This window comes from Paenibacillus alba, assembly GCF_013204855.1.
Lineage (GTDB): Bacteria > Bacillota > Bacilli > Paenibacillales > NBRC-103111 > Paenibacillus_E > Paenibacillus_E alba.
Map to the genome: position 1 here is coordinate 57672 of NZ_JABMKZ010000004.1, position 57671 is coordinate 115342.

The 57671-nt window shown below is 44.5% G+C and carries 51 protein-coding genes and 3 pseudogenes (2 of these 54 cut by a window edge); 8 read left to right on the forward strand and 46 right to left on the reverse strand.

Features of this window, described 5'->3' with window-relative positions:
* The 3 genes in view from fsa to zwf are tightly spaced (at most 52 nt apart) and all read right to left on the reverse strand, a layout consistent with a single transcriptional unit that may run on beyond the window.
* Nucleotides 1-230: the 5' end (the start) of a fructose-6-phosphate aldolase gene (fsa, locus tag HQN90_RS07255; protein ID WP_173217130.1), read on the reverse strand. The gene continues 439 nt to the left of window position 1, outside the view; 230 of the gene's 669 nt are visible here — the first part of the coding sequence; its start codon is at nt 228-230; its stop codon lies beyond the left edge, outside the window.
* Between the two features lie 52 nt (nt 231-282).
* Nucleotides 283-2277, reverse strand: coding sequence for a transketolase (gene tkt, locus HQN90_RS07260; RefSeq protein ID WP_246362131.1), 1995 nt, complete (start codon nt 2275-2277; stop codon nt 283-285).
* Nucleotides 2261-3757: a glucose-6-phosphate dehydrogenase gene (gene zwf / locus HQN90_RS07265; protein ID WP_173217131.1), complete on the reverse strand. Its 1497-nt coding sequence runs from the start codon at nt 3755-3757 to the stop codon at nt 2261-2263. The genes tkt and zwf overlap by 17 nt, the downstream gene beginning before the upstream one ends.
* Nucleotides 3758-3848: 91 nt before the next feature.
* On the opposite strand from zwf, the gene HQN90_RS07270 reads away from it, so the two are divergent.
* Nucleotides 3849-4727, forward strand: coding sequence for a LysR family transcriptional regulator (locus tag HQN90_RS07270; RefSeq protein WP_173217132.1), 879 nt, complete (start codon nt 3849-3851; stop codon nt 4725-4727).
* Between the two features lie 13 nt (nt 4728-4740).
* Here the strand turns inward: HQN90_RS07270 and HQN90_RS07275 are convergent, their stop codons facing one another.
* The 4 genes from HQN90_RS07275 to HQN90_RS07290 form a co-directional block, all read right to left on the reverse strand.
* Nucleotides 4741-5136 carry a hypothetical protein gene (locus HQN90_RS07275; RefSeq protein ID WP_173217133.1) on the reverse strand — a complete coding sequence of 132 codons (396 nt, stop codon included), beginning with the start codon at nt 5134-5136 and terminating at the stop codon, nt 4741-4743.
* A 417-nt stretch (nt 5137-5553) separates the two neighbouring features.
* A complete protein-coding gene (locus HQN90_RS07280) occupies nt 5554-7683 on the reverse strand; it encodes a glycoside hydrolase family 16 protein (protein WP_173217134.1) in 2130 nt (709 codons plus the stop codon).
* Nucleotides 7684-8090: 407 nt separating this feature from the next.
* Entirely contained in the window at nt 8091-8732 is a 642-nt protein-coding gene (locus HQN90_RS07285; protein ID WP_173217135.1) for an alanine--tRNA ligase-related protein, read from the reverse strand.
* 43 nt (nt 8733-8775) lie between these two features.
* Nucleotides 8776-9330 carry a helix-turn-helix domain-containing protein gene (locus HQN90_RS07290; protein ID WP_246362132.1) on the reverse strand — a complete coding sequence of 185 codons (555 nt, stop codon included), beginning with the start codon at nt 9328-9330 and terminating at the stop codon, nt 8776-8778.
* A 207-nt stretch (nt 9331-9537) separates the two neighbouring features.
* Between HQN90_RS07290 and HQN90_RS07295 the strand changes: the two genes are divergently transcribed.
* Nucleotides 9538-11343 (forward strand): SgrR family transcriptional regulator, encoded by a 1806-nt coding sequence (locus HQN90_RS07295; RefSeq protein ID WP_173217136.1) that lies wholly within the window; start codon nt 9538-9540, stop codon nt 11341-11343.
* A gap of 166 nt (nt 11344-11509) precedes the next feature.
* Here the strand turns inward: HQN90_RS07295 and HQN90_RS07300 are convergent, their stop codons facing one another.
* The 6 genes from HQN90_RS07300 to HQN90_RS07325 all read right to left on the reverse strand — a co-directional run bounded on the left by HQN90_RS07300 (nt 11510) and on the right by HQN90_RS07325 (nt 18002).
* Nucleotides 11510-12007: a DUF4358 domain-containing protein gene (locus HQN90_RS07300; RefSeq protein ID WP_173217137.1), complete on the reverse strand. Its 498-nt coding sequence runs from the start codon at nt 12005-12007 to the stop codon at nt 11510-11512.
* Nucleotides 12007-13158: a DHHW family protein gene (locus HQN90_RS07305; RefSeq protein ID WP_173217422.1), complete on the reverse strand. Its 1152-nt coding sequence runs from the start codon at nt 13156-13158 to the stop codon at nt 12007-12009. Before HQN90_RS07305 ends, HQN90_RS07300 begins: the two co-directional genes overlap by 1 nt.
* A gap of 41 nt (nt 13159-13199) precedes the next feature.
* A complete protein-coding gene (locus HQN90_RS07310; protein ID WP_173217138.1) occupies nt 13200-14606 on the reverse strand; it encodes an MBOAT family protein in 1407 nt (468 codons plus the stop codon).
* Between the two features lie 26 nt (nt 14607-14632).
* Nucleotides 14633-15301 (reverse strand): GDSL-type esterase/lipase family protein, encoded by a 669-nt coding sequence (locus tag HQN90_RS07315; RefSeq protein WP_173217139.1) that lies wholly within the window; start codon nt 15299-15301, stop codon nt 14633-14635.
* A gap of 173 nt (nt 15302-15474) precedes the next feature.
* On the reverse strand, nt 15475-17301 hold the full coding sequence (locus tag HQN90_RS07320) for a sensor histidine kinase (protein WP_173217140.1): 1827 nt from the start codon (nt 17299-17301) through the stop codon (nt 15475-15477).
* Nucleotides 17298-18002, reverse strand: a complete 705-nt coding sequence (locus HQN90_RS07325; RefSeq protein WP_173217141.1) for a response regulator transcription factor — start codon at nt 18000-18002, stop codon at nt 17298-17300. Before HQN90_RS07325 ends, HQN90_RS07320 begins: the two co-directional genes overlap by 4 nt.
* A 122-nt stretch (nt 18003-18124) precedes the next feature.
* Between HQN90_RS07325 and HQN90_RS07330 the strand changes: the two genes are divergently transcribed.
* Nucleotides 18125-18487 carry a VOC family protein gene (locus HQN90_RS07330; protein ID WP_216855242.1) on the forward strand — a complete coding sequence of 121 codons (363 nt, stop codon included), beginning with the start codon at nt 18125-18127 and terminating at the stop codon, nt 18485-18487.
* Nucleotides 18488-18609: 122 nt separating this feature from the next.
* On the opposite strand, the gene HQN90_RS07335 is transcribed toward HQN90_RS07330, so the two are convergent.
* The 4 genes from HQN90_RS07335 to HQN90_RS07350 all read right to left on the reverse strand — a co-directional run bounded on the left by HQN90_RS07335 (nt 18610) and on the right by HQN90_RS07350 (nt 23108).
* Nucleotides 18610-20169 (reverse strand): extracellular solute-binding protein, encoded by a 1560-nt coding sequence (locus HQN90_RS07335; protein ID WP_173217142.1) that lies wholly within the window; start codon nt 20167-20169, stop codon nt 18610-18612.
* Between the two features lie 34 nt (nt 20170-20203).
* A complete protein-coding gene (locus tag HQN90_RS07340; RefSeq protein WP_173217143.1) occupies nt 20204-21067 on the reverse strand; it encodes a carbohydrate ABC transporter permease in 864 nt (287 codons plus the stop codon).
* Between the two features lie 13 nt (nt 21068-21080).
* Nucleotides 21081-22055, reverse strand: a complete 975-nt coding sequence (locus tag HQN90_RS07345) for an ABC transporter permease (RefSeq protein ID WP_173217144.1) — start codon at nt 22053-22055, stop codon at nt 21081-21083.
* Between the two features lie 147 nt (nt 22056-22202).
* On the reverse strand, nt 22203-23108 hold the full coding sequence (locus tag HQN90_RS07350; RefSeq protein ID WP_338042289.1) for a Gfo/Idh/MocA family protein: 906 nt from the start codon (nt 23106-23108) through the stop codon (nt 22203-22205).
* A 493-nt stretch (nt 23109-23601) separates the two neighbouring features.
* Here HQN90_RS07350 and HQN90_RS07355 point away from each other — a divergent pair, with 493 nt between their 5' ends.
* Complete coding sequence (locus HQN90_RS07355) at nt 23602-25824, forward strand: helix-turn-helix domain-containing protein (RefSeq protein ID WP_173217145.1); 2223 nt, start codon at nt 23602-23604, stop codon at nt 25822-25824.
* A 210-nt stretch (nt 25825-26034) separates the two neighbouring features.
* Here HQN90_RS07355 and HQN90_RS07360 read toward each other — a convergent pair whose 3' ends face one another.
* The 5 genes from HQN90_RS07360 to HQN90_RS07380 form a co-directional block, all read right to left on the reverse strand.
* Nucleotides 26035-27609: a P-loop domain-containing protein gene (locus HQN90_RS07360; RefSeq protein ID WP_173217146.1), complete on the reverse strand. Its 1575-nt coding sequence runs from the start codon at nt 27607-27609 to the stop codon at nt 26035-26037.
* 476 nt (nt 27610-28085) lie between these two features.
* Nucleotides 28086-28538 carry a hypothetical protein gene (locus HQN90_RS07365; RefSeq protein ID WP_173217147.1) on the reverse strand — a complete coding sequence of 151 codons (453 nt, stop codon included), beginning with the start codon at nt 28536-28538 and terminating at the stop codon, nt 28086-28088.
* A 67-nt stretch (nt 28539-28605) separates the two neighbouring features.
* On the reverse strand, nt 28606-29787 hold the full coding sequence (locus HQN90_RS07370) for a phospholipase D-like domain-containing protein (RefSeq protein WP_338042290.1): 1182 nt from the start codon (nt 29785-29787) through the stop codon (nt 28606-28608).
* Nucleotides 29788-29962: 175 nt separating this feature from the next.
* Nucleotides 29963-30757, reverse strand: coding sequence for an SDR family NAD(P)-dependent oxidoreductase (locus HQN90_RS07375; protein ID WP_173217148.1), 795 nt, complete (start codon nt 30755-30757; stop codon nt 29963-29965).
* 29 nt (nt 30758-30786) lie between these two features.
* Nucleotides 30787-31839, reverse strand: a complete 1053-nt coding sequence (locus HQN90_RS07380; RefSeq protein ID WP_173217149.1) for an AraC family transcriptional regulator — start codon at nt 31837-31839, stop codon at nt 30787-30789.
* Between the two features lie 299 nt (nt 31840-32138).
* Between HQN90_RS07380 and HQN90_RS39550 the strand changes: the two genes are divergently transcribed.
* Complete coding sequence (locus HQN90_RS39550) at nt 32139-32228, forward strand: hypothetical protein (RefSeq protein ID WP_338042297.1); 90 nt, start codon at nt 32139-32141, stop codon at nt 32226-32228.
* A gap of 143 nt (nt 32229-32371) precedes the next feature.
* Here the strand turns inward: HQN90_RS39550 and HQN90_RS07390 are convergent, their stop codons facing one another.
* Nucleotides 32372-33343, reverse strand: a complete 972-nt coding sequence (locus tag HQN90_RS07390) for an aldo/keto reductase (RefSeq protein ID WP_173217150.1) — start codon at nt 33341-33343, stop codon at nt 32372-32374.
* Nucleotides 33344-33609: 266 nt separating this feature from the next.
* Here HQN90_RS07390 and HQN90_RS07395 point away from each other — a divergent pair, with 266 nt between their 5' ends.
* Complete coding sequence (locus tag HQN90_RS07395; RefSeq protein WP_173217151.1) at nt 33610-34080, forward strand: MarR family winged helix-turn-helix transcriptional regulator; 471 nt, start codon at nt 33610-33612, stop codon at nt 34078-34080.
* 292 nt (nt 34081-34372) lie between these two features.
* On the opposite strand, the gene HQN90_RS07400 is transcribed toward HQN90_RS07395, so the two are convergent.
* The 15 genes and pseudogenes from HQN90_RS07400 to HQN90_RS07470 all read right to left on the reverse strand — a co-directional run bounded on the left by HQN90_RS07400 (nt 34373) and on the right by HQN90_RS07470 (nt 50438).
* Complete coding sequence (locus HQN90_RS07400; protein ID WP_173217152.1) at nt 34373-35500, reverse strand: NADH:flavin oxidoreductase; 1128 nt, start codon at nt 35498-35500, stop codon at nt 34373-34375.
* Between the two features lie 331 nt (nt 35501-35831).
* The gene (locus tag HQN90_RS07405) at nt 35832-36407 is read right to left on the reverse strand and encodes a TerD family protein (RefSeq protein ID WP_173217153.1); all 576 of its coding nucleotides are present in this window, start codon (nt 36405-36407) and stop codon (nt 35832-35834) included.
* A 29-nt stretch (nt 36408-36436) separates the two neighbouring features.
* Nucleotides 36437-37012, reverse strand: coding sequence for a TerD family protein (locus HQN90_RS07410; RefSeq protein ID WP_173217154.1), 576 nt, complete (start codon nt 37010-37012; stop codon nt 36437-36439).
* A 426-nt stretch (nt 37013-37438) separates the two neighbouring features.
* Nucleotides 37439-38839 carry a YcdB/YcdC domain-containing protein gene (locus HQN90_RS07415; protein WP_173217155.1) on the reverse strand — a complete coding sequence of 467 codons (1401 nt, stop codon included), beginning with the start codon at nt 38837-38839 and terminating at the stop codon, nt 37439-37441.
* A gap of 136 nt (nt 38840-38975) precedes the next feature.
* Nucleotides 38976-40340: a hypothetical protein gene (locus HQN90_RS07420; protein WP_173217156.1), complete on the reverse strand. Its 1365-nt coding sequence runs from the start codon at nt 40338-40340 to the stop codon at nt 38976-38978.
* 285 nt (nt 40341-40625) lie between these two features.
* Nucleotides 40626-41909 carry a DUF1963 domain-containing protein gene (locus tag HQN90_RS07425; RefSeq protein ID WP_173217157.1) on the reverse strand — a complete coding sequence of 428 codons (1284 nt, stop codon included), beginning with the start codon at nt 41907-41909 and terminating at the stop codon, nt 40626-40628.
* A gap of 374 nt (nt 41910-42283) precedes the next feature.
* On the reverse strand, nt 42284-42538 hold the full coding sequence (locus tag HQN90_RS07430; protein WP_173217158.1) for a glutaredoxin family protein: 255 nt from the start codon (nt 42536-42538) through the stop codon (nt 42284-42286).
* Between the two features lie 15 nt (nt 42539-42553).
* Nucleotides 42554-43174, reverse strand: a complete 621-nt coding sequence (locus HQN90_RS07435; RefSeq protein WP_173217159.1) for an NAD(P)/FAD-dependent oxidoreductase — start codon at nt 43172-43174, stop codon at nt 42554-42556.
* A gap of 24 nt (nt 43175-43198) precedes the next feature.
* On the reverse strand, nt 43199-44122 hold the full coding sequence (locus HQN90_RS07440; RefSeq protein WP_173217160.1) for a hypothetical protein: 924 nt from the start codon (nt 44120-44122) through the stop codon (nt 43199-43201).
* 366 nt (nt 44123-44488) lie between these two features.
* Nucleotides 44489-45934: an MFS transporter gene (locus tag HQN90_RS07445; RefSeq protein WP_173217161.1), complete on the reverse strand. Its 1446-nt coding sequence runs from the start codon at nt 45932-45934 to the stop codon at nt 44489-44491.
* A 173-nt stretch (nt 45935-46107) separates the two neighbouring features.
* The gene (gene bshB2, locus HQN90_RS07450; RefSeq protein WP_173217162.1) at nt 46108-46764 is read right to left on the reverse strand and encodes a bacillithiol biosynthesis deacetylase BshB2; all 657 of its coding nucleotides are present in this window, start codon (nt 46762-46764) and stop codon (nt 46108-46110) included.
* A gap of 23 nt (nt 46765-46787) precedes the next feature.
* On the reverse strand, nt 46788-47129 hold the full coding sequence (locus HQN90_RS07455) for a YojF family protein (RefSeq protein WP_173217163.1): 342 nt from the start codon (nt 47127-47129) through the stop codon (nt 46788-46790).
* 81 nt (nt 47130-47210) lie between these two features.
* A pseudogene (locus HQN90_RS07460) lies at nt 47211-47342 on the reverse strand (TetR/AcrR family transcriptional regulator); the annotation flags it as partial.
* A gap of 307 nt (nt 47343-47649) precedes the next feature.
* Nucleotides 47650-49293, reverse strand: a complete 1644-nt coding sequence (locus tag HQN90_RS07465) for a family 14 glycosylhydrolase (protein WP_173217425.1) — start codon at nt 49291-49293, stop codon at nt 47650-47652.
* A 161-nt stretch (nt 49294-49454) separates the two neighbouring features.
* Nucleotides 49455-50438 (reverse strand): aldo/keto reductase, encoded by a 984-nt coding sequence (locus HQN90_RS07470; RefSeq protein WP_173217164.1) that lies wholly within the window; start codon nt 50436-50438, stop codon nt 49455-49457.
* Between the two features lie 224 nt (nt 50439-50662).
* Here HQN90_RS07470 and HQN90_RS07475 point away from each other — a divergent pair, with 224 nt between their 5' ends.
* Nucleotides 50663-51211: a TetR/AcrR family transcriptional regulator gene (locus HQN90_RS07475; protein ID WP_173217165.1), complete on the forward strand. Its 549-nt coding sequence runs from the start codon at nt 50663-50665 to the stop codon at nt 51209-51211.
* 26 nt (nt 51212-51237) lie between these two features.
* On the opposite strand, the gene HQN90_RS39870 is transcribed toward HQN90_RS07475, so the two are convergent.
* From HQN90_RS39870 to HQN90_RS39270, 3 genes and pseudogenes are all read right to left on the reverse strand, one after another.
* Nucleotides 51238-51612: a nucleoside-triphosphatase gene (locus tag HQN90_RS39870; protein ID WP_420851033.1), complete on the reverse strand. Its 375-nt coding sequence runs from the start codon at nt 51610-51612 to the stop codon at nt 51238-51240.
* Nucleotides 51613-51804: 192 nt separating this feature from the next.
* Nucleotides 51805-52131 (reverse strand): virulence activator alpha C-terminal domain-containing protein, encoded by a 327-nt coding sequence (locus HQN90_RS07485; RefSeq protein WP_275942537.1) that lies wholly within the window; start codon nt 52129-52131, stop codon nt 51805-51807.
* Nucleotides 52120-52224 (reverse strand): annotated as a pseudogene (locus HQN90_RS39270) (PadR family transcriptional regulator); the annotation flags it as partial. The gene HQN90_RS07485 and the pseudogene HQN90_RS39270, both read right to left, overlap by 12 nt.
* Nucleotides 52225-52460: 236 nt before the next feature.
* On the opposite strand from HQN90_RS39270, the gene HQN90_RS07490 reads away from it, so the two are divergent.
* Nucleotides 52461-52709: a hypothetical protein gene (locus tag HQN90_RS07490; protein WP_216855243.1), complete on the forward strand. Its 249-nt coding sequence runs from the start codon at nt 52461-52463 to the stop codon at nt 52707-52709.
* Nucleotides 52710-52987: 278 nt separating this feature from the next.
* On the opposite strand, the gene HQN90_RS07495 is transcribed toward HQN90_RS07490, so the two are convergent.
* The 5 genes and pseudogenes from HQN90_RS07495 to HQN90_RS07515 form a co-directional block, all read right to left on the reverse strand.
* Nucleotides 52988-53923, reverse strand: coding sequence for an SDR family oxidoreductase (locus tag HQN90_RS07495; protein ID WP_246362134.1), 936 nt, complete (start codon nt 53921-53923; stop codon nt 52988-52990).
* A 408-nt stretch (nt 53924-54331) separates the two neighbouring features.
* The gene (locus HQN90_RS07500) at nt 54332-54934 is read right to left on the reverse strand and encodes a histidine phosphatase family protein (RefSeq protein WP_173217168.1); all 603 of its coding nucleotides are present in this window, start codon (nt 54932-54934) and stop codon (nt 54332-54334) included.
* Nucleotides 54935-55212: 278 nt separating this feature from the next.
* Nucleotides 55213-55405: pseudogene (locus HQN90_RS07505) on the reverse strand (VOC family protein); the annotation flags it as partial.
* A gap of 34 nt (nt 55406-55439) precedes the next feature.
* Nucleotides 55440-56669 (reverse strand): family 16 glycosylhydrolase, encoded by a 1230-nt coding sequence (locus HQN90_RS38585; protein WP_246362135.1) that lies wholly within the window; start codon nt 56667-56669, stop codon nt 55440-55442.
* A gap of 94 nt (nt 56670-56763) precedes the next feature.
* Nucleotides 56764-57671: the 3' end of a discoidin domain-containing protein gene (locus HQN90_RS07515; protein WP_173217169.1), read on the reverse strand. The gene runs 1561 nt beyond the window's last position; the window shows 908 of its 2469 coding nt (coding positions 1562-2469); its start codon lies beyond the right edge, outside the window; its stop codon occupies nt 56764-56766.

The following is a 57671-nucleotide window of genomic DNA, read 5'->3' on the forward strand; positions in this document are numbered from 1 at the left end:
AGCTCTTCCGCTTGGGCAATCATTTCCTCAGCCGTTATGGCATCCGGCGTAACTTCAGCAGAAACGGATTCGACTTTAGGCACTAATTTTAGAATTTCTTCGATTCGATCCTCGAATTTCACGCCTTCTTTGGCCACCAAGGATGGATTCGTCGTTACGCCAGACAGAACACCCACTTTGTATGCTTTTTTGATATCCGCTACATTTGCGCTGTCGATGAAAAGTTTCATTTTTAATTACCTCCATAAATTTAGTTTAATTAATGACAATCCAGATTGTTTTTTACGAAATTCCGAGTAGATTCTTCGATAGCCGAACGACATTCTCTACGGAGAATCCGAAATATGCCATAACTTCAGGGCCTGACCCCGAGGCACCAAAAGTGTTGATAGCGATCACTTGTCCTTGCGGACCTACATAACGTTCCCAACCCATTGAAATACCCGCTTCAATAGATACTCGTTTGGTAACGGAAGCAGGAAGAACGGTTTCCTTGTACGAGGCTGGCTGGCGCTCAAAAAGTTCCATACTAGGCATGGCTACGACTCTGACAGAAACATGATCCTTCTCTAACTCGTGTTTCGCATTCACAGCCAGGGAAACTTCCGAACCAGTTCCGATGATAATGAGATCCGGATGAGCATCGGTTTCCGTTAAGATATATGCGCCCTTTGTTACCTCCTCTAAATTTGCTTTCGTCGCACTGTAAACGGGGAGGTTTTGTCTACTTAGCACAAGAGCTACCGGCCCATTTTTGTTCTGCAGAGCATAAGCCCAAGCGCTCGCCGTCTCGTTGGCGTCGCCCGGCCTAATAACGGTTAGGCCGGGAATCGTCCTTAGTGCAGCCAAGTGCTCGACAGGCTCATGTGTCGGGCCGTCTTCGCCGACCGCAATCGAATCATGCGTGAATACATAAATAACCGGCAGTTTCTGCAAGGCAGCCAAGCGAATGGATGGTCGCAGATAATCGCTAAAGACGAAGAAGGTACTTACAAAAGGAATAACGCCTCCGTGCAAGGCCATGCCGTTGCCAGCTGCACCCATCGCATGCTCACGTACGCCGAAATACACATTTCGTCCTTCATAGGATTCGACGCCGAAAGTTTTTTCTCCAATGATATCTGTCATTGTCGAATGCGATAAATCGGCGCTTCCTCCGAATAAAGAAGGCACGCGTTTCATGAAATGATTGATCGCGTTCCCACTGGCTACACGAGTGGAAATGGCTTTCGAATCATCGAATGTCAGAATATCGGTATTTTCGATCAGAACCTTCCCATTTATGGCATTTTCAAGTTCAAGGCCAAGCTCTGGATATATCGTTTTATAGGAAACTAACAGTTGATTCCATTCTGTTTCCTTGGCTTGTCCGAGACGTTTCAAATTCTCAAAGTGAGCTTGTACTTCCTCAGGTACGGTGAATTCATCATGCGTCCAACCATAGAATTCCTTAGTCGCTTTAGCTTCTTCCAACCCAAGTGGGTTACCATGAGCTTTATTCGTTCCTGCAACCTTGGGACTTCCATAACCAATAACCGTCCTTATTTCGATTAAGGTAGGACGTGTGGTATCTTGCTTTGCTAAATCGATCGCTTTCGTGATTTCAACAATGTCATTGCCATCTTCAACTCTCAAGTATTGCCAATTGGCAGACTCTGCTCGCAACTTTGCATGATCTGAATAGGATACGTTCAACGCTCCGTCTAAGGAAATATCATTGGAATCATACAAAACGATTAATTTATCCAACTTCATATGTCCAGCCATCGACATTGCCTCGTACGAGATGCCTTCCATCAGGCAGCCGTCTCCAACAAGTGCATACGTATAATGATCAACGACCGGGAATGTTTCTTTGTTAAATTTCGCAGCCAAATGAGCTTCAGCCATTGCCATCCCTACAGCCATCGCAATTCCTTGTCCTAAAGGACCCGTCGTTGCGTCAACGCCATCTGTATGTCCATATTCCGGGTGGCCTGGCGTTTTACTTTCAAGTTTGCGAAATTGTTTAAGATCATCCATCGACACCTTATATCCCGATAAATGCAGCAAACTATAAAGAAGCGCAGAACCGTGTCCCGCGGACAAAACGAATCGATCCCGATTAAACCATTTGGCGTGGAATGGATTATGCTTCAAATGTTTGGCCCATAATGCGTAGGCCATGGGGGCAGCCCCCATCGGCAGTCCAGGATGTCCCGAATTCGCCCTATTAATAGCATCAATGGATAAAGTACGAATCGTATTCACGGATTTTTGATCAAGTGTTGTATTCATAAGTATGGATATCTCCTTTGGTTGAATCGTTATTCGATACATTTTTGAAATCGAACCACCAATGAAAGCCGTCTCTCGCAAGCAATTCATCGGCTTCATGAGGTCCGTACGATCCTGCTGGGTAGATATGAAGCGGTATAAGATTATCTTGATAAGCGTATAAGATAGGTTGTACCCATTCCCACGACAATTCCACTTCATCCCAATGGGCGAAATAGGTTTTATCACCAAGTAACGCATCATGGATGAGAGTTTCATAGGCGTCTTTAACACTTTCTTTCATGAAGCTTAGTTGGCTTCGAACGGGCATTTCGACATCTGAACGCTCCTTATCCGATTGGCTTCTTTGAAAGAAAATGCCTTCGTTGGGACCAATCTCTACGATCAACAGATCCTTTAGAGGACCCTTAGATTTATACTCGATAACGATTCTGGTAACTTTCTCTTTCAGCCGCTTACCCGTACGAATGTAGATGGGAGTGTCCTTCCAGAACGGATCATCGACTCGTAGTTTGGCTGCAATGAAAGTATCATTTTGAGAGTCGACGGCGATTCCCAGTTCATCTGTATAGCCGACAACTTGCTCCCCTTTGATCTCCCCTGCACCATATTGTCCACGAACCACATGTTGCGTAATATCCATTTTATTTAATGACATTAACGACTTCATGATCTTTCTTTTAAGCTTCCCAACCTCATCTACCGAACTTCGATTCGGCAGCTCGATCGTTAACATCATTAACAATTGGAGCATATGATTCTGGAACATATCGCGGATGGCGCCTGCATGATCGTAGTAGCCGGCCCGTTCTTCTACGCCCAATGTTTCGTTTGCAGAAATTTGTATATTAGTAATACTTCGTGTCCTTAGATCAGCTTGCTCCCAAAGAGCAGAGTGTAGAAGTTGTCCCATTCGCTGAACCATAGGTTTGCCTAAGTAATGATCAATTCGATAAATTTCAGGTTCATCAAATGCTTGGTTCAGCGTATGATTCAATTGTCTTGCCGATTCCAAGTCGTGGCCAAAAGGCTTCTCGATCACCAGACGCTTCCAGCCATCTACTGAACCAAGCCCGCTTTCATGAATATTTGTTGCAATTGTTTCAAAGAATTCAGGTCCAACAGACAAATAAAACATGCGATTCGGCGTTATGTTAAGCTCTTCCTCCCGCTCTTCAACCAGCCGCAGCAGCTTCGTGTAATCTTCTTTGCGATCAACATCAAGAACATGATAACGGAATGCTCGCAAGAATTTTTTTACTACATCAGCATCTTTCACTTCACTTCGGGAAAAAGTAATAAGGGATTGCTCTACATTTGACTGAAATGTTTCATGAGATAGTTCTCTTCTTCCAAGACCAATCAAGGAAAAGGATGAAGGTAGTTTCTGATCGACGAACAATTGAAATAAGGCTGGGTAAATCTTTCTTTTGGCTAAATCACCTGTAGCTCCAAACAAAACAAAAGTTGCTGGCTCCAATTTACTCACTCCTTTACTGGTTTCTTTGTAGCAGCTCTACTATAATGGTTCATATGTCCATTAAATCAATCTAGGAGCTAGCACCCATTTTATGAACAATAATTACGAATTGTATAAAGTCTTCTATTGGGCTGCAAAGACTGGTAGCTTAACACAGGCTGCTAAAGTCTTGTACCTCACCCAACCGAGCGTTAGCCACGCCATTAAACAGCTGGAAGACAGCTTTGGGATGACATTGTTTTACCGTAATTCCAAAGGTGTAATGCTTACTCAAGAAGGTGAAGTTCTATATTCCTACATAGAGAAGTCCCAAATCTTAATATCACTAGCTGAAAAGCAAATGGCCGCGCTTAAAAATCTAGACAGTGGCGAACTTCGGATCGGCGGAAGCGATTCATTGTTTAAGCATTACATTCTACAATACTTGGAAGACTTTCATAAGCAGTATCCCAGCATCCGACTTCATCTTAATCATGGAACAACACCAGAAATCATTGCTCTTTTAAAAGAAGGGGAAATTGATTTAGGTGTCGTTCGTATGCCGATTGCAGATCCCCAACTCGAAGTAAGGGAAAGTTTCCAACTCCAGGATTGCTTTGTTGCGGGAAGTCTGTATTCCGAGCTTCAAAATGTGGTTCTAACCCTTGATATGTTACTTCAATATCCGCTCATCCTATTCTCACGAAATAGTCGGGCACGAATGGCCATTACAGAATTATTTCAAAGTTATGGTCATCAACTCAAACCCGAAATCGAGGTTGGAAGTGTGGATCTTCTCATTGAGTTAGCGCGTAAAGGACTCGGAATTTCTTATGTGACCAGAGAATTCGTGTCAAAAGAACTGGAAGAAGGTACGCTCTTCGAGATTCAATTAGACGTGCCGATACCACCATCACATGTAGGGATTATGATTATGCGCAACATGCCGATTTCCAACGCAGTCAACAAATTTATTGAAATGGTTCAATAAACGGAATCTCACATCACGCAGATATTCCTGACAACCAACCAACTGCATTGTGAATATCTTCAAAATCATGATAGCTTAATTCAGTTGTATTTTTTCCGATAGCTTGCCTCATATCGACTTTAGTAATCGTATTCTCTGAACTAACAGTAGCTGTGTATTGAATTCCCGCATTTAGGAGTTTTGGCAGCCACTCTACGGACAACCAATTAGCGTCTTCTGTCAAAACTATGCTATGACTTTTATCAATCAAGACTTTTCTTGCCTTTTTTATAACTGCAAGTTCAATTAGTTTATTAAGAGGCACGCGAAACTCATCTTCCTGTGCTAAAGAATTCCAACGAATCACAGCGGCTTCAATCACATCATCCCAAAAAATATGAGCTTTATCTGAAAAATAAAAGTGCATCATATTTACTCTCTCCTCTCACATAGATAAACGGATATGGAAACTGCTATAGATGATTGAAGGCTTACCATTCCGTAAAAAATGCTTTCTTTTCGTAATTCCACTATAGTACGAATCTAATGTATACAAGTAATTAATATATTTCACAATAGCCATAGACCGGGTGAATGGGATAATGTTCTGGTTACCACTTGTTGGCTGAGAATCACTGCTTCCACCTTTGACCGATTGAGCATAACTAATAAGTGTTGATGTTGAAAAAACAAAAATCGTACACCTTAGGTGTACGATTTTTGTTAGGTTAATTTGTTATTACATTCTCACCCTACCGTTTAACGTAATGAAACTGTTTAATGTGTCGGCAGGTCTGTATTGTTTTAAGAATGATTTACTAGCCATTCTTAAGTTATAGAAATTCAGCTATTTCTTATTTTTCACTAATGATATATTGTCAAATCCCAGATCGTATCTGCTAGATGCGGCATTTTTACCTGCCACCGTAAAACGGAACGTATGATTGCCTGCCGCACTAAATGTCACTGTACCCAAGCTGCGCCCTGCATAACCCGATGCGGCCGCATATTGATCTATTGGAGAACCTAGATTTGTACCATTAACGGATAATTGATAAATCCCTTTATTGGCAGCTACGCGACTACCCACGTACACCGTATACGTTCCCGGTTGAAGTACATTGAGGGTATAGTCAACATAGTCACCAATTGCATTCGATGTTAGATTATTAAACGTTACTCCGGCAGCCGTATCGGTATAATTCGACTGCGAATCCCCAGTAGATACGGAAACAGGAACCGATTCAAATTCATAATCGTTTTTAACTAGCTTAATAGAATCATACGCTAAGGCATAACTGCTAGATGCTGCATTCTTACCTGTTACTGTAAAACGGAATGCTTGGCTGCCAGTCGTGCCAAACGTTACTGTACCAATTTTACTCTCTGTAAACCCGGCAGTCGTTGCGTACTGATCTACTGTCGAGCCCAAATTCGTACCATTAACGGATAGTTGATACATTCCTTTACTTGGGGCAACGCGATTGCGTGCATACACCGTATAGGTTCCCGGTTGAGGTACATTGACCGTATATTCAACAAAATCCCCGATGCCGTTCGATGCTAAGCCATTAAACGAAGCACCTGTTATGGAATCCTTATAATTCGCTTGCGTATCCCCAGTAGATACAGTTGTTGGTAAGATCTCAGCCTCGTGTACGAATTCTTTTTCTGGCGGTGTTAAGACATCGCTAAAGCTGACGTCATCGACAAACAACCATTGTGTTGAATCCGCATTCGATGTAAAGGCAACAGTGGCTTGGCCATTGGTGACCTGAACGTTATCTAACGTAACCTGCGTCCATATAGACGCTGCGGGGATATCGACATATTGCTCTGTTCCTCCATCATTCGACACGCTCATTCTAGCCTGTGCTTGGCCACCGGAGCTCTTCACCCAAGCGCTTAACTGATAAGTCCCATTGGCGATTCCGTTTAGATTCTGCTTAGTCGTCACCTGATAACTGCTCGAACTCGCATGCTTCAAAGATCGTACACCACTATGCGCATCCTGTGTCGTCATAAAGCTGGCCGTCTTGTCGCCTGTCTCAATCCAACTTGGCGTATCTTGATCCGTATAACCTCTCGTCGTATCTTTTGGCGTATACTCCATTGCTGCATTACCAATCATATTGGCCCCGGAATAATTCTTCGTATAATAACGAAAATAGTCGAATTGCGTATCCCCAGGGAGCTTACTGTCATCCGCAACAATATCGCCAACCAAGGCCGTCAACCAGAAATTAGCTGGAGAAAACGGCTGCGGCGTCGTTGCCAGATCAATCATGTGAACAAGCGTACCGTCTACATAAAATTTGATAGCCGTTGGACTCCAATCATATCCATACACATGCCAGCTATCAGGTGTTTGAACGTTAAAGCCTTTGCGCGGCCCCGCGAACCCTGGAATATGAGTGACAGTACCAATATTTAAAGTAGGATCTGCCGAATTGGCTTCAAATCCGTCGATCTCGGTGACTTGATTGTAATATGGCAAATTGCCTGCGGCAATTTCTGCAGACAATGCCGTAATGTTGTTGCTGGTTAAATGGTTACTTAGTCCCATACTCCAAAAAGCCGGATGCAGACCTGTTGTGGCATTGAAGAGTTTGGCTTTCGTCTCGTAATAACCGTAACCAAACACTTTTTTCGTGACGATGCCGCCGCCCGTGTAGTACCACTGGCTGTTAATCTGCTCCTTCTTCATATCAATGTGCAGCACCCCTTCTGATTCCCTCACATTTTCTTTCTTGTTATAGCCCTTACTATACGGACCGGCATCGCGATACATCCAGTCATTTTCGTTGATAGCGTTTTCAGTAAATTCATCGGCATAATATAACGTATAGCCGCCGTTCGGGTTCGGAACATCCGCAGAAGCCGGAGTCGGTGACAATGCAGGAACTGCCGCAGTGGCCAATAGCAAGGCAGGAAGCATCATTCGTTTCGGTTTAAACCATTTAGGCAATAATTTCATTATATATTCCTCCTTGTCAAAATTGAATGGCAATACCTTTCGCGTGGATCTCACACCTCTCTACCTTCAGCGGCTGTTTTATCACCCTACTAATGATTTAATGTACTCATATTTTGTAAGGGTTTACATTTAGAATAACCTTTTTTTTGAAACAACGAGTTTCATTTCTTCGAAGAATAGTTCGTAATTTCAGGAGATTGTCGCCTCCGAGATCTTTAGTAATTTCAGCGAGTCGTCCATCCCAATGGATGCAAACTGTTCCAGGAGCATTAACACTACAGAAGTATTCCTAGAACTATAATACCTGTTACCTCAATGAACAAAGCAGGCTGCCGTGGCGCCTGCTTTGTTTGTCTATCTTTATGAAACTATAGTTCCTCGTTAGAGTTTAACAAGAAATAATTGCTTTACTCACTTACATAGATTTCGATTCTTTCTTTCCCTCTCCCAATGTTATTACGCTTCAACTTAATTTCTCCAACTTCGCCTGTATTCTTCAAGTGAGTTCCACCGCAGGGAACCTTTGAAAATCCTTCAATTTCCCAATATCTTCTTCCATTTCCTTCGTCACTGAAGGCACTAATGATGTCGAGGTTTGCCTCAATGATCTCACGGGATTCTTTCTCGATCAAAGGGAATGATTTTGAAATATTCTCGTGCCATACAAAATCTATTCGGGCTTTATCTTGAGCGATATGAGCGCCTGTTTTCTCGATACCTTTCAAATGTTTATAAGCTAATTCTAATACAACCTCCGCTGCAAAGTGTAGTCTCATAAGTCTGTAACGACGATCCCAATCTACGCTCATCGTCACTTGATCACCAACGTTTAAGTCATGCCCTTCTTCTATTGTATAAATGATTTCATGACCATCTTTTTTTGCTTGATGTACGGAATACCCACCAATCAATCCTGTATCACTTTCTTGTCCTCCAGAGAAAGCATAAAAGATGGTTCGTTCCACTGTAATGTCATTGCCATTTACACTGGCTATGCGAGTATCTAGTTCTGTTGCATATGGGTTTGTCCAAAATACTTTTTCAACCATATCAGCACTTCCTTATCACATCATGAATTACATATCCGTTTTACTATTCTGGATAATGCATAACAACTTGTAGGGTGACATCCTCATCTGTGTCATTCATATATTTGTGTGTAACGTTTCCTTCAAACTGTATAGCACCTCCTGTAGGCAAGGTGTACTCGTCATCCCTAACTCTGATTTTAAATTCCCCTTTAACAACAGTAATGTACTCTTGGACACCCTCGTTGTGGGGTGTGGAAACATAATTTCCTTTAGGTTTTAATACAATTGTGAAAATTTCAATTTGAGTTTGCGGATTGAATGGAAATAATAAATAGACTAGACAGTTCCCGTTATCCTCCGTTATATCTGGTACTTCTTTGGGATTAACGATGGCTATTGTAGATTCGTCGTATTTAATTAGGGCTGAAAAAGAAATATGAAGTCCCGTAGCAATTTTCCAAACGGTGGTTACTGTTGGCTGTGTGTCCCCTCGCTCGATTTGATGCAGCATACCTTTGCTAACCCCAGTTAAATCTGCCACTTTATCTAAACTTAACTGTCTTTGCTTTCTCACACGTTGCAAGTTGTGCCCTATCCTGATGTGAATAGCATCCAAGAAATGACCCCCTTCCGTTTAGTATATTATACAAAAATAACAATATACAAAACAAGTCGAATAGGACTGTAGTTACGCTAAAGCGATCCCACTAATTCTCATTTTGTAAGATAGAAATTGTGCCATAGTCTCAGCTATCCTAAAATGTTATACTTCAATAATCTACTATGATTCTCTGAATTTTTAGCAGCCAAAGGGGGGATCGGTATGCTGTTAGCTGAACGCTATCTGACTTTATATGACCGTTTTGGCGGTGGAAACTCGCATGGCGAACCTGTGGAGGCAACTCTGGAAGAGTTGGCAAATGCGCTATTCTGCACGTCAAGGAACGTGAAACTTGTGTTGAAGAAATTAGAGGAAGAGTGTCTCATAAATTGGCTGCCGGGCCGCGGTCGCGGTAATCGATCACACATAATTTTCAAGGTGCATAAAGAAAACTTCTTGCTCAATCTGGCTACGTCCAAAGCAGATGAAGGTGATTACCGCACATCGTTCGATGTGCTCAGCAGTTACGGTGAAGGAACAGAAGCCAAGATCAAGTTCATAGAATGGCTGAAAGGGAGATTCGGCTATCAGAAGGAAACGGTGAGAGGTCTTACCGAATGCGATACGCTTCGTTTTCCCGTCTACCGTAGCGTCCAAACGCTCGATCCTGCTAAAGTGAACTATGCCTTCGACTCACACATCATTCAGCAAATCTTTGATCGGCTCGTCACGTATGACGAGACAGTAGATCGGATAGTTCCTGGCATTGCTCATGCGTGGGACACAGATTCGCAGGCAACGGAATGGACTTTCCATTTGCGCAAAGGTGTCTTGTTCCATACAGGTCGTGAATTGACCTCTCAGGATGTAGTCTATACTTTCGAACGGCTTCGCTCTCCCAACATGCCAAACCGCTGGATGATGAGAAGCCTTTCGGTTGTGGAAGCTTTAGGACCGCGTACTGTGCGTTTTGTACTCTCGCAACCGAATCGGATTTTTGACCGTTTCTTATGCTCATCCGCTTCTTCCATCTTACCTCTGGATTTGAATGGACACAGTGAAGAAGACTATTGGCGACTACCGACGGGCACAGGACCTTTCCAACTGCTCTCTTTTTCTCCACATCGCATCGAATTGGCTGCCAATACCTCCTTTTATGCGGGAAGACCTTACTTAGATGACGTGGATATCATCATCATGCCGGAAGATTGCCAACAGGTGTCTACAATTGGCTTGCCTTCCGTGATGCAAACTCATGATGACGATGAATCGGAGCAGGAAGAGAATCCAGAAGAGAAATGGCAATCTCTCGTCCGGTTGTGCAACGGCTGCACGATGATGACATGGAACGGGAATAAAGAGGGATGGGCACAGAACGAGAACTTTCGCAAAGCCGTAAATCTCTTGCTCGATCCAGTGGCTATGCAAGCCGAACTAGGTGGAGAACGTGTGCTGCCTGCTTATTCTTTACGCCCTGAAGACAGCTTGCAATATGAGCGCAAAACTGCAACCGATCCGGAAATCTATCATGCACTGTCTCAATCCGGCTACGACGGGACCGAGCTTCGACTTGTCGTACACGAAAAGTATGAACGAGATGGAAGATGGATCGCAACGCGCATGACTAGCTTTGGCATTACTGTCGAGCTGTTTTTGGCGAATTGGACACAAATTGTAGATCCTAATATCATATCTAGCGCAGATCTTACTATTTCGGGGATCATTCTAGCCGAAGATGAAGTCTGCGAGATCGACATGTATGAACATGAGGAATGCATCTCCAGTACTTATCTGAATCCTTCACTCAAATGCTGGATTCTTGCCAAGATTGACTTGGCTCTTGGCTCAGACAGCGTTCAAGCTCGTAGAAGCCATATGCGCGATATCGAGACACGGCTCAGAGAAGAGTGCCATATCATTTTCCTGCATCATCGGCGGCTGAATACTTATATGCATCCTTCGGTTAGAGGCGCTTCATTCAACTCTAATGGCTGGATTGACTTTCAACAAATTTGGCTGGAAAAATGATCAAAAGATACTCCGCTTCAACTATCGCGTTAAACGCCCCACTGTTTTTTCATTAAAGTGAAGAGCTGCTTCAAAGCAGCTTCTTCGCTATCGTTCCTTGTTAGTTACCCACGCCTCTGTACCTGTACTTCCGCATAATAAAAAAATCACCTACCGACCCTTATCGTTACTTGAACGCTTCATCAAACGCGTTTTCCATGTGCTCGGCTTCCGCAGATACTGCGAAAAAAATATAGTTCCCTTTCGCTTTTAAGACATGCTTCTCAACGAGAAAATATTCATCCGGACGATAATCTTTAAATTTGACTTCTTGCGCTTCTATTCTTTTCAATATTTTCCCTTGGATGCTCTCCAGTTGATTTGCATCCTTCACTTTAATGATAGTCAGTTCATCGGCTTTCATATTGGTTACAGCTGTATAAAGAATAAAACTTTCTATATCCTCAGATTTGATTTGATACAGCTTATCCAGTTTATGAGCATCTTCTTCTTTCAAGTTATCCAGCTTGACGGCCTGTTTAATATATTTTCCCACTTCGCGGGCTGAAAGATTGCTCTCTCCTTCTTCCTTGCCAGAACATGCTGCCAAAGCACTGAAGACAAGGATATAGACGAATATCCCCATAAACCATTTTTGTTTGAATTTACCAAATTGCTTTATCATTAGATCCCCTCACTTATATTCTTAATCGATGGGTCTTCAAAAAACGTAGTTACATTATATAGAAGCAGCATGTCATTAATCTGATTGTCAAATATGAGCGTATTCAAACTCTTTTCATAAAATCTAAGGTCTACAACATAGATTTCACTAAAATGCGGTGCTAAAAAGGGAATGAAGCAGTTGGCATAAGAATCCTTGACAACGAGCAGCTTCCTGCCCCCAGGATTGCCCGTTGTTATATTTACGAGCGGATGATTTCCATTTAAAAAGACGGTATATTTATCTTTTTTGCGGATATTATCCATCTCGTAGAGAGAATCCGAATCCGTGTTTTGATGCCCATCGACATACTCAACTTTGTAAGCTGCCTTCTCCTTCGGTGTAAAAAGTTCGATGCTATCCGGATGTAAGTGTTTGAATCCGCTTTTGGAATAGAGCGAACCGTAGAAATCCTCCGTCACCTTCGCAATGTTGAAATACGCCTCTTCCTTAGGTGTAAAGCCCATTTGCTCACTCAACGCCAGATATCCATAATAAGCACCTCTTGAGGTCCAATGGTGATCTGTTCGGTAGAATATATACTCTTCTTTCTTGGAACTTAACGTAGGATATAGATTAAGAAATCCAATGTCCCCGCGGAGAGATTTTTTTACTTTATCGGTATACATCAATTCATCGTTGTCCGCGACATAATCAGGGAGCTTATTGTCCAATACGCGCACAGCCGTTGGCACGAGCATCACAAATTTTCGTAGTGCAGGTGTGGCTTTGTCGAAGGAATTGATCGCCCTTACCTTTTCTTTCAAGTCCTCCGCTGCAGGCGGACTAAATTTCTGGATCAGGAATCCGTCCTTACTCAAGTAAACTCCGTTGCTTTCCTTTTTCCCGAGGACCCGATCCGCATCTGATTTCACTCCAATCCATAAATCTCTTGCCATGAATTGGTCAGATATGTACTTCTCATAATTAGAAGTGAATTTCCCAGAGACAAGGCTTTGAAATGAGAATACCGGCAGCTGCTCCAAGTTCCGATTCTCCGAATCTGAAAATATGTTATTCGACTTGAATAAATTGAGCACAAGTATAAATGTTATAAACAACAAGAGTAATAGGGCCATCAAGTAATTATTTAATTTATCATACCTATGCAGAAAATCACCTCATTCTAAGGGCAACCGCAGCAGCCATACGATTAAAATCTAAAATATAAGAACGGGTTGTAGGTTTCATTGACCAAGTACGCTGTTGAAAGAATCAATAAACTGAAATAAACCGCCTGAGCCACGATAACACCTGACATGTTCAACTTGCCTTTGAGGTAATGAAAAGCTCTTATGGGAAGCGGTGTTGCGCAAATGGCCAAAACCATCAACAATACGATATTCGTCGATAAATAATACAAAGCCTGGCGATTCACAAATTCATGCGCGCCGAAACCAAACATCGTTCCAATGAATTCCATCGCTACAGAAAGCTGTTCGAATTCAAAGAGCACCCATCCGACAATCACGATCGTCATTGTATAGAGATGTCCTACAAAGTTAGGTCTATGCGTAAGCCATTTTAGTAAAAACAGCTTTTCAATCTTTACAAATAAACCAAAGTATAAGCCCCATAGAACGAAATTCCAGCTTGCCCCGTGCCATAAACCGGTCAGCAGCCATACTACGAACAGATTTCGGAAATGCTGCCGCTTCCCTGCTCGATTACCCCCAAGCGGGATGTAGACATACTCACGAAACCAGGTGCCCAGTGAGATGTGCCATCTGCGCCAGAACTCCGTTACGCTTTTGGATATATAGGGATAATTGAAGTTCTCCATGAAAGTAAACCCGAACATCTTACCCAGCCCCCGTGCCATATCTGAATATCCACTAAAGTCAAAATATATTTGGAAGGTAAAGGCCAAGATGCCGAGCCATGCTGAAAGTACCGTAAGATCGTCCATCGGCGTTGCTTTCACACTCGTCCAAAGCAGTCCAATATTATTAGCAAGCAGTACTTTTTTGGCAAGCCCTCTAATGAATAATTCAGCACCTTCCCCAAACTGATTCAAAGTCACTTTCCTTTCATTCAACTGCTTGGAAATATCGCCATATTTCACGATCGGACCCGCAACAAGCTGTGGGAACATCGTGACATAGGAACCAAAAGAGATCATATTCTTCTGTGCAGGTATTTTATCCCGATAGACATCTACAATGTAAGACATCGTCTGAAAGGTATAAAAGGATATTCCTATTGGAAGCGGAAGAGCTGTTACATGAATATTCAAGTGGAATAGTTGATTGATATTATCTACGACAAACCCATAGTATTTGAAGAAACAAAGTATCCCTATGCTAACGACCAAGGAATTGATCAATATCGCTTGAGCAATCCGCATATGACTTCTATACTTCTCAATCAGCAAACCGTTCATAAAGTCGAAACCCGTAGAAAAGATCATGATGAGTATATATAGCGGTTCACCCCATGCATAGAACACCAAGCTTACGACGAGCAGGATAAAGTTCCGAAGAACATTAGGTGAGACGTAGTAAACAAGAAGCGTCAGAGGCAGAAACAAGAAAAGAAAGATAAGACTACTAAATACCACCGTTCTACTACCTCCTAACAAAACGCCTATTTCACTTGATCTTTCAAAAAGTCTAATAAACACGTGTAATATTCTGCTTTGAAATGGATGCCATCCTTATCGTGCAAGTTTTGATTCGATTGAAATATCGGAGATAAATCAATGAATTTCACTTGTTTCTTTGCAGCTAGTTCCTGCAGTCCCTTATTATAATCATTGATAGTTGTATAACGAGGTTCTACTTTCTCTGCCTCCGCTGTAACCGGTGTTACCGAAACTATCATAATGTTGGCATTTGGCAGCTTCCCTTTGATTCTATCGATCAATATCGCGTATTGCGTCAGCGCAAATTCCTTGGGATTGTCAGTCGGCCATAAGATATCATCAGACCCCAAATGAATAAATACATTTTTCGGGTTTTTGCTTGCCAGAACATCAACGTCATCCCCCTCCAAGACGATAAAAGCCGTTGCACCGGCTTTCCCCATCACATTCGCGTCAGCCAGAATCCCGTGGAAGGACAGTCCTTCGGTGATCGAATCTCCCATAAATACACTTGTTTTAAAAATGGATTTATACGATTTATCCTCTGTCGTGGCATTTGCAGATTGTTGGTCATTGGCCCCAGAGGCCTGTTCGCCTTTTTGATTTCCGCAGGCTGCGAGGGATATAGTGATAATACCGATAAGCAGCATGACAATATACTTTTTAAACATTTCAAATCTTCCTCTCTTTTTTAAGTTGTTGTGCTTCCTCTTATAAGCGTTATCTTAATTGAGGCAGATGAAGTTAAAGCCAAGTAGAAATAAAGATGAGATGAAGTTTATGCAAAAAAACCACCTTCCAAGACGATGTTAAAAACACGTCGCGAAAAGTGGTTAATAAGTGCCTAGGCTTTTTTGATCAAATAGAAGAAAAACAAAACCCCGTCTTCTGTGTTCGCCGCGCCGTATGGCGCACCATGTAATTCCAAAATATTTTTGGAAATAGCAAGACCTAATCCGGTTCCGCCTTGTATGCGGTGGCGTGACGTATCTCCACGATAGAAGCGGTCCCATACTTTATCTAGCTGATATGCGGGAATGTGAGCCCCCTTGTTTTCAATACACACCTTAACTTGATCTTGTTCTTCAGTGATTGAAATGAAAATGTGTTCTTGTTTTGGTGTATAGCGTATCGCATTGGTTAGAAAATTGGTAAGAACTTGCTCGATTCGATGTTGATTTGCCATGACTTCAACGTTTGCAAGCTCGATATGCACATGAAGTTGTTTACTGCTGAATTCCACAGATAATTTTTCACAAATTTCCTCAATGAGCTTATCGATGCTAAATGGATCCATCTTCAATGTATACGTGCCTGATTCAAACTTGGCCAACTCAAGCATATCTACAATCAACAGATCCATTTTATCCACTTCTTTGTCCATCGCTTCGAAATAATGATCTTTTTTATGTGCAGCAACGCCATCTTTCAGAATCGAGATACAACTTTTCATAACACTAAGGGGCGTCTTTAGCTCGTGAGATACCCCTGAAATAAATTCCCTTCGTGTGCGTTCTAATTGCTTTTCTTTCTCAATGTCCTTCTGCAACTGTTCGATATAGGAATGCAGAGTTTGGGAAAGCGAATTGATACTTTGAGACAAGTCACCAATTTCATCATCGGATCGAATTTCAATTGTTTCCGAAAAATCTAAGCTTGCAATCCTTTTAGTCATCTTATTGATTTGCAGCAAGGGTTTCGCAATCTTTCTAGAATAGTACAAAGCAGCAAGAATAATGAGAAACATAACTATAGCAATCAAGTACACATAATAATCTTGGAGCATCTGTACGGCTTCATCAACAGGTTGCAGCGAGGCTATCGAAAAAATATAACTAAATGTACCATCTTCTTCTTTAATCGGGTCAATGAACAGCTTGTATTTCACTTCGTTTTGCGTAAAATCAAGAATTTGCAAGGAATCATAGCTGTATTTCGGATCATCGAATAGTAAAGCAGCTTGAAAATCCTTCAATTTGTCCATATACAAGCTATTGGTATAAATAAAACTTGAGGATTCACTTCCATTTGGGAATTGAACTTTGGTAATTATACCGTGAAGTAATATCTCGGGAGATATGGATTTAACTGTGTTTGAATTTTCATTTTCCGATTGAAGCCAGTATATCTTTTTGGAAATTTTCTCATTCTCCCAATACATATTGGTTTCTTCTCCCACCAATTGTACAAGATAAGGAATTAACGTCAGGTCCTTCTTATATGCTGAAATAGAAACACGTGCTTTGGTGGTCAAAAGGAGTTTCGCTGAACTTGGAACGCTCGTTATAACCTCATTAATGTTCATCAAATGGTAGAGCGGAATGGTCATCGTCTTACCAGATAACTCCTTGTTCGATTTAATTGCATCCATCTTGACTTCCACATAGAAATCATTCACATTTTTTAAATTCCCTAGGCTATCTAATGTCGTAATCCATGTAGTATTTTGCCTATAAAAATCCTGCTCCAGCTTTTGAATTGCAAGTACATTCCCGCCACTTTTTAAATAATCATCTTTAAAAGATTGGATATTGGCTTTAAGGTCATTCACTTTTCTGTTAGCATAGTATTCCTTGAAAAAAATCGTTTGCCCAAGATAAATCGTAGCTAATATAAATAAACATAACAGGGTGGTTAGCGTAAATAATTTAGATACAATGCTCATTCTCATGCATTACCCTCGAACTTATAGCCTGTCCTGACAATTGTAGTAATTAGTTTGGATTTATTCCCAAGCTTACTTCTTAGGTTACGGATATGGGTGTTGACTGTGCGATCATCTCCCTCGTATTCATAACCCCAAATTTTCGTGATGATCTGATCTCTTGAAATCACATTGCCTTTGTTTTGCATGAGATAGGCTAAGATCTGGAACTCCGTATATGTCAGATAGACCTGCTCCCCCTCAATGGTTAGCGTACGGGAAGGGAAGTGCATCCGAATCCCAAAAGCAGTTAAGGTATCACTATTTGACTGCGATAAAGAAGCATCCGATAGTCGCTTTTCCCGATTCCTGCTATCAATCAATCTTCTGGCTCTAGCTAATAAGACAGCTGGCCGATATGGTTTAGTTACATAATCATCTGCACCTAACTCAAATCCGAGCAAAGTATCATCTTCATCTACTCGCGCCGTCAACATAATGATTGGAACATTGGATGACTTCCGGATTCGTCTACATACAGACCACCCATCCAATTCAGGCAGCATGACATCAAGAATAATCAAATGAATTTCATGCTTTTGAAATAACGTTAATGCCTCTTTCCCATCTACTGCTTCTAATACCTGATACCCTTCATTCAGAAAATAATCTTTAATGATTTCACGCAAAATATCTTCGTCTTCTACGATCAAAATTGTTTTTTGCATCTAATTGCTCCTACGATCTTTTTGGATAACTTCTTATAATTTTACCTGCTGAAAGGTTTTTCATAAATTATTTATATCATAGCCAAATAAAGTTGGTGTAAAGATAATTTGGGCTAGTTCTAATGATCTTCACTTTTGCCTTTCCAGATTCGCTTCTGCTGCCAGAAGTAGAGTATAGTAACGAGAGAGCGAAGCTTGCCATAGGCCAAACAACGATTCTGCTGTTCCCGGATGAGGCGTTTGAGAAATTTACAGGTTCAAAAATCGCAGATACTTCCCATAGCGCAGAAGTAATATTTTCCATTGGCGCTGACAGCAGAGAAGAAGTAGATGCCTTTATTCAAAAAGTAGAGTTTGCCGGAGGAAGCATCTTTGACAAGCCGAGTGAAACTGACGGCTGGATGTACGGCGCAGGATTTGCCGACCTGGACGGTCACCGCTGGAACCTGCTGTACATGGATTCGAGCAAAATGCCGAAACGCTAATTGGGCAACGCCCGTGTCACTGCTCCCGTCGTTCGTCAGATTGTTCCATTACCACGCCGACCACGCTCCTCTCCATGGTTCATAAATAAACCCAGCGCATTAACGCGCTGGGTTTATCAACATTATTTTTTGGCAGCTTGCGAACGGTCATAGGCTGATTTGTACACGCCAACGACCTTGTCAACGCCAATTTTTTTCAATTCATCCACGTACGTGTTCCACTCGCCCAAATCGCGCTGTCCCGTAATAAATTTGGCAAGCGCTTGGTCGCGCGTTTTTTGCAGCGTCTGACCGACAGTCGACACAACTTCCAACTCTTGCTGGGTCAACGCCGGACGAGGCTGCTGCTTGCTGTCATAGTTGACCGCTTGCTTATAAGCATCCTGCAGTTCTGGAGATGACAAGGATAAATGCGCGTCGTAATCGAACCACGTGTACGTGCCGTCTGTGGAAAGGCCAGTTTTCTTGCGCATATCGGACACGTCAGCGTAGTTGCTGGTAAATTTCTTTTTACCGTTATCGTCGCTGTACGTTTCGCCTGGCTTACCCCAACTCACCAGATCTAGCCCTTCCTTCGTATAGAAGAAATCCATATAGTGCATGATGTCTTTAATATTTTTGGAAGTCGATGTGAGCATGATACCATTTTCCAAAAATTGCGTGTAAGCATTCTTTTGCAGTCCCCCCGGCCAGCCAGCTGGAGTCGGCATAAACAGCAAGTTATAGGACGGATTTTGCTTACGCATCGGCAAGTTATAGAAATCCACACGGCTAATATAGTCCGCTGTCACAAACGAACGTTCCGTAGACATCAAATCCTGCCATTGCTTCGTATCGATCGTCAGAAAATCAGGCGGAATCAAGCCCTCTTTATAAAATTTGTTCAAATATGTGATCATTTTCTTGAAATTTTCTTCGATCGGACCATAGCGCCATTCTTTTTTATCAAAGTCAAAATAAACATCGTTCGCGCCGTCATCACTGCCGGTACCGAACGCCGGGGCAAAGTTGCGCAGGTAGATCAGCCCTTGCCGCCAAGACAGCGGATAACTGTCCGGGTAAGCCCGCTTCAACGTTTTCAGCACCGTGTACAGCTCATCCCAGTTCGTCGGCGCCGTCAGCCCGTTCTTCTTGAATACGTCTTCACGGTACATCCAGTTCATCCGGTTCGTCTCTCCGATCCCATGGTTCGGAAATACGTACATTTTGCCGTCGGATGATATGGCATTTTGTGTATCCGTCGGGAATTGTTCCATCCATTTTTTCAAATTCGGCATGTCATTCATGTAATCGAGAATGTTGACAAGCGCGCCTTGCTGCCCGAACTTATCGGCTGTTTTCTTGCTTTGCGTGTAGAGCATATCCGGCATATTCCCTGAAGCGACGGTCAAATTCAAAGCATTGTCCAGCTGCGCATCAGGCGGAACCTGCACGTTCAACGTGACCCCTGTTTTCTCCTTAATGTATTTCCAGACCGGCCAATCCTTGTTGTACGGCCAGCTCGCGTTCGAATAATCGAGAAAGGTGAACGTATGCTCTTTAATAGGAGCAGCGGAGGCTTTATCGGCAGGTGCGGCCGAGCCGCCTGCCGGCGTGGGGCTTTCCCCTGATTGGCTGGAGCAGCCTGAAACAACAGCTACGGTCAGCGCTGCGGTTAGCGCCCAATTGAGAGTCTTTTTCATAGCGATCAATCTCCCTTTTCACTGGTTTAGTGGACTAGCCTTTTACTGATCCGATTAAAGCTCCCTTAACAAAATACTTCTGCAAAAACGGATACACCAAAAGAATAGGAACCGTTGACACGATAATGGTGGCATACTTCAGCGGCTCATCGAGCACCTGGTTGTCACCGACGTTGCTGCCGCCGTTCAAGACCATTTGCGACGCCATGACAATGTTGCGAAGCACAACCTGCAGCGGATACAGCTGGTCGTTGCGCAAATATAACAGCGCTGAATAGAAGTTGTTCCAAATGCCGACGGCATAGAAAAGACCGATCGTAGCCAGCGAAGCGGCGGATAGCGGCAGCACGATGCGGGCGAAGATGCCGATGTCGGTAAGCCCGTCCAGCTTCCCTGATTCTTCCAGTTCCTTGGGAAGCCCCAGAAAGAACGTCCGCATAATGATGAGGTTCCACGTGCTGATGACAGACGGGATAATCATTGACCAGAACGTGTCCACTAGCCCGAGGCTTTTTACCACGAGAAAAGTAGGAATCATCCCGCCGTTGAAAAACATCGTGAACACGATCATCAGCGTCAGCGGCTTGTGGAATACCATCTCTTTTTTCGACAAGGCATAAGCGCCGGCAGCCGTAATGAGCAGGGATAGCGGAGCACCGATCACGACGTACAAGATCGTATTGCGGTAGGAAGTCCAAATGCGGTCATCATGCAGGACCACGGAATAAGCGTTTACATTCAGTCCTTTGGGCAGCAAGCTGATTTCGTTCTTAATGACATATACATCGCTGCTGAGCGACACTGAAATCATGTACAAAAAAGGATAGAGGGTGGCAACAGCGATGCCCAGCAGGAATAAGCTGATGAGAATACGGGATAGCGACCATTTACGCTTCAACTGGCATCCTCCTTTACCATAAACTCGTTTCGCTGAACTTACGTCCGGCAAAATTTGCCGCATAAATAAAGATCAAGCTGATAACTCCTGTAAATAAATCTACGGCGGTACCATAACTATAATTGCCCAGCGTAAGCCCCATGCGGTATACAAATGTACTGAAAATATCACCGGCATCATACGTGGCTGGATTCATCAAAAGATAAACTTTCTCGAAGCCGATATCGATAATATGGCCGATATTCAAAATCAGCATAATGACCATCGCCGGCATAATGCCCGGAATTGTCACGTTCCAGAGCTGCTTCCAACGGGTCGCACCATCGATGGCCGCCGCCTCATACAGCTGCGGGTCGATGGCTGTCAACGCCGCTAAAAAAATGATCGAGCCCCAGCCCGCATGCTGCCAAATGTCAGCGAGCACGTAAATCGGCCGAAACCATTGCGGCTGCACGAGCAGATTCACCGGCTGCCAGCCGAGCATCTTCACGAAGTGTGCCACGATCCCCGTCGTGGGAGACAGGAACATGACGACCATCCCGATGACGACGACGTTGGAAATAAAATGCGGCACATAGCTGACCGTTTGGACAAAACGTTTGAAAAACAAGTTCTTGACTTCATTGAGGCATAACGCAAGGATGACGGGGACAGGGAAGCCAAATAGAACAGTGGAAACGCCGAGCAGGAACGTATTGCGGAAGAGCTTCAGAAAATCCGGACTTTCGAAAAACATTTTGTAATATTTGAGACCGATCCACGGACTGGCCCACACGCCTTTGAACAAGTTGTAATCCTTGAAGGAGATAATTAGGCCGAACATCGGCAAGTATTTAAACAACACATAATAGATCAAACATGGCAGAAATAAAATCAGCAAGTACTTGCTGCGGTTCAGCCGTTTGAGAAAGAGAGTCCGCTTGTTGGACGGCACGCTAATTGGCGGTGCATCAGGCTTGACTTCAATGGCAGGATTAACCGGCTCCATGCGCATCCCCTCTTTCGTCTGGCACCTCCCCATAGGAGTCCGTATTGACATACAACGTACATGCTGGGTGACGGCGCAAAATGGTGTTAGGGCAAGTGCGCAAATCTTGCGACACTTCATTGGTGATGATGCCTAAGTGAAAACAGCTCATAACTGCACCGTCAATCCCGTTTCCCGGCTCTCATTAGCAGCCTCCAAGAAGCGAATGATTTCCAGCGTCTCACTTGCCGCAACATCAGGCTCGCCGGTTGCAAACATCTGCATCACCTGTTCCAGCAGGCTGGCATAATACGGCTTGGCAACTGCGGCTGTGTTGACGAACTGCGTGCCTTTCTCGCGATGGACGAGCCCGCCGAACGTCTTATTTCCCCGGCGGTTGCCGCGAATCGTGCCCACCCGTCCGTCCGCCCATATTCCGACGACTTGATCGTGATCGGCGTTCGTCGTCGTCCGCACAGATTGGCAGCCCGCGCCCATCGTGCGGAACAGCATCTCCGCCGTATGGATGCCGTACCAATAAAAGCCCGGCTGCGTTGGTTGAATTTCGAGCGGCCCGTAATAATCCGCGCCTATAACTACGCCCTGCTCAGCATCCTGCAGTGCTGCGGTCAATGCCCCCGCATAGCGCAGCGCCGAGCAGCTCATCATCGGGAAGCCGTACTCCCGGCTTAGTGCTGCCATGGCCCGTGCATCCTCCGAGTTCACCGCAAACGGCTTATCGACGAACACCGGCTTGCGGTAGGCTGCGATGGCTTGCAGCTGCTGCAAGTGCAGACGGCCGTCTACCGACAACAGCAGCACCGCATCGCAGCGCTCGGCCACTTCAGCCGGGGAATCCATGATGCTCACACCGTAGTTGTCCGCCAGCTCTTGGCGAAAGCCGGGCAGTCGCGACCAGCTGAGCTCAAAGTCCGGCGAGCCCCCAGGATAGGCGGCGACAATGCGCCCTCCTGGCACGTGATATTCTTGTGTATGATCATTCAGTAGCTTCGCAAAAGCGGAGACATGCGACGTATCCAGCCCAATCATGCCGATTTTTAACGTAGATTCCACCTTGAGCACTTCCTTCCGTTAGTTCAAATGGATTTCTTTGTCTGTCCGCGTCGATTCGTAAATCCCCTGAATCAGGTCCACCGACTTTCTTGCTTCTTCACCGTTCACCAACGACGCCCTGTTTTCCTTCACGGTTTTTAAAATATCGTCTACAACAATGTAATGACTATCCGATGGCACATTCGGCGGCTGTGAGCGCTATCAGCTTATCCATCAACATATGGCTTCCCGCTTCGGCACAATCCAGCATCGTTCTCCCCCCTAATCAGCTTCAGTGGTCTGCCATACCCTGATTGTATGCTCCTCACCAGCCTGCTGCCTATCCCCGCTATTTCATCTGGCTCACCTAATTTCGGAAAACCGTAAAACAGTGAAGAATTCGTAAAAGTGGTGATTAACTCTGGAAGCCGCTGCATGTTCAAAGCTGGCGTTCTCAGTTATAATTTATTTGTAAACACGGATTGGCTAATTGCAGGAAGGAGGGAACCCGTCCATGATGCTCTCTAATCTCAAGCTTCGGGCAACTGTGAATTCCTTGTTCATCCGGTTGTTCGCCAGCTTTCTCATCGTCGTCGTTATCCTTGTTTCCTTTAATTTCTTCTCCTTGACGTTCTCCAAGAACAAAGTCCGGGACGAAGTCATTAATTACAACACTTTGAACTTGAAGTCGACAACAGACAATTATGAGAAAGAATTCGAGCTGATTAAGAACCAACTTATCAATTTTTATTTCAATGAGAACGTGCAGCTCTTGTACTTCGGCGGGAACTCCATCAACTATGACATTGCCGCCAAGACGATGCAGGACATCCGGCAAATTACGGTGAATCCCCTGCTGTTTTTGGATAACTTAATCCTTTATTACCGAAAGCCCTCGCTTGTGCTGGACAAAAACTCCATGACCGCAGACAGCACGTTTTTCAATAAATTTTACTCCAGCAAAGATTATCCGCTTGCCTTCTGGCAGTCGCAATTCCAAAGTCAAACGAATTTTCGCGTCTATGCGCCATCCAATTTTTACGACATTCCATTTGCCAATGATTACAATTCCCTAGGTCAAGCTTTTCCTGTCGTCGTGAAGAACACCTGGACCCAGGACTTCTATATGGCTGCTTTTCTCGATATACGCAAAATGTTTCAAGCTTACCACTTGTCCATTAATGACAATTTCTTCATTCTGGATGCGGATGGCAAGCAATTGTTCACCTCTTCCACGGATGCCAATCTCGGCGCGCCCCCGGCCTACGACTCGGCCAAAGCATATACGAAAAAAGATAACTATTATTACTTTTATCGCAAAGGGTCTGTTTCTGGTCTCATTTATGTCAACGTCGTGCCTGATGCCTTCATTGCCTCTCAAGTGAAATTAAACGTCTCGCTCGTGTCGCTGCTCATTATTTCCTTGGGCATCAGCATCGTGGCGTCACTGCTCTTCAGTTTCGGCTTTCATCAACCGATTCGGCGCATGGTCGCTTCTTCTAAACAAGCGAATTCGTCGGTCCCGGTTCACAGCCGCATTAGCGAGTTCAACCAGCTTGGCAGCCAGATTAACCGTATCCACGAGGATTTGAACAGTAAAAATTCTCAGCTGCAAAGCTTCGCTTATATGAGCAAAGTGAAGAAAATACGCAGCAATCTGGAGATGGAATTCGTCGACAGACCTTATGTCATCGTACTTTTTGAATTAACGTATATGAAGCGCGGTCAAGACTATAAACGAATTGAGCAAAATTGGTCCTACTATATGAGGCAATTCATCGAGCTCGAATTCAAAAAGCATTATTCCGAATCCCTGACATTTCAGATTGAATCGAGCCGGATTCTGAGCGTTATCTTCATGGAAGAAAGCGATTATTCCGCTTTAAAGCAATTGTTAAGTCAGATGAAGCACATCTTCGACTTTGATAAAGAAGAAGTATACGTTACGATGTCGATCAGCCCTTTCTACACGAGTGCAGCGCAGATGACCGAAGCTTATGATGAAGCGCTTAAACTCAGCAAAAATCGCCGTCTCAACAAAGAGACGCAAATTATCGACGGCATGGAGGCGCCAGGGTTAGTATCTATGTTCCTGACGCCGCGGCAGGAACATGAGTTCGTTGTCAATTTGCAGGCCGGCAATGAAGCCGAAACGCTTCAGATCGTAAACCGCTTCCTCGCCCAGCTGTACAAAAAAGCAGCGACATCGCAGCAATTCTACCATTTTGGCGATGAAATTATTCATAAGACGCTGAAAATTTTAACCGCCATCCAGGCGGACTACAGTCACTTAGGGGACCAGGCCGTGCTGCGCGAACAGATTTTCGACTGCCATTCGTATGAGCAGCTAGCCGCCTACTTGGAGAAGTTTCTGACCGCTGCGGTGGATTTGATTCACCGGAAAAAGGATGAACGTGATCCGATTACGGCCTTTGTTTTTGAGCATTTGGAGAAAAATTATAGCGGAGATATTACGTTGGAACTCGTTGCTGATTTGCTCAACATTTCGAGCGGCTATTTATCGACGTATTTCAAAGATAAAGCCGGTGTCAATTTCATCGACTACCTGAACGATCTGCGGATCCGCAAGGCCAAGGAGATGCTGCTCGAACCAGGCTCGCTCATCCAAGACGTCGCGCGCAAGGCGGGGTACCAGAATATGAACTCGTTCAATCGGATGTTCAAAAAGTTCTCCGGCATCACGCCGAGCGAGTTCCGGAAGCAGGCGCTGCCATAGGAGCGCTTGCGCTGGTGGCAGAACGCCCAATGAGAAAACCTCTATCGAGGCCATTCAAAGATGAGCGACCGCGTTTAGAGGTAGGTTTTATCGCCAAATAGAAAGACGTTTTCGGGAACCGAAAACTTATACTTTCTATTGTGGTAAGAAAAACAAAAAATCCGCTTTTGCGGATTTTTTTGTTCATTATCCGTAACCCGCGTTAGAGGGCTAGTCTATAAAATCCAAATGTTTCATTCGGTTTATGACAGATAATACTTCATTAATTCTTGGTAATTCAAGCCATCTTTCAAAACCAGGAAAAAAGGAAGAAAATACAATATCCACGCCTTCTCTCTCCATATCTTCGAGAGCTTTTTTGATCTTTTCATGAAGAAAGATGAGGCGATCCTGATTACTTATAGCGATTTTTCGAATTAAAAAGGCAATAGCTGCAAGCTGGGCGTGTGATGTGATATTGTAAAGCCCTCTGATATCAATTTGTTCATCGCCTATCATCATGTATCCCATGGTTGAAACCATCAGCTTTTCTGTACCACTGCCCTGTGGATAGCTCGAAAAGTGATCGGCGGTTATGTTTCTTTCTATCTCCCATTTTGTATGGGGGATACGTTCGCGTGGTTTGTCGTGTTCACATAATTTTTTTGCTTCCTGGGTTACGTTTTTTGGCACAAAATTGTCCATCAGGATGATTTGATCCGCAACGGATAAAAATTCACCGCTACCTCCAATAACAAGAACGGAAGATACGTGAGCAGCCTCATAAAGCTCTCTGACACGTTCCGAAAAAGGTGTAATGGGTTCATGCTTGATTAATGAACGCATTTTGATGTCTTGTATCATAAAATTCGTCGCACTTCTGTCTTCATCAATAAGAAGAAGCTTACACCCGACGTTGATTGCCTCCATAATATTTGCGGCTTGAGATGTCGAACCTGAGGCGTAGTCAGTCGAAAACTGTTCAGCCGAACTATTGGGTATCCATTTGATGAAAGGCGTAATATTAATATTTTTTATGGAACGGCCTTCCTCAGCAGATATTTCCATTGCACTTTGATCTGTAATCACAAATTCTCGTCCGTCGCCTATGCTGTGATTGTAAATCCCCGAATTTAGTGCATCCAGCAATGTGCTTTTACCCGAATAACCACCGCCGGTGATGACCGTCACACCATGCTTTATTCCCATTCCTCGCAAACCACAAATTTCAACTTCAACATCTTCTGGGGATGTAAAAGGCAAGGCACCTTCCAGTGGCCCGCTGTTGTCTTTATTTCTTGGCAAAATGCTGCCATTCGCAATAAACGCACTATAATCATTGGATTTCAGCCATTCGCGAATCCTATTTTGTTTTTCAACCAATTCATAGGCAGCATTTAATTTGTTGAGATCAGAATTGCCAATTAACTCCTCCACTTCTTTTGGAAGCATTTTGCAGAGCATGCGCATAGCTTTATCATTATTCTTGAATGGAAGTTGAACGGTAATCATTAAGCATAGATACCATTTATCCGAGATGACTTCGACAAAGGATGCATTACGTTGCAACACCACGTTGGTTGGACGAAAACAATAAAAAGCACCATTTTCTTTATCAGAACGTGACCGGTTATAGATCAATTTATTTAATGCCTCAATATGAGGAACCCATTCTCTTAATGCAAAATCGGAGAGAACAACTTGATCCCTATTTTCATCTAAGCCGAGACGTTCAAAAGGTATTTTTATGGTGATACATGGTTTATCGAGTGTGAGTTTATGTGTCCGTTCAATGTGATAGGCCACATCATTATTCCAATAGGTTGGGTCAGATATTGTCCCCCCTTGATCATAGTATGAACCTTCGTAAATACTACTGTAAGATGACTGTCCGGATTGTAATGAGCGAAAATATTGAGCGAGTCTTTTAATAAAGCATCATCCTTTCATATTTGAAAAGCGGTAATTGTTGCCTTGACCAACCTTTTGTCCTAAAAAAATGACAGCCACTCCGTGAGTGGCTGTCATAGACGAGCAAGAAAGCTTAAACATTCCTTCTGCCTAAAAATAAAAGCCCTGAGAGTGAATCTTACCCTCAGAGCCTGGTGTAATCGAAAAAAAATAACTAAAAAGCGGCATGAGGATAAGACGTATATTTTGTTGTTTTCATTGTCCTCACCTCGTTACGATTTATTTTTGCAACAACACAATAATAACATTAAGATCATCCGCAATATAGGGAAAGATTAATTATAATTAACTCAAACAAGGACTCCTTCGTTTCAATCAACCTTGTTTACTCTAATTTCCGTCGTATGATCCTTGACATCCGATTGCAGCTCCACGATGTAGATTCCGGTACTGGAGGCTTTGAATGGAGTCGTTCCCGCCAGCTTCTCGTCCACTAGCACTTCTTTGCCATCAGGTCCGAACACCGTCATTTTTCTTTTTGCAACAGTTGGGATAGCAGGATCAGAACTAGATGTGAAATGATCTTCAAATCGTGCTTTCGCGGGGTCATACTTTTGCTTTATCAATTGTTCGTCTGTTATGAACGTATAGTCCTTCCCCTCCTCCAGCCTCAATTGATAGAAGATCCCTGCGTTTGAGTTTTTCTTATAATCGGTCTTCCATTCTCTTCTCACCCATTCGATTGCATAAGCATTATCGACGGAGCTCCCATCCATTACGTTAAACGATACGATCGTACTCGCAGGGGCCACTAACCTTATCACACATGCCCTTTAATTTAACAAATTTTCCATCTAAGTTGTCTGTTTTGCCCCCTCATCAACAAAATCGCTAGAGATAAAAAGAGACTATCGAAATCGTCCTCTCCAATAATCGCTCCCATATATTCAATTCGTCAAAAAAAGTATCAGGAATACGCTTTGATATCCGAAAATCATCCTGTAACTTTTGCTGAATCTCAGCTATAATCGGTCCATCATAAATTGAGCATACTGATTCATTATTAAGATAAAAGGTGCGAGTATCAAAATTAGGGGTACCCGTCATCACAAACTTTCCATCAATGCTCAAAACCTTTCCATGAAAAAAACCGTTCTGATATAAATAAATTTCCGCCCCATGTTTCAAGAGTTCTCTTAAGTACGGGTATGCAGCTTGTTTTATCAAGAAATTACTATTAAGCGGAACTAAAATTTTTATAGAAACTCCTCGTTTTCTTGCCTCAAGCAGTTCATCCTCCATTTGCTTTCCTGGAATAAAATAAGGTGAGGCAATCACTATCGAATTACTTGCCTTCCTTATCCAGTCTTGATATCGCTCCGCCAATCCTTTTCCGTCCGTAAATAGATACTCATAACGCGTATTTCCATTTTTGAGGAAGCCAGTATGAACTGGAAAACTGTCACCAGTGTTACTTTTCCAATCAAGTAAAAATTGTCTTTCCATTTCTTGGGCGCCGTCACCACTGATACGAAAGTGATAATCCTCCCAATGGCCCAAGCGCTTATCTTGATTTAAATGTTCCTTTCCCATGTTAAAACCGCCAATATATGTGGTCGTCCCGTCAATCACAATAATCCGACGATGATTCCGATTTTGTAAAGTATAGAAGAGATGAGGAAACTTAGGCTTTCCGCTAAACGTAAATTGCACCCCAGCCTTTCGTAATCTTTGCCGCATCGATTTCTTAAACAGAAAGCTTCCCATTCGATCTGTCGATAACTTAACTTCAACTCCTTGTTTTGCCTTATCCTCCAATAAACCAAGGAATTTATTACTAATTTCATCGTTTCGGATGATAAAAAAATGTATATAAATGTACTCTTTCGATTTTTGAATATCGGAAAAGAGCGAATCATATAAATCTTGTCCCTCATTATACATCTGAAAATCGGCATAGTGGAAAGGACTTTGTTTGGCCACAGAAGCTTCTTTTACACCTTTTTCAATGTCTAGATAAACCCATCCTATGAGTAAAAATAGTAACAAAGGTACAAATAATACCTTTTTCACATAATATTCTCCTTTTTTGTAATTACTATTATCCGGGAATGGCATTTTTATGCCCAATTTGTCCAAAAAAATAACAGCCACTGCGTAAGTGGCTGTCATAGACCGGCAAGAAAGCTTAAACGTACCCTGAAATAGGTAAAAGATATCCCACGTCCGTCATTTTAACCGAGCATGATTAGTAAATCGTTGGGACCATTCCACCGTCCATACGGATCGGAGAACCTTTGAATGGTGCTGCATATGGGCTGCATACAAATGTCGCAAGTCTGCCGATTTCGCTCGGTCTGATGAAACGCTGCAATTCAGATTGCGGGAGATTGGCGGTCATGAAGGTTTTTTCTTTTTCCTCAAAGGTCATGTTTTCGTCCTGAAAGACGCTTTCGATGATTTGTTGTACATTCTCCGAAAGTGTTGGTCCAGGCATAATCGTATTGACTGTTACCTCCGTCCCCACTGTCAATTTGGACAGACTCTTTGATAAAGAGAGAAGCATGGACTTGGTTACGGCATATTGCGGCATTTGTCCGGAAGGCATCACCGCTTCTTCGCTCGCAATAAAGATGATCCGGCCAAAGCCGTTGTTCAACATGCTGGGCAAATAGAACTTGGAAAGCCCGTTTGCAGCAAGTACGTTGGTCTGAATGTATTTATCCCACACGGCGTCGTCTACGTCATCATAGGACAAGATCTCATAAATCCCAGTGTTGTTGACCAAAATATCAACATGCGGGAACTTTTCAAACAAGGCTTCCCTCTCAGCGACATTTACGGTATCGGCTGCCGCATTTTGCGGAGAAGTATTCGGATACGCAGACTTGATTTCGCTGACTACGCGTTTTACCTCTTCGTGATTTCGTCCATTTATAAGGACGTTGACACCTTCTTTGGCCAACTCAATGGCAATTGCTTTGCCGATTCCTTTCGTTGAACCTGTTACCAACGCCGTTTTGTTATTTAATCCCATATCCATGATGCATTGCTCCCTTTTCTGTTCTTCAATCAATGAATATTCAATCTATCCGAAAGCGTATCTTCTACGTTAACTTGTGCCTCCGCATGTTCGCTTCGCCACTTGGCAGGCGTATCGCCTTCCCAAGCGCGAAATGCGCGGTAAAACGAATTCTGGTCTTCATATCCGATAAGGAATGCCACTTCCTTGATATCGAGCGATAAATCTGCCAAATACAGAAGTGCCTGTTCATGCCTTGCTTGTGTGAGCAGATGGTTGAAACTTGTGCTCTCTTCGGTAAGTCGGCGCTGCAACGTACGGTCGCTCATCCCCAATTCCTTGGCGACCGTCTGTACATCGGGACGTCCACCGCTGAAGCTGCGCTTCATAATCCATTTGACCATGTCCGAAACGGAACAATTGCCTTGATGTTCTAGCAGCGTGCGGTCCAGTGCAGGGGTCAGAATCTCAAGCAGCTCTTCATTATAGGTAAGAAATGGACGATCCAGATCTCTCCGATGTAGCGTCAATCGATTGCGATCGGCATTCGTTCGGATATGGCACCCAAAGTAAGATTCAAGAACTTGTACATCTCCCATTGGTTGGGAAAATTCTACAGTTCTGGCCGCCAGATACTGACCTGTGCCCCGCCGTCCTAATTCAAGCAGGAATGCCAGTGTGATACCAACCAGCAATGGTGGACAAGATTGATCGGTAATGAGCCATTCCAAATCGATGGTACATTCCTCGCCATCTTCAATCATCCTCAAGGTATCGGGAGGACAGAGCTGTTTATATCGGACCATACGTTGCAAAGCATCGCGATAATCACGGGCGTGATAGGTTGCCAATATAGTTGGTGGGTATTTCGTTACATCATAAATGGTTGCAAGTTTAATCATCCCTTGGGCGATGTCACCGGCCAAGTCGGAATACGCCTGCCAGATTGCATAATATTGGGCGGTGTTAACAGCCGGTTCGGAAATAATTGTGAGCGGCAATCCGGCTTTGCGAGCTACATCATGCGAGGCGATACCCAATTGGCGCAGTCCTTCCCAAAAACCCGGCGGCATTTTGATTCGATCAAAGGAATGGGTTTTCATTCTTTGACACCTCCTTCTGGTAACTGATACATCCGCTCGCTGACTTACAGATATTATGATACTCTTAACGTTCCGACATGTAACTAGCATAAGGTGCCAACAAACTTGCATATTGCGCCAATTCGCAGTGAAGCTGAACTGAATTATGAAACTAGCTGTCAGAAATAAACGTACATCCGCATGAAAAATGCGACACCTCCCGGTAAATTCGGGTTAGGTGTCGCATTTACTAAGAGCCTCTGATTGAGAATGCTGTCAAGCACGGCCTCCTTAGCCAAAACAAAGGTGGTACGGTCCATATTCGGATTACTCGCCAAGACAGCTTCACGCTGATTGAAGTAAAAAATAATGGCAAGGGTATGGAGCAAGAAAGGTTATTCAACTGTTGAGTCCTACGATGAAAGGAAAAAAGGAATTGGACTCTCCAATACGAATCGACGATTAACTCAATTATACGGTCAAGGTTTGTCTATTTTCAGTGCACCCAATGAAGGGTGTCCGCCCGAAGAGCAGTTGTGAATTTATACTCAATTTATACCAATTGGTGCGGTACATAAAGTTCTTCTAAACTCGTGATTTCTTCAGGTGTCAATTTAACCGACAATGCCGAAACCGCTTCTTCGAGATGGCTGATCTTGGTCGACCCGATAATCGGTGCTGTGACCTCTTCTTTTTGCAACAACCACGCAAGTGCAATTTGTGCGCGTGGAAGGTCTCGGTTAGCGGCAACTTCCGCAACTCTTTCCACAACTTTGCGATCAGCTTCTTCCGTTCTTGAAAATAACGCCTTTGCTACCTGGTCATTCTCGGATCGTGTGGTTTGCTCATTCCAATCGCGGGTTAACCGGCCTGCAGCCAAAGGCAGGTAAGGAGTGACGCCAACTCCCTCATCTTTGCAAAGGGGGAGCATTTCTCGTTCTTCTTCTCGATAGAGTAAGTTAAGTCTATTTTCCATGGAAACGAATCGCGTCCAGCCATTGCGTTCTGCGACATGCTGAGCTTTGGCAAACTGCCATGCCAACATGGAGGATGCTCCGATGTATCTTACCTTGCCCGCCTTAACTAAATCGTGAAGTGCCTCCATCGTCTCTTCAATCGGCGTACTATTATCCCAACGATGGATTTGGTACAAATCGACGTAGTCCATTCCAAGTCGTCTTAGACTTTTATCAATCTCGGTCATAATGGCTTTACGGGAAAGTCCCATAGCATTCGGACCTTTTCGCATTGGAACAAATACCTTTGTAGCTATGACGACTTCGTCACGCTGAGCGAAGTCCTTCAAGGCACGTCCAAGAATTTCTTCGCTTGTTCCGTCGGAATACATGTTGGCGGTACTGAAAAAGTTGATGCCCAAATCAAGTGCTTTTTTAATGATCGGTCTGCTTTGCTCCTCATTTAATGACCACGGGGTATTGCCGCGTTCAGGTACTCCGAAGCTCATGGTTCCTAGGCTTAACTTTGAAACCTCCAACCCGCTGTGTCCAAGTTTTACATATTCCATTTGATAACACACTCCTTAAGTATATTGGGAAAGCATTAACGCCTTCAGGTTGTCTACACATATCTCGGCGAGCCAGTTCTCGAGACTACATCACCACGGGAGTTCACGTCTCTCGTTCGAGAATGTGCCTGTCGGACAGTCCTCGACGCTACCCGTGAGGGTCCGGACATACGCTTCGACGCTCTTCGCGGCGCCCGGGTTGATATGTCAACCTAGAACACTGTAACACCTTGTAGTTGATACGTCAACCATGGTATTATGTTCCTATGGATAATAACGAACTAAGTACAGAGGAAATGCGAATATGGAATATGTGGAAAGGTTCATTTAAGAGAATCTTCGGTCGTGTTATCAAAGAGATGTCCGAACACACAGGACTATCCGAGGGAGATTTTGGAGTATTAGATCGGTTGGTCCAATTTGGGAACGGTAAGCTTCGACAACAGGAATTAGCCGACTCGATGGACTGGGATAAGAGCCGATTATCACATCATCTAACGCGGATGGAAAAACGTGGACTTATTCTGAGAAAACCATTTGACACAGATCGTGGTGTTCAAGTCATCATTACTTCCGCCGGAAAGTCAACCTTGGATGAGGCCCTTCCCATAGTCTCTAAGGCAATACGCAAATATTTTCTAGATCAATTAACCGATCAAGACATTGAGTCAATTACTAAGCTGGCGGAAAGAACAACAACAAGGGCTTCATCGTCTTGTGAAGACTCGCCACCTTGACCGCTGTTTAATGTTATTCATGAGGCATATAAGTACCGCAATTGACAAGGAATTGGCTCCTTTCCACCGAAACCGGCGTAGGGGCCTTTTTCACATGCAAAATCCCCCTCTAGGTAGTAAATTATTCTGTGACTCCAAAAAACGCAGCTCCCACCTCCGTGTTTTGGCGGTAGTTTTTATTGCAGTATCCCAATTGTTCAGCTCCGCTGAAAACTTATACATTCTGATACTACAAAAAAACGGGCTCTCCCACTAACTCGGAGTGCCCGATCAAACAATCAAAAAAGCAGAATCAAGATAGTGAACGCAGCGCTTCAGGGGTGAAAGGCATCAGCTCGTCAAGCCGGCCATCGCGGACCTTAGCCGCCCATGCCGGATCAACCAGCAGCGCACGGCCGACTGCAACCAGATCGAACTCTTGGTTGTTAAGCTTGTCGGTCAAGGTATCCACGTTCGCCGTACCTGCATTTTCCCCTCTAAACGAAGATAGAAATTCATTATCCAGACCTACGGAGCCCACAGTGATTGTAGGTTTGCCAGTTAATTTTTTAACCCAGCCTGCGAAATTCAGATCGGAACCGGCGAACTCCGGTTCCCAGAAGCGGCGGGTCGAGCAGTGAAATGCATCAACGCCCGCTTCTACAAGCGGCGCAAGGAATTTGGCCAGTTCATCCGGATTGGCTGCCAATTTCGCCTCGTAATCACTTGATTTCCATTGCGATATCCGCAGTACGATAGGGAAATCGGGTCCTACGGCGCGGCGGCAAGCCGCAATAATTTCAGCCGCAAAACGGGTTCTTTTCACAAGGTCTCCGCCATAGCTGTCAGTGCGTTGGTTCGTTTTCTCCCAGAAAAACTGATCGATCAAATAGCCGTGAGCACCATGAAGCTCAATCCCGTCAAATCCGATCCGTTTGGCATCCGCCGCCGCTTGTGCATAAGCAGCAACAACGGAATCGATGCGTTCCTGACTCATCGGCTCATTGACTTTTTCCCCGGTCGCAAGATCCAAGCCTGAAGGTCCGATCGGCAACTCCTCCGGATTCGGACCGGCTCCTACCTTACGGTCTGTGCCGATATGCCACAACTGCGGCATAATCAGCCCGCCAGCTTCATGTACTTCCGCGACGACGTTAGCCCAGCCCTTCAGTGCTTCCTCCCCATGGAAATTCGGAATATTCGGATTATTGGTGGCAGCTGGATCGTTGATCAGAGTGCCCTCCGTAATAATAAGCCCTACACCGTTCTCGGCACGGCGACGGTAATAAGCAGCCACATCAGGACCCGGCACTCCTCCGGGAGAGAAGGCTCTTGTCATTGGCGCCATGACGACCCGGTTCTTTAGCTTCAAGGTACCAAACTTGAAGGACTCGAATAAAGGTCCTAGCTTGGAGACAGGTTGGATGTTATGATTATTCATTTTAGCATTACCTCCACTACGAATAAATTCTCGTTTAATTAAGCTCGTCACTTAAACTGTCATATTTATCATTACAGTTAATGGATATACTATACCATACTATTTGCAAAAGCACTACTTTTACATACCGCCCTCTTTCGGATGGCGAAAAGGTGTTCCGATAAAATAAAAAAAAACCGCAGTTTCTGCGGATATTAACCGGACTATTTTCTTGTCACTCGACGTTATTCCTTAACTAAACCAAGGAGCAGCTGCCGCGCGGCGATCTGCTCCTTGGTTACACGGTGCAATTATATGTCATCTCTGACATCAAAATCGAAGTCGCTGCCGCCTAAGCTAAACCATAATCCTTCGCTAAACCACCAAGACCGTCTCTATATCCACTTCCTACGGCTGAGAACTTCCACTCACCTGAATTCCTATATAACTCACCTACGACAACAGCAGTTTCAATTGAGAAATCTTCACCCAGGTCATAACGAATTAGTTCTTGGCCATCCACTTCATTAACAATACGGACATAAGCATTTGAAACTTGTCCGAAGTTTTGATTGCGCTCTGCAGCTTCGTGAATCGTAATAGCAAAAGCAATTTTATCGATATTTGCAGGAACCGCCGATAAATCAACTTTAATTTGCTCGTCATCACCATCGCCAGCACCTGTACGATTGTCACCATTATGTACAACAGATCCATTTTCATTTTCCTTGTTGTTATAATAGACAAAGTTTTTTTCGTTATCAACTTTACCTACCGCGTTTGTGCAAAATACAGAACAGTCAAGATCGAAAGCGCCGCCGCCATCGTATTTATTCGTGTCCCAACCAAGACCTACAAAGATTTTTGCAAGTCCAGGATTTGTTTTTGTAAGATCTACTTTCTGACCTTTAGATAGATTGATTGCCATTGTATGATTACCTCGCTTTATTTTATTTTTTATTGGTAACGTTCAGCTAAGTAATCAATATGAGCTGCATGAGCGCCTTCGCCAATTGCATTAAATTTCCACTCGCCATTATTACGATATAATTCTCCCGTAATCAGCGCTGTCATAGTAGAGTAATTGTCAGTTAAATTAAACCGAATCAACTCTTGATTATTAGCAGCGTTCACAACTCGGATATAAGCGGATTTAATCATGCCAAAATGCTGTTTTCTTGCATCAGCTTCATAAATGTTCACAACTACAAGAATCTTATGAACATCGGATGGAACTCTGGCAAGATCAATTGAAATTTGTTCATCGTCGCCATGTCCATCGCCTGTCAAATTATCACCAGAATGCATGACAGATTCGCAGTCACTGGCAAGGTTATAAAAACATACAATATTCTCGTCTTTCACTAACTTGCCATGTTCATTAAGAAGAAGTGCAGAAGAATCACAATCAATATCTAGATCTCCGGATTCAATTGTCGCTGGATCCCATCCAAGGCCAACTACAAGTTTAGATAGGCCAGTATTGCCCTTAGTTAAGTCTATTTTTTGACCTTTTACGAGATTAATACTCATTGTCTAGGTCACCTCCTTTCAAGGGAATCAAAAACTTTTGAAACTAGTAGATCTGCTTGGTAAACTAACCTTGCAAATTTCGACAGCAAAATTTTCTCTGCATGATACATACGACGATAATCTCAAATAGTTCCAAAAAAGATATAATGTTCAACAAAAATTTTATTAGGCATTAGTAAAGCACCTTTACTAGACTTTCGTGCAATTTGATCTTTTTGACTTCATCTTCCAGGATTAAATCAACTGAGAATCAGGCTCATTCCCTATTCTTCTATCTCCCCAAGCACGTTGCTTGAAGGAAAAGGACAAGTTAACAGCTTGAAGGTTGCGATCTGGAGAAATCCACCCCAATGTCATAAAATACAAAAGCCGCGTAAATCGCGGCTCTTAATGAGATAATGTTCATGTTACCCAATAAAATCGGGTTTATTTCCTGGATTCGATTTGATCCTCTGTAACTGCTTCTCCTGTTGAAAAGTGCCTCCACACAGCATCTTTCGCATCCAAAATATAATAGTTGTAGTTGGCTTTACGTACAAGGGTATACACCAAAACAGGCTTCACCGGATCTCCCGTAATCGTAACTGGGTTTGTCTGAATTATCCCATCCTCCGTTTTGTTAACCAAGTTCAGCGGAGGAGTATAGTAGGCCGGGATTACATCGTACGCTTTCATAAGCATAGATTTTAGCTTTGGTTCATCGAACTGTGGGATGTCCGCCGGCAGCGTGCCGTGCAAGGAGTTGTTTACTTCGGTAACTTCGCCGGATTGGATATCGATGCTAATGGTGACGTATCCGAAATAAACTCTAGATAAATTTGCAGTATAAGTCAGTGTGTACGCTGATTCACCCATTCGTGACGGCAGCGTTACAGAATGTTCATGGATGGAATACAGCGTTAGCGCGGAAGCTGCTTGCGGTAGCGATTTTCTAAGATAATCGGCTGTTTTTTGCTTAGCCTCCTCCTCGCCTATACGATGTTTGCCCTCTAGTGAACATTCATTAAAAAGCGACGTTAGATCGCCGGTGCTCTGTTGAATTTCCGCAGATGATGAGCAGTAATAAGTTCCCATTGGTTTTCTCCAAATGACTTGCCAAAAGGGGCCGCTTAAATTGTAATTGAATCCATCAGCTACCTGATAAATAAGCGGATATTGGGCATTTGTCGGAATCACGGCTAGTTCGGTCGCTCTTTTCAATGCTTTCTCTTCACTGTCGACTGGTTGTACGACCTCTTTGTAGGTAGCAGGAAGCTTCGTTTTTTGTTCTTGAGCTGGTTGATTCATGCTGCCGCTGCCGTCGACTTTTCCGGTGACTGCATCCACCCGCCAATTATCTGATAATAATACATATTGATAAATGCCTGTTTTCGTTTGGCCTCTGTTTAATTTATCTGGGAAGACGCGAGTGAAGGTCGGAGCCAAATGCTCGGCGAACTTCGCGCGTGCCTCTTCCACTGAAATCACGGGTTCGCTTTCTGGAAGCTGAACGTTTTTATCCCATATAATTTGTTTGTTTATAACCTTCCCGGATGTATCAATGTCAAGATTAATGTAGTTAGCCGGATACCGAATACCGTCAATGGCTCGTAAATAACGAATATAGTAAAAATGCGGTTTTACAAAAGTATTTTCTTGATAGTCAACCAACACGAATTGATCTTTCGCAAAAGGGTACTCGTTTTCAATATACTGCGTCGCATACTCTTGAACCTGATCGAGCCTGACTTCCGATGATTCGACCTTCTCCGCCAATGCAACATTGCTTGCCAGTAGCAGTGTGAATAGGCCGGCCAATACCAGGCTAGTGTTTCGTCTCTTTTTCATAATTACCTCCACATTTGGATTCATTCATCATAAGAGTTAGACGAATCATTTTCCAATTTGTTTCTTTGATTTCACTTTTTTCCAATATTTTTTTTCTCATAGGCTCAAAGATATTTGTATTAAACATCGGAAGGGATCACCTCTGCGGGTGATTCTCCTCCTGATTGCTGATGAAGGTGTTCATATTCTCCGACTTGATGCCTTCGGTATCCAGCAGTTTTTTTATCCGCTGCAGATGCAAATCGCCAAGTCCGTACAACAGATAACCGTCGCTCTTAGCTTTCTTAATATGCTGGAACATGGAGAAATCACGGGCTTTCTCCGCCTTCATGATCTCTGACCCCTCCACGTCATAATCCACCTTGGCCACATGCCAATTATCGGAAAATGCCTTCTTGTCGGCTGCTGATGCATGCGCTTGCTCCTCTTGAATCTTCAACGTGGCATAATCCGTCAATTCCTGCACGAACGTAGTAAACAGGTCGCTGCTGCCTGCAGTCCGCATCGCCGCAGTCAAAGGTTCAGCTGAATGGGTATCGCCTTCAAGGCTAGTTGCGGTACTTTTCCACAAATCTTCCTGAGTGGTGTACGCCCGATAGAGGCCCGAATCTTCATCCGCACTTGCGCCAAATCGGATGGCCATACCCAATAAATTCTTTTCCGCTTCCGACCCCATTACCTGATAATCGTATCCGACTGTAAGACCCTGCAAGCCTCTGATGATTTTCGGATAAAAGCTTTCAGCATAATGCGATTTAGTTCCAGGGCCGGAGCCGACGCCACCAAACTTCGCATCGCCGACTGCATCACGCTGACGCATGGTCGCTTTTAGCTCCGGATTGTCGGCAGCTTCAGCAGGATGTTCTGTATATCCTTCATACATGAACTTATCAGTCCCCACAGCTTTGACAACTTCATGGAGTGTGGTGGCCGTATGCTTTTCCCCGATAACCGTCAACTCATCTGGAAGACGAATCCATGTATTGGTCTTCTCGACGTAACCGATTTTCTCAGTGGTATCTCCAGCATACTGTGACATCTCATCTTTGCTGTTAAAATAGCGCGACTTGCTATCCCCCATCATCGTGTTCACGTTCCGCTCGCCTGTACCTTCGCTGCCGCGGCCCGATTTGGTTTTGTTCCTGTAGCCGCCGAATAGCGTCTTTTTAATGTAAACCTTGCGCTGAATATCAGCTTGGGAGGCTGTAGGCGCTGCTTGAATCGTGCCAGAAGCCGCAACCGGCTCAGCAGGCTTCTCGGCAGGCTTGGCCGCCGTCGAATTCTGTTTAAACAGCTCAGCGACTGAGCGATTGCCGATTGTACGCTGCAGATGCATCATCTGTGCCGGGCTCATCGCCTGTGGGTGCTGCGTCGCACGCTGAAGGGCATCGGCAGACAAGCGCCCTAATGATACGCTTTCAAGCGTATTCAATGAATTTGAGGCGGTGGCAGTAGGAGCATTATGCTGAACGGTCTTGCCCGATTGTGGATGTGTTTGCATCAATTCGCCTCTTCCCGGATTGATATGTCACTTGATCATAAAAAGTAATTCTATCATCTTCTTCAATAGAAATTTGAGTAAATTCAGAACATGCATATAGATTTTTAAGAGTGCTGAGAACTTCCGATAAATGATCTTAACACCTGAAAAGAGAAGTCTTTCATCTTTTGGTATTATACTTTGAATTTGATCAGACATCGTTTACATCCCTTAAGCAACAGTCATTTCACTTATTTATCTGTTATCCTAATAAACAAGCCTGATAATATACCTTTTCTAAAGACTTCACGTCTGTTGATAATTTACGGCAGAAATCAGACAAGCCCCACACAAAAATGAGTAGTATATCCCCTCACTATCTGCTGCTTGTTCCATGTCCACTTGTCCAATAAACATCATTGTCTCTAAGCAGCAAGGGCATGAAGGATATGCCGCTTCCTGAATCCAAGCAGGATGGCCGCCGATCTGAGAGCTGGTTGCCTCAAGCGTCCAATAGGATCCTTCGTATGTTCCCCTCAGTCGTTCGGATAGTCGTATGGCATACGATGTCAATTCTTCAGCTGGATCCGTTTCTGACAAGAAATCAGGAACGATATTATATTCACTCCACGAATAACTACCATCCAATTCCACTTTCATATACATAGTGCCATAGCAGTTACAGCGCATGCAGTCTGCAATCCTTAACTGCTGGCCGGGAAGCTTCATAAAATAAACTAATGGATCCTGCAAATTGCAATCATACAGCACCACCAGTTTACCGCCACACCAGTGACACACCTGGTCATCCGTCTGCAGGGCTACTACCGCGGATTGGATCGTCTCCGTTCTCCCGAGAACTTCTCCACTTACTTTAAAATGATAGCTCTCGGGGTGGAAAAGCAGCCGCTTCAGACCGTCTTGATCCAATTCCCAACCAGCTTCGTGAGCATAGTTCTCCGGGGGCACACCCAATTTAGATGCCCATTGAGGCGGATTTTGCCTCCATTTCGCGAAAAGCTGAATAACTACTTCATCACCAACCCAGGCCAATGCCAGCAAAAGATGATTACGGTTAGCCGAATCGCGCCCGACCCGATGAATCAGCTCATCACGGATAGCAGGGCCCGCTTTTTTGTAGAGGATGCCAGGATCATACTTTCCTTTATGAATGAAGGCATGTAATCCTTGTTCGATCCAAGAATCTGTAAAACACACCAGTGACAAAAGGATAGTTTCGGCCTGGTCAAAGTCTCCTCTATCCATCAATGTAATCGCGTAGGACTCCAGTCGCTTCCGTTCAGCTTCAGTCAGTTGATGATAAAGCTCTTGTGCGCTTCTATGATAAGGCAGGTCATTCTCAAGCAGGTTATATTTCCGCGGTGTATGCATAATTTTAAGAATCTCAACAGGATCTATTATACCTGCGTATCGATCAACATCTTTCCGATTTTGTAAAATATATGTTTCCTTCTCCAACGCAAGCTTCTTCTGATGGCAAGGCATGCAGATCCCGCCCGTCTTTAATGCAGTTGTAGGAAGAATGGTTGCTGAACAGCCAGGAGTTTGGCAGGGCAGGCGCTCGCTCATCGTATCCTCTCCCATTTTGAATAGTTTTGTTAAATCTGGGGGCTGGGGCTCTTCTGATCGCCCGAACAAACAATCTCGAGTTTTTTTAAAAAAAACTCATACACACTTTCCCCCTGCTCTGTGAATAGCACCATTAATTACCTCTATATGCACTGAATTCATTTGGATTTCCATTGTTTTAATGATCCCTCCTTTACTAAAAGCTTTGTCCATGACTTATTTAATATTACCATAATTTGGAGTGCTTAGGCACCGCGTCATCCCCGTTGGTTATTGAGCTATAGTCAATAATTTATTCCGATTCCAAAGTATCTGGCTTACATGATTAAGACCATTATAAAAAACTAACCCGGTCAATTGACCGGGTCATACGTTTATGGCAGGAGCTCGCTTATCTCGTTCAAGTTTTCAGCGAAACCAACGAACACCTTGTCTTGAATGACAATGGTCGGTACGATCTGCTTTCCGGTCAGCTCCAGCACCTCTTTCGCATATTTCATATCTTCTTCGCAGTTGTATTCGATAAAAGGTATCTGTTGCTCATTGAAGTAGCGCTTGGCAAAATGGCAGTCACTGCAGGTCGGAATCGTGTAAATCTGGATTGGTACTGTCTGATTGATATCTGACATGGATGTTCTCCTCCTTTAAGCGATGATTTGTTTCAATTGCTCCATCGAGATTCGATCCACGAATTTGCTGAATTTCTCTTTCTCTTTTGAGTGTTCTTTGTAGAAATCGATTAGCATGGATACGACAGGTACAAGCCGTTCTTCCGTTATGCCGGAGATCAGCAGCCGACCTATCGCAGCCTTGATTCCTTTGGGCTCTCCTCCAACGTAAATATCGAACGTGTCTCGCATTTTAACGACGCCGATATCTTTCAGCAATGGTTCACTCGTGCCCAGCGCGCAGCCTGCGTAACCAACCTTCAATGGCATGGGTGTCTTGATGCCGGCAATCGCTCGATTCAAGATACGCGCCGTCTCCAGACCGGCTTCTTCCGCGCCTTTGCAGAAGTTGCAGGCTATCAGACTCTTGGTCGCAAACCCGGTCGGATATACTTCCAGATCGGCTTGCTCCAGTTCTTCCTGGACGGATGCGCTCTCATCAAGAGACACTTCGAGGTAAAGCTGCTTGAAGGAGGTCATTTCAATTTTGGCGTCTGAACCTGCCACAGTACCAATCTTGGCAAGCTGCTCCGGCGTGAACAGGCTTCCCCCGACTTGAATGGCTGGCGATACCGCCAGTTTTGTCTTTTCTCCCATGATCATTCTCCCTTTGTGCTTTCGTTATTTTACATTGACGACGAACGGTACAGTGAACACTTTGCCGCCCTGTTGAAATTGTCCCCAGATTTTGTACGTTCCGCTTTGCGAAAAAGAAGTCGCGAATTTTGCATCCGGTCCGGTCGCCTTCTCATCGATTGGATGGACATGAAGATACTGATTCGCATCTTCAGAAAGAATCACGACATGACCGACCGCACCCAAATAAGGCTGTAGGCTATCGATCCCCTTCTTCGTCTTCGCATCGCGAATGTTGAAGGTCAAGGTCACGTCTTCTTTCGGTTTGGCGGTGCTCATGATCAGTTCGATTTCCTTGCCGTCAACTTCTTTCACTAACTTCGTGTCAACAGCAATCGCGACATGCTTGCCTTCCTTACCTTCTACCTTTACCCACTCGCTGAGCGTTGTATTGGCGCCGCCAGTCGGGATAAAGTCTGCAAATAACTTGTAGTCACCGCCAGCCGGGAACGAAGTGTTCACCGTAAAGGTGCCGTCCCCTTTAAACTCAGGATGAATGTGGTTAAAGAACGACAAATCGTGATTGACGATGATGAGATGAAGCAATTTCTCATGATTGAGCTCATACTTATCGACCGGTTTCCCGTTCTTATCCGTAACTCGGATGGTAAATTCCGTATTTTCATTTGCCTTGGCAGCGCCTGCGGGGAAGGCGAACGATACGTTAAGGTCTTTCGTGGCAGGTGCGGCTTCCGCGCCATGACCGCTGTGGCCGTCTCCGTGCTCCATGTTTTCCACCTCCGTTTTCTCATTTCCTGTAAGCTTCTCGGCGTTTTCTTGACCGCTGCTGGCTGGATGACTGGCATGATTATTTCCGCTTGCGGGCTTCTTGTCCTCCGCTTTGCCGCATGCGGCCATTATGCTAAAAGCAAGCACCGCTGCAGCGACGAGGAAAATTTTCTTATTCATGGTTCGTACAACTCCGTTTCATTATAAGTTGGAGAATGCCGAGCGTGTTGTATCCGAGCGCCCAGAACAAATTCTGCCGGATTTTGCTCATCGTTTTGCGGCTATGGTTTTTTTCAACGATTTCCTTGATCTTATACCCACCCACCGTATATTAGATCAACATTTATAGGATACCCACGTACCCTATAAATATGATAATTTAAAAACAGCATCACTGCTGCATGAAAGCGGTCCGACCTTTATCTCATCAGTTTATTAATCGTTGTATAACATACCCCTCACCCCTTTATAAATAAAATGTAAGTTGCTTAATTCAATGAGTTCCAGTCAACTACGATGATTTGGCCCTAGAGCCCAATTCATGCATTACATGGCTGCCGTGTTGCTTGCTTCCCCCTGCTGAGGTGAACGGATAAACAGAAACGCTAGAACTGCACCTACCAAAGCGACGATACCGGACCACAAAAACGCTTGTTGAAAGCCCTCGTTCAGCGCGGCGACCGGGTCAACTCCGGTTTGGGAAGCAGTTGTTGAACCCGCAATCGCAACCATGATAGCCAAACTGATAGCTGACCCAATCTGATAGCTCGTATTGGCGAGACCCGATGCAAGCCCTGCTTCTTCGGGTTTAGCCCCCGACATGGCGGACATTGTAGCCGGAATATAGGCAAGCGACATGCCAAGCGCGCCAAGCAAGGAAGCTGGAAGCACGTTGGCGATGAAGTTTCCATCAACCGGCGTATTGCCAGCGAACAGAAGCATCGAACCTCCGAGTGCAATCAATCCAATGACCAGGTTTGCTTTTATCCCGAATTTTCCGATTAATTTGCCGGTAATCAAAATCATGAAGATTGCAATTAGGATCGTCATCGGCAGTAAGCCGACTCCGCCGGCGAAAGCAGAAAACTTTAGCACCTGCTGCATATAGAGATTGAGGAAATACCACAGCGGAATCCAACCACCGGCGAGCATAATGAGCGCGATATTGCCTGCAGCCAGATTGGGCGCTTTAAAAATCTTCAGTGGAACAAGCGGCTCTTTCTTAGTTGCCTGAACAATCAGGAACAGGATAAATAATACGACTCCTAAAATAAGCGTCCACAACGTGGACGGCGCTCCCCATCCATTGTGTTCTGCAGTAACAATGCCATATACCACCAACACCAAGGCCGCTGTGACGAAGATGGAGCCAATCACATCAATACTGCCTTTTCTTCGCATTCCCTTGGCCAAAAGTCCAGGAGACAAGAGCAACGCAATAATACCAACGGGTATGTTAATGAGAAAAGTCCACTGCCAGCTTAGCCACTCGGTAATGACCCCACCGAGAAACACGCCGGCCGAACCGCCGGCAGCAGCTGATGCGCCCCAGAAGCCTAATGCTTTCCCTAATTCTTTGGGGTTGCCACCGAAGAGCATCATGACAATCGTTAATGCGGATGGGGCTATTAATGCGGACCCGAATCCTTGCACTGCGCGGCCAACATTAAGTGCTTCCTCGTTCCAAGCGAGTCCTGCCAGCAAGGAAGCTAACGTTAGAATGGAGAATCCCCACATGAATATGCGCCGCTGACCAAAAAGATCGGACAAACGACCACCGAGTAACAATAACCCGCCAAAGAAAATAACGTACGCGTTGAACACCCACTGCAAACTTGCCTGCGTATAGCCGAGTGCTTCTTTGATGGCTGGCAGTGCAACGCCGATAATCGATGTGTCCATAATCACCATAAAATTGGCAAGACATAGTAAGGCTAGTGCCAACCAGCGCTTGGGATCTGCTTGCGGTAAAGTCTGTGCTTGATTTTTCATAATTTTCTTCCTCCTCCTTATGTAACCGATTATGAATATTTGCTTTCGTCGACGTAATTATAGTATACCCCCCTACCCTATATTGTCAAGGGAGATTTTCCCATAACGCAAAAAAACCGCGATCTACGCGGTCTTTAGTGAGATAATGTTCTTGTCACCCGACAATCATATGTTTATGCGAATCGATACGTCCAGAATCGTTCCGTTCCGAAACGCGCCTGGATTTCCAGATCCGACAATTTCTTGTTGCCTAACAATTCGGCGGCTTGGAACTGGGATTTATGGGCTTGAATAGACGCCATCTTCTGTTTCAAGAAACCTTTAACGTCATTAATGATATCAGGCTTGCCGATCTCTTGTTCATGATTGTTGGCGAATGCCATGCAATGCACGGTCGGCCTTCGGTCGGCAGGCATTCTGCCGATCGTTCGGATTACCGCCGCCCCGCATGCGTCGTGATCGGGATGAACGCTTAGCGTTGGGTGGAAAGTAATGACCAACGAAGGATTCAGCTCTTTTATGAGCGCTTCGATGCTTCCATCCAACTGCGCTTTATCCTCGAATTCGATCATTTTATCATGAAATCCGAGCATTCTGAGATCCTGGATGCCGATGGCACTGCAAGAAGCTTCCAGTTCCTGCTTGCGTATGACGGGTAAAGTGACCCGGTTGGCGAAAGGCGGTATGCCCATGTTGCGGCCCATTTCTCCTAAAGTCAAACAAGCGTAAGTAACTTCGGATCCTTGGCCGAGATGCATGGCAAGCGTCCCTGACACGCCGAACGCTTCGTCGTCCGGATGCGGAAGCACTACTAGGATGTGTCGTTCCATATTTGTTCAATTCCCCCTTTGCATTAGAACGGTTCCTGGCTCAATTGCAACGACACGACGAGTTTTCCCGCCGTATCGTGACCCGCAAGGATGAGCCTTTCGGATTCCGACTCATAGTGGGTAAGCCCCTCGGAATAAACCCAGCCTTGCTCCGTTTTCAAGCCGACGCGATAAGGTCCATTCCCAGAAATAGAGCCGTGGGAATACCGAATGACAGCGTTCGAAATAAACGTTGCGGCCGGATGTTTCGTACGATCCAGATGCGCGGCGTAAGCACCCGTCGTCATCTCGAGATGGATATATAAATCCCGATCGTTAAGGATATCGATACATTGTTGGACTTTCGTTTTGTCGATGGGCTGCATGTACTTCCCTCCAATCGCTTTCATTCTATCGGACTTCCAATAGGCTTGTCCCATATGACATCATTTTAACATATCTGGACATGCCTTGACCGCAACATCGCGTATTTCCAATTGAATGCCCTTCTCCAAATATACTTCCGCAGCCGCTTGCATAATTTGGTCCATCCGCATCTCCCGGATCGCATCATTCTGTTCTTTGGTACGTGGTGACATGGCTTCTCCTTTTTTTAGACCTGCTGTAATGTCAATGTAAAATTAATATACATCATTTAGAAGTACGGATCAAATCCTTCGTTACCGCACTTTATATAGAAATTGCAGCCCATTCTTCCATTAACCCCAGGGCACCTATCTATTAAGGTTGATACCTCCTACTGTACTAGCAATCTTCCAAGATGGTACATTTTTTAAATTATTTAATAAAAAGAAATGAAAAAGGCTAAAGGATTTATCTTTCATCCTCTAGCCTTTTTGTTTGTGTAAAGCGGTGGAGAACAGCACGAGTAAGCTATTCAGGAAATCACCACGTTATCGTATAGCTCGTTCCTGCTGTTGGTGTCGCCCACGTATTGTTGGCACCGGGCTCCCAACTTTTGAATGTGCCTGCGCTATCCTTGATGATGGCTTTGAATTCATAATTGCGGGAAGCTCCAATGTTGGCCGTGCCTCGCCAGTCAGCCGTGGAGCTGTTGTATGTCAGCTTGAGGGGATAAAGACCTGTCGTCCAGTTACCCATTTCCCAGCGGCTTCCCGCTACATATACGCTGTCCCCCGAAACGGTTGGCGCGTTCTTCACGATGAACGTAACCGGAATCGGAGTCATTGCAATCGCATCCCGGTATGCATCCATCAATGCGGTCTTCGTGCCGTCCCCATTGACGAGGCTGGACATCCGAAGCAGTGTGAAGCCTCCGAAATTGTAGTTGAACAGCATTTCGGCCGTATTTTGATAACCGCTTCCGTCGCTGATCGGCAGTGCGTTCTCGCCATTGATGCGAATGCCCTTCTGGTTCGCCAGATTCGCTACTTGAATGACTAACGATTTAGGAGCGGAGTAATAAGGACTTGTATAAGCTTGGCTGTCCGTCATTTCCAAGCAGGTGAAAGTCAGATCCAGATTGGATCTCTTGAACTCGTCCAGCAGCGTGCTGTAATTGTAGTAGCCTGCGCCGAATTCAGCAGCATGCGGCATAGTTGGGCTGTTCATCTGCCAATGAATCCCGGCTACCTTCGCACCGATCGGAACGCCGAAGACGGAATCGAAACGGCTGTGCGCTTTAGCAGCAATCGTATTCAGATGCTTCTCCAATACGCTCTGATACCATGTCATGAAGTCCTTGCCATACGTGGAATTTACGCCATTGATGAAAAAGTTATCACCATCGCTCGGCGGGTTGACTTGAGTAAAGGCAGTCAGGCTCGTCCCCCAAGCGCTGTTCAGGGCAGATATGCTTCCGTATTTGACGTTCATTGCGCTCTGGAAGCTTTGCTTCGCTACATCGGTATACGCCTGAAGCTTGCCGCGCCCTGGGTAGCCCCAGCCATCAGCCGTATTATAGGATGGGAAGCGAAGCTCACCCGCCGGGCCTCCGGAAAGATATATTTTGGTAATTATATCCTTGTAGCCACTAAAGTTTGTAGCAAATGATGCATACAGCTCATCGTATTGCGTCGATGTGCCTGTCCACCAAGGAGACAAGGTTTCGTTATTGTAGTAGCCAGTTTCACTGCGCATTGTCATCTGATCCTGAGTGCCTTTGCTCCAGAGCCAGGTTGGAAGCTTGATATTGCAGTCGTCACCGACATTGCCTCCGCATTGATGCGTGGAGATAATTGGAATCCACTTCAGCCCAGCAGCACGCACCGTATCGGCATACGTTTTGTAATAAGTCCAGTTAAATACATTGTCTCCAGCCTGCTCAACGTCCCCCCACCATACGTCTGTGGTAAGCGCATAAATATTGTTATTCTTCAGCGTGATCAACTGGTTGCGGAATGCATTCCAATCCGTTATTTTGGTCAGTGGAGCCATCGCATAAGCCTTGTAATCACTGCGAATGCTGGATGCTTCGGCCTCAGGTGCGGGAAAACCGATGGAAACTGCAAGAATAACAGCAAGCGAAGCGGCTGCATACATACGAATTCGTTTAACTAATGATCTCATGGTTTGAAACAAGATATTGCCTCCTCTGCATATCAATTTTGTAAGCGCTATCTATCTGATTATAAAAATTTCCACAACGGATGGCGATGGAAAATATTGTTCCGTCTGGTGGAGTTTATTGTCTGTTAATGTGCTTTTACAATGGCAGAACTCGGAATTACTTATTTGCTGGTCCTCTTCTGTTCAGCTTCTGGATAACGGTCACCAACAATTTGAATCTTGATGATTTCTTCATTAATCTCCAGCATCTCTTGCTCAGTAAAGACGATATGAGATGATGCAACATTTTCGGAAATTCTGCTGACGTTTGTTGTCCCAGGAATAGGAACAACAAAGGACTTCTGGGAAAGAATCCATGCAAGTGCTATTTGTGCAGGGGTTACATTTCTCCGCTTAGCCAGTTTATTCAAAAAATCAATGATTACCTGATTTGCTTCCATTGCATCCTTGGTAAATCGAGGAAGTTCCCCTCGGTTGTCATTCTCGGTGAAGGATGTATTTTTGTCTATTTTCCCAGTGAGAAATCCACGTCCCAGAGGGCTATAGGCAACTAAGCCAATCCTTAATTCCTCGAGTACAGGAATAATGTTTCTCTCTACTTCTCGCCACCAAATCGAATACTCACTTTCCACCGCCGTTAGTGGTTCAACGCAGTGCGCACGGCGGATGGTTTCAGCACTTGCCTCTGATAATCCCCAGTGGAGGATTTTCCCATCTTTTTTTAGCTGTTGCATAGTCAACGCAACTTCTTCAATTGGAACCTTGGGGTCTACACGATGGATATAGTATAAATCGATATAATCCGTTCGCAATCTGTTTAAAGATCCTTCAACTGAGCGGATTATGGACTCTGGCCGGCTGTCAAGCTCATTTGTTGAACCAGAGATCTTAAAGCCGCCTTTTGTCGCAATCTGTACCATACTTCGGTGACCTGCAAGCGCCTCACCAACAAGCTCTTCATTTGTGTAAGGCCCATAAACTTCTGCTGTATCATACATGGTAATGCCAGCATCAATAGCGGAGTGCACGACCCGAATCATTTCATTACGGTCTTTTGCCGGACCCCGATGATAGTTTAGCCCCATACATCCAAATCCAAGCAACGAAGTCTCCAAGCCGTTGTTTCCCAATATTCTTTTCTTCATAACCTTTCCTTTCTTTAATCCGTATTTGTAAAATGAAATATTGAACTCAACCTATTGGTGATAAATAAAATAATGATTAAACAACCAGAATTGATTAATCAACTAGTGTTTATTATTATATAATTAGGACACGTAAATTCAATGGTTAAAGAAGCGTGATTTGTTGATATATCAACATAAAGAATCAAAATGTTAAGTATCTTAGAAGGTTTGGTGGGTAAACAATGGCTAAAGTGGATCGGAGAATTCTTAAAACGCAGGAAGCTTTGAAAAAAGCTGTTATTGAACTGATGACTGAAAAAAATTTCAATGATATAACCATTCAAGATATTGCAGACCGGGCAAACCTAAATCGTGGAACAATTTATCTTCATTTTCAAGACAAATTTGATTTATTGGATAAACTCATAGAAACACACCTGGGTGAATTAGGAGAGATGGACCAATGGGCTTGTGAGATGGATTGGAATGAGGCTCTTGTACCATATTTTGAATATTTCGAGAAAAATTATTTATTTTTTTCAACCATGTTGGCAAGTACAGGAGTGCCGTCAGCTTTTAGAACTCGGCTTCTTGCTTCTTTTATTGAAGGTTTCAAAGGTGAGATTGATAGAGAAAGCGGAAGAAATATGGATTTAATTGATGAAGTAATGCTGCAATATGCCGGTACTGCTTATGTAGGTATAATTGAATGGTGGATCAGAAACGGAATGCCCTATCCGCCTCGAGTAATGGCTGCACAAGTTGGGACCCTGCTAGGGAGAAGCCTTTAGCGAAGGCCTAATGGCCTCCGCTTTCTTCATGCATTAGTCCGTTGTGATAAACCATTCCGCTTCTTGTGAAGCCAGCAGCTTCCGCTGACCCTGAAATTCGTCGTAGATACTGATAACGATAAGGTTAGTGCATTTAAAGCAATATTTTCAAAAGCAACGATGTCAACCCCGTATCTCCCTACTCGAACTGAACTTTCACTATAAACACTTGCCATGCATACAGTTTCACCATGAAGTGTGATGCAATTAAATCCAGTACGATTTGTAGAGTTGCGTATTTCTTCCGTGTAAAAGCCACCAAAATATTCAGGACCAATTTGTTGAATAATACGCTTTATCGATGTTGATTTTCCTACCCGGGGTTTCCCGGTTAACAAAAAACATGGTTCCAACTTCTTCACTCTCCCTTTATTTCAACAAGAAAATATTCGTTATATGGATAGATTATCCTGCAACGTAAGAAAACGGCAAGCGCTTAATACAAGCACTTACCGTTTTGTACAAAGGATATAATAGTGATACGGCTCAGTTTACACGTTATAACGGTTAAATTTTTGACGTTCAATTAATACTCACGACTTGTTGCTTCCCAGTTAGATCTCATTTTTCTTCAGACAATCAATCATTTTATCGCACCACTCCCTACAGCTGCTCTCAAATAAAATCCCCATCTCAATAAGCGCAACTGACGAAAATAACGGATTCTCGCTGGTTAAGCGCTCATTCTGCTCACGTAATGCTGCAACTTTGACCCTATACTCCTTAATACGCTGATCATGCTCTTGCTTTCTATCTTCCATAATCCGTATCAAAACTTCTGGATCCACCAGCCACGAGTTGTACTGCATGAGGAGAAATTCATCCCAGTTCCCCGGCTCACTCGGCTTTATAACCCATTCCTTCAGGCGTTCGATCCCCATGTCCGTTATCTTATATACTTTCTTTGCAGGTCGGTACGATTCCCGTTCATACGATTGAAGTTGCACCAGACCTTCTGTTTCTAACTTAGAAAGTGCGGGATAGAGCTAGTTATTGCTAATTTTGTAGAAAAAGTTGATCCTGCCCTTCATCTGCTGTTTCATATCGTACCCGCTTAGCGGCTCACGCGCCAATAAACTTAGTAATACGGATTGAAAAAGGTAAATTTGAAAGCTGGTACACCGAATGGTATAAAACTGCTGAACGAATCCATGCTCTGGCTATCGACAGCTTGGAGCAAGGCCATCGGATCAATGCTAGAGAGTTCTATATGCGGGCCTCTAACTACTACCGCACCGCAGAATTTTTCCTGCACGGCAATCCGACCGATCCACGCATACTGGAAACTTGGGGGAAAAGCCGGAATACATTCCGCCAAGCGATTCAATTGATGGATACGTTAGTGGAACAAGTGGAAATTGCTTATGAAGGAACTTATTTGCCAGGGTATTTTTACCGTGTGGATGACTTGCAGCGGCCTACTTTAATGGTTCACGGGGGTTTTGATTCTACAGGCTGAAGGAACGAATAAGCCTGAACTATCATAGCCCGGAGGTTAAGCTTTCATGGGTCTATTGAAGGAGCATGAACGTCATCCTTTCGAAATACGCCAGACTAGTGATAAGTGTTTGGGCCTGCCGGGCACACTCGAGTACAAGGATAATGAAATGATTATACAAATGAAAAAAAGAAGGAAATGCCTCCCGATCGCGGCATTTCCTTCTTTGCTTTTATTGGTTTTCTTGGAATTGCTCCAGTAAACGGACCTTAATCTATTCGAGGTTTCTTCGAATGACTTCAAGAGTAGCGGATCAAACCTCCATTAACATGAACAACTTGACCTGTAACGTACATGGATTCATTTGCTGCCAGGTAAACGAAGGCTGGTGCTATCTCGAATGGTTGTGCCGCACGCCCAATCGGGCTGTCAGTGCCTAGAGTAGCTACATGTTCCTTGGAGTATGTACTCACATTAAGCGGCGTCCATGACGGACCCGGAGCGACCGCATTTACCCGGATCCATTTTTCCGCCAAAGACAGTGCCATACTGCGAGTAAAACTTACTATAGCACCTTTAGTTGCGGAGTAATCAATGACATTCTTATCTCCTTCGTAGGCGACTCTTGAGGTTGTACTGATTATGGAACTGCCTTTATCCAAATAAGGCAGAGCCGCTTTAGTCAAATAAAACAATGGGAATATATTGGTTCGAAACGTATTTTCGAGTTGTTCATTGGAAATGTCCATAATACTCCCCGTAAACGGTTGCACGGCAGCGTTATTGACTACGATGTCCAGTCTATGAAAATGATTGAGCGTTGCAGCTACGATATCCGGCGAACTGGCTGGATCGCGAAGATCTCGGGCCAGAAGCAGACAACGAGTTCCGAATTGCTCAACATACCTTTTGGTTTCCTCCGCATCGATATGTTCATTTAAATATACAATAGCCAAGTCGGCTCCTTCTTTAGCATAAGCAGCTGCTATTGCACGTCCGAATCCGCTATCCCCCCCGGTAATGATTGCAACCTTCCCTTTCAGCTTGCAGCTGCCAACATACCCCGGGTAATCGAAAATAGGACGCGGCACCATAAGATACTCCAGTCCAGGGACTTGATCCTGATGCTGCGGCGGAAATGCGATCGGTTCCTGTACTAATTTGGTTTGATAACCAAGGAAGGGATAGACTGGATAAGAGCATTGCAAGGTTTTCACCTCCGAATGATTGTTCAAGATGCTCGATCCGAGCCCCTTCTCAATCTATTCATGAGGAGTATGAAGTATGTTTATTGACAAAGGTGGTTATCTGCTCATAGTCACGCGAACGATGACACAGTCTGCACTTTCTACCATAGTTTGGACTTCGGAATTGCACAGTCGATACGTCCCGCGACTGTTCTGCTGTTCCACAGCAGGCCCGGGTGTTTTCAATAGAAGTTGCAACCTCCCCCTCTATTTCCGTGCGCCTTCATGTTGCCAACGTAGCGGGGTCGCTCTTCCTACCTTCCCCCCCAAAATCATACCAAGGGAGTTTATTGCTACTTCTAAATACATACTAGCTCGCATTCCTTAACAATATATGTTTTGTCCATATTATAAAATTTATCCGGTAGTTTTCTCGCTATCCTGCATTGCTCGTATTTAACAATGTAAGTGGGCAATGCTAGCAAAATCCACTAATTTTAAGCCCTTAGCACCAAATCTTATTTTAGTTATAGAGCACTCTGGAACCAAATTACTTTGTTCAATAATAAAATTCGGGTGTTTATTATTCAGCTCTTCTTGAGAAAATTCATTTAACAAAAAGTCTGTAATCAATCCACCGTGAGTCACGATAACAGTACTTTCCTTTGGATATTGAACTGATATTTCTAATAGGCATGAAGATAATCGCTCACCTGCCCTTCTTGCGGAATCTCCGCTGGGAGGCGAAAAGTCTCTTTCCTTTGTGCACCGATTCCACATTTCAACAAATTCTTGAAAGGTTTGTCCTGGTAAGTCTCCCCAATTAGCACGCTCACGTAAGCGAATATCCTCTATGATCGGTAATCTTGCAACATTTCCAATAATCTGAGCCGTCTGTTTTGCTCTGTTAAGTGGAATGCTGAATATTCTAGATATGGGTACTCTTTTAAAATGCTTTGCTGTCATATGTGATTGCTCTAATCCAGCAGCTGTAATGGCGACATCACCAACATCTTTTTCTTTGATAGCATGTCTAACAAGGTAAACATCTGTACTCACTTTCACCACTCCTCTCACGAAATTTTACAATTATCTAATTAGACATATATCTAATTAAATGTTACAATAATCTCAAGTTTTTAGAAAGACAAAAAATCAAACTATCCTGCGCATTCCGTATTAGTTTAATCACCGGGGAGGCTATCTCACTACAAAGCCGCCTAACAAAAGAGTATTTTCATCTTCCATAATTACCTCACTTGCTAAAAAAAGCGTTCACCCAGTAGAATGAACGCCTAATTACTATTTTAATTGTCTACTAACAACTTTTCACAACCCTATATATCTTCTTTCAGCTCTAACAAATCCCATAGGTTACCATATAAATCTTTAAATACTGCAACGATTCCATACGATTGTTCTTTTGGTTCTCTCACAAATTCAATTCCTCTTAAGACCATTTCATTATAATCTCTCCCAAAAATCATCCGTGTTTAAAAACAGAAAAACTCTACCACCTCCAGCTTTTCCCCTGTCCCATACTGAGCGTGCCCTTCAGACCTTTTCAATTGTAGACGTTAAATTCTCTCACGGACCACCAATTGGTGCCCGTACCGGTTTGCACAACTTTGATGTATCGGGCAGTCTTTGACGCGAAGTTGACAGTAATTAGCGGAGCTGTGCCTGTGCCGCTCGCAATCGCACTTCCCCAATTGGTACCGTCGCTGGAGACAAACACCTGGTATCCCCGGGCATAGTCATTATTGTTGCCAGTGCAGTCTATGGTGAGCTTGTTGAAGGTTTTCGACGCGTTCATGTCGACGATAAAATATTGTCCTGGGACCATGTCCGTGCCTGTTGTCCAGCGGGAGTTTGTGTTGCCATCCAGCATGTTGGCAGGGGTACTGTTCACTGGCGAGGTAGTTGCTGTCCAGCCGGTGCGGTCCAGTGCCGTGCTGCTGGCGGCTTTTGTATACGCACGTACGTAATCAATATAAAATTTTTGCGGTAAAGCGGAGTCATCTGGGCTTGTTTTACCTGTAAACGGTGTATTGGGTCCGCCAATTGCGAGATTGAGCATCAAATAAAATTTTTGATCGAACGGTGCCGGATAGGGAGCGGAAGGCGTAAACCAATTTGTTTTCGTTGAATAGAGCACATCGTCTACATACCATCGGATCGCGCCTTCCTCCCACTCAACTGCAAAGGTGTGATACGCATCCGCAAAAGATTGGCCGCTGGGCAGTAAGTAACTTGCTCCGGAATACGTATTGTTCGGCCAATCGTTTCCATAGTGGATGGTACCGGACACTTTGTCCATCTGGTCTCCGCGATTTTCCATCATATCGATCTCGCCGCTCTTCGGCCAGCCGCCGTAAACGGCATCCGTCGAAAGCATCCAAATCGCCGGCCACATGCCCCTTCCTTGAGGAAGTTTGGCGCGAATCTCAAAACGCCCATATTTCCAATCACCTTTATTCTTGGAAATTAATTTTGCGGACGTGTACGATTGTCCACTATAATTCTCCTTTTTCGCTGCGATGACAAGCGATCCGTTTTCCTGGTACGAATTGTCTCTTCGGCTGGTATAGTATTCAAGCTCGCTATTGCCGAATCCACCGCCTTGGTCGATGAGACTCCACTTTGTGGAATCTGGGGCCGAGCCATTCGTTCCGTTGAATTCGTCGGACCAGACCAGCTGCCAGTTGTCGGTAGGAGCAGATAAAGCGGAATAAGCGGGAAGCAGGCTCAAACCTAGTAACAGTAAGAGTGTAGACGAAAAATGTTTTTTCATAGTTGAATACCTCCAATTTCCTAAGTTGGTAGGGCCTATTCACAAGCAACAAGGGGAGTGAAAGTTGTTATCACTCCCCCAAACTTGCAACTCCTTATCCGTTATAAACGTTAAACTCTCTCACGGACCACCAATTAGTGGCATTAGCAGTTTGCACAACTTTGATGTATCGGGCGGTCTTCGATGCGAAGTTGACGGTAATTAGCGGAGCTGTGCCCGTGCCGCTCGCAATCGCGCTCCCCCAGTTGGTTCCGTCGTTGGAGACAAACACCTGGTATCCCCTGGCATAGTCATTATTGTTGCCAGTGCAGTCTATGGTGAGCTTGCTGAAGGTTTTCGAAGCGTTCATGTCGACGATAAAATATTGTCCTGGCACCATGTCCGTCCCAGTCGTCCAGCGGGTGGTCGTATTGCCATCCAGCATGTTGGCAGGGGTACTGTTTACCGGAGAGGTAGTCGCCGTCCAGCCAGTACGGTCGAGCACCGTTCCGCCTGCCGCCTGCGTTATAGCGGTGGCTGTGTTACTGGCTGCTGAAATGTTGCCAGCCGCATCTTTCGCTTTTACGGTGTAGCTGTATGTCGTCGAGGCAGTCAGCCCCGTATCGCTGTACGAATTCGATGTGGAACTGCCGACTAGCGTACCGTTCCGGTAAATATCATATCCACTTACACCCACGTTGTCCGTCGAGGCGGTCCAACTGAGGTTGATCTGGCTGCTCGAAACGGCTGTCGCCGTCAGGTTTGCCGGAACGCTAGGCGGCTGGGTATCGCCCGTGCCGCTGCCTTGGAATTCGGCAACGGTCTGTCTCATGGCGGCACTAGGTGAATTAGCGTACACGCGCCCACCAGTATCGTTGATGATGTGAGTAATTTCGCTGCCTGCCATTCCGGATAACCAGATGTCAGTCATATGGTGAACTTTGACACCTGTCACGTTGGGCACTTCGATCGCATTGTTAAGCTTGACCGCCGCGTCCCTGAAGAAGGAATATACGCCAAGCC

Coding starts and splice junctions, on each gene's coding strand:
- tkt (WP_246362131.1), bottom strand. CDS start 2,277: ATGAATACAACACTTGATCAAAAATCCGTGAATACGATTCGTACTTTA.
- HQN90_RS07270 (WP_173217132.1), top strand. CDS start 3,849: ATGAACAATAATTACGAATTGTATAAAGTCTTCTATTGGGCTGCAAAG.
- HQN90_RS07275 (WP_173217133.1), bottom strand. CDS start 5,136: ATGATGCACTTTTATTTTTCAGATAAAGCTCATATTTTTTGGGATGAT.
- HQN90_RS07280 (WP_173217134.1), bottom strand. CDS start 7,683: ATGAAATTATTGCCTAAATGGTTTAAACCGAAACGAATGATGCTTCCT.
- HQN90_RS07285 (WP_173217135.1), bottom strand. CDS start 8,732: ATGGTTGAAAAAGTATTTTGGACAAACCCATATGCAACAGAACTAGAT.
- HQN90_RS07295 (WP_173217136.1), top strand. CDS start 9,538: ATGCTGTTAGCTGAACGCTATCTGACTTTATATGACCGTTTTGGCGGT.
- HQN90_RS07300 (WP_173217137.1), bottom strand. CDS start 12,007: ATGATAAAGCAATTTGGTAAATTCAAACAAAAATGGTTTATGGGGATA.
- HQN90_RS07315 (WP_173217139.1), bottom strand. CDS start 15,301: ATGTTTAAAAAGTATATTGTCATGCTGCTTATCGGTATTATCACTATA.
- HQN90_RS07320 (WP_173217140.1), bottom strand. CDS start 17,301: ATGAGAATGAGCATTGTATCTAAATTATTTACGCTAACCACCCTGTTA.
- HQN90_RS07325 (WP_173217141.1), bottom strand. CDS start 18,002: ATGCAAAAAACAATTTTGATCGTAGAAGACGAAGATATTTTGCGTGAA.
- HQN90_RS07330 (WP_216855242.1), top strand. CDS start 18,125: ATGATCTTCACTTTTGCCTTTCCAGATTCGCTTCTGCTGCCAGAAGTA.
- HQN90_RS07335 (WP_173217142.1), bottom strand. CDS start 20,169: ATGAAAAAGACTCTCAATTGGGCGCTAACCGCAGCGCTGACCGTAGCT.
- HQN90_RS07345 (WP_173217144.1), bottom strand. CDS start 22,055: ATGGAGCCGGTTAATCCTGCCATTGAAGTCAAGCCTGATGCACCGCCA.
- HQN90_RS07355 (WP_173217145.1), top strand. CDS start 23,602: ATGATGCTCTCTAATCTCAAGCTTCGGGCAACTGTGAATTCCTTGTTC.
- HQN90_RS07375 (WP_173217148.1), bottom strand. CDS start 30,757: ATGGATATGGGATTAAATAACAAAACGGCGTTGGTAACAGGTTCAACG.
- HQN90_RS07380 (WP_173217149.1), bottom strand. CDS start 31,839: ATGAAAACCCATTCCTTTGATCGAATCAAAATGCCGCCGGGTTTTTGG.
- HQN90_RS07390 (WP_173217150.1), bottom strand. CDS start 33,343: ATGGAATATGTAAAACTTGGACACAGCGGGTTGGAGGTTTCAAAGTTA.
- HQN90_RS07395 (WP_173217151.1), top strand. CDS start 33,610: ATGGATAATAACGAACTAAGTACAGAGGAAATGCGAATATGGAATATG.
- HQN90_RS07400 (WP_173217152.1), bottom strand. CDS start 35,500: ATGAATAATCATAACATCCAACCTGTCTCCAAGCTAGGACCTTTATTC.
- HQN90_RS07405 (WP_173217153.1), bottom strand. CDS start 36,407: ATGGCAATCAATCTATCTAAAGGTCAGAAAGTAGATCTTACAAAAACA.
- HQN90_RS07410 (WP_173217154.1), bottom strand. CDS start 37,012: ATGAGTATTAATCTCGTAAAAGGTCAAAAAATAGACTTAACTAAGGGC.
- HQN90_RS07415 (WP_173217155.1), bottom strand. CDS start 38,839: ATGAAAAAGAGACGAAACACTAGCCTGGTATTGGCCGGCCTATTCACA.
- HQN90_RS07420 (WP_173217156.1), bottom strand. CDS start 40,340: ATGCAAACACATCCACAATCGGGCAAGACCGTTCAGCATAATGCTCCT.
- HQN90_RS07425 (WP_173217157.1), bottom strand. CDS start 41,909: ATGAGCGAGCGCCTGCCCTGCCAAACTCCTGGCTGTTCAGCAACCATT.
- HQN90_RS07430 (WP_173217158.1), bottom strand. CDS start 42,538: ATGTCAGATATCAATCAGACAGTACCAATCCAGATTTACACGATTCCG.
- HQN90_RS07435 (WP_173217159.1), bottom strand. CDS start 43,174: ATGGGAGAAAAGACAAAACTGGCGGTATCGCCAGCCATTCAAGTCGGG.
- HQN90_RS07440 (WP_173217160.1), bottom strand. CDS start 44,122: ATGAATAAGAAAATTTTCCTCGTCGCTGCAGCGGTGCTTGCTTTTAGC.
- HQN90_RS07445 (WP_173217161.1), bottom strand. CDS start 45,934: ATGAAAAATCAAGCACAGACTTTACCGCAAGCAGATCCCAAGCGCTGG.
- bshB2 (WP_173217162.1), bottom strand. CDS start 46,764: ATGGAACGACACATCCTAGTAGTGCTTCCGCATCCGGACGACGAAGCG.
- HQN90_RS07455 (WP_173217163.1), bottom strand. CDS start 47,129: ATGCAGCCCATCGACAAAACGAAAGTCCAACAATGTATCGATATCCTT.
- HQN90_RS07465 (WP_173217425.1), bottom strand. CDS start 49,293: ATGAGATCATTAGTTAAACGAATTCGTATGTATGCAGCCGCTTCGCTT.
- HQN90_RS07470 (WP_173217164.1), bottom strand. CDS start 50,438: ATGAAGAAAAGAATATTGGGAAACAACGGCTTGGAGACTTCGTTGCTT.
- HQN90_RS07475 (WP_173217165.1), top strand. CDS start 50,663: ATGGCTAAAGTGGATCGGAGAATTCTTAAAACGCAGGAAGCTTTGAAA.
- HQN90_RS07485 (WP_275942537.1), bottom strand. CDS start 52,131: ATGGGGATCGAACGCCTGAAGGAATGGGTTATAAAGCCGAGTGAGCCG.
- HQN90_RS07490 (WP_216855243.1), top strand. CDS start 52,461: ATGCGGGCCTCTAACTACTACCGCACCGCAGAATTTTTCCTGCACGGC.
- HQN90_RS38585 (WP_246362135.1), bottom strand. CDS start 56,669: ATGAAAAAACATTTTTCGTCTACACTCTTACTGTTACTAGGTTTGAGC.